General features: G+C 57.4%; 54 protein-coding genes and 1 tRNA gene (2 of these 55 only partly in view). 21 read left to right on the top strand and 34 right to left on the bottom strand.

All coding sequences use genetic code 11. The annotated features are described in order from the left end of the window. Both PK28_RS10270 and PK28_RS10265 read left to right on the top strand, forming a co-directional pair. Positions 1–423, top strand: the final stretch of a protein-coding gene (locus PK28_RS10270; RefSeq protein ID WP_502213708.1) for an Eco57I restriction-modification methylase domain-containing protein. It extends 1,938 nt beyond the left edge of the window; 423 of the gene's 2,361 nt are visible here — the last part of the coding sequence; its start codon lies beyond the left edge, outside the window; it ends in the stop codon at positions 421–423. 166 nt (positions 424–589) lie between these two features. Then, the gene (locus PK28_RS10265; protein ID WP_044513633.1) at positions 590–1,006 is read left to right on the top strand and encodes a hypothetical protein; all 417 of its coding nucleotides are present in this window, start codon (positions 590–592) and stop codon (positions 1,004–1,006) included. Positions 1,007–1,106: 100 nt separating this feature from the next. On the opposite strand, the gene PK28_RS10260 is transcribed toward PK28_RS10265, so the two are convergent. Beyond that, positions 1,107–1,523, bottom strand: coding sequence for a hypothetical protein (locus PK28_RS10260; protein WP_156126341.1), 417 nt, complete (start codon positions 1,521–1,523; stop codon positions 1,107–1,109). A 116-nt stretch (positions 1,524–1,639) separates the two neighbouring features. Here PK28_RS10260 and PK28_RS21150 point away from each other — a divergent pair, with 116 nt between their 5' ends. The 3 genes from PK28_RS21150 to PK28_RS10250 all read left to right on the top strand — a co-directional run bounded on the left by PK28_RS21150 (position 1,640) and on the right by PK28_RS10250 (position 3,581). Continuing rightward, the gene (locus PK28_RS21150; protein WP_262489737.1) at positions 1,640–1,762 is read left to right on the top strand and encodes a hypothetical protein; all 123 of its coding nucleotides are present in this window, start codon (positions 1,640–1,642) and stop codon (positions 1,760–1,762) included. Positions 1,763–1,863: 101 nt separating this feature from the next. Beyond that, entirely contained in the window at positions 1,864–3,075 is a 1,212-nt protein-coding gene (locus tag PK28_RS10255; RefSeq protein WP_044513631.1) for a PAS domain-containing sensor histidine kinase, read from the top strand. 83 nt (positions 3,076–3,158) lie between these two features. Next, a complete protein-coding gene (locus PK28_RS10250; protein ID WP_044513630.1) occupies positions 3,159–3,581 on the top strand; it encodes a response regulator in 423 nt (140 codons plus the stop codon). Between the two features lie 159 nt (positions 3,582–3,740). On the opposite strand, the gene PK28_RS19015 is transcribed toward PK28_RS10250, so the two are convergent. Both PK28_RS19015 and PK28_RS10240 read right to left on the bottom strand, forming a co-directional pair. After that, positions 3,741–5,786 carry a PAS domain-containing sensor histidine kinase gene (locus PK28_RS19015; protein WP_071885142.1) on the bottom strand — a complete coding sequence of 682 codons (2,046 nt, stop codon included), beginning with the start codon at positions 5,784–5,786 and terminating at the stop codon, positions 3,741–3,743. A gap of 68 nt (positions 5,787–5,854) precedes the next feature. After that, a complete protein-coding gene (locus PK28_RS10240; protein ID WP_044513629.1) occupies positions 5,855–6,919 on the bottom strand; it encodes a chemotaxis protein CheB in 1,065 nt (354 codons plus the stop codon). A gap of 383 nt (positions 6,920–7,302) precedes the next feature. On the opposite strand from PK28_RS10240, the gene PK28_RS19010 reads away from it, so the two are divergent. The 6 genes from PK28_RS19010 (at position 7,303) to PK28_RS10220 (ending at position 11,370) form a co-directional block, all read left to right on the top strand. Beyond that, positions 7,303–8,658 (top strand): PAS domain-containing protein, encoded by a 1,356-nt coding sequence (locus tag PK28_RS19010; RefSeq protein WP_048825859.1) that lies wholly within the window; start codon positions 7,303–7,305, stop codon positions 8,656–8,658. Continuing rightward, a complete protein-coding gene (locus tag PK28_RS19005; protein ID WP_048825858.1) occupies positions 8,640–9,092 on the top strand; it encodes a sensor histidine kinase in 453 nt (150 codons plus the stop codon). Before PK28_RS19010 ends, PK28_RS19005 begins: the two co-directional genes overlap by 19 nt. 32 nt (positions 9,093–9,124) lie before the next feature. Then, positions 9,125–9,547: a response regulator gene (locus tag PK28_RS10230; protein ID WP_044513628.1), complete on the top strand. Its 423-nt coding sequence runs from the start codon at positions 9,125–9,127 to the stop codon at positions 9,545–9,547. Between the two features lie 174 nt (positions 9,548–9,721). Then, on the top strand, positions 9,722–9,826 hold the full coding sequence (locus PK28_RS20930) for an ATP-binding protein (protein WP_231576135.1): 105 nt from the start codon (positions 9,722–9,724) through the stop codon (positions 9,824–9,826). Between the two features lie 457 nt (positions 9,827–10,283). Then, positions 10,284–10,598, top strand: a complete 315-nt coding sequence (locus PK28_RS10225; protein WP_044513627.1) for a hypothetical protein — start codon at positions 10,284–10,286, stop codon at positions 10,596–10,598. A gap of 199 nt (positions 10,599–10,797) precedes the next feature. Beyond that, on the top strand, positions 10,798–11,370 hold the full coding sequence (locus PK28_RS10220) for a GAF domain-containing protein (protein WP_044513626.1): 573 nt from the start codon (positions 10,798–10,800) through the stop codon (positions 11,368–11,370). A gap of 29 nt (positions 11,371–11,399) precedes the next feature. Here PK28_RS10220 and PK28_RS10215 read toward each other — a convergent pair whose 3' ends face one another. From PK28_RS10215 to PK28_RS10210, 3 genes are all read right to left on the bottom strand, one after another. Beyond that, positions 11,400–11,816 (bottom strand): hypothetical protein, encoded by a 417-nt coding sequence (locus tag PK28_RS10215; RefSeq protein WP_156126340.1) that lies wholly within the window; start codon positions 11,814–11,816, stop codon positions 11,400–11,402. Positions 11,817–12,461: 645 nt separating this feature from the next. Further along, the gene (locus PK28_RS21145) at positions 12,462–12,596 is read right to left on the bottom strand and encodes a hypothetical protein (protein WP_262489736.1); all 135 of its coding nucleotides are present in this window, start codon (positions 12,594–12,596) and stop codon (positions 12,462–12,464) included. 138 nt (positions 12,597–12,734) lie between these two features. Beyond that, positions 12,735–12,807, bottom strand: a tRNA-Thr gene (locus tag PK28_RS10210). Between the two features lie 293 nt (positions 12,808–13,100). On the opposite strand from PK28_RS10210, the gene PK28_RS10205 reads away from it, so the two are divergent. The 5 genes from PK28_RS10205 to PK28_RS10185 all read left to right on the top strand — a co-directional run bounded on the left by PK28_RS10205 (position 13,101) and on the right by PK28_RS10185 (position 20,116). Beyond that, positions 13,101–13,787: an HD domain-containing protein gene (locus PK28_RS10205; protein WP_044513624.1), complete on the top strand. Its 687-nt coding sequence runs from the start codon at positions 13,101–13,103 to the stop codon at positions 13,785–13,787. A gap of 17 nt (positions 13,788–13,804) precedes the next feature. Then, positions 13,805–14,047, top strand: a complete 243-nt coding sequence (locus PK28_RS10200) for a hypothetical protein (protein ID WP_044513623.1) — start codon at positions 13,805–13,807, stop codon at positions 14,045–14,047. 105 nt (positions 14,048–14,152) lie between these two features. Then, positions 14,153–16,714 (top strand): DNA gyrase subunit A, encoded by a 2,562-nt coding sequence (gene gyrA / locus PK28_RS10195; RefSeq protein WP_044513622.1) that lies wholly within the window; start codon positions 14,153–14,155, stop codon positions 16,712–16,714. Between the two features lie 147 nt (positions 16,715–16,861). Further along, the gene (locus PK28_RS10190; RefSeq protein ID WP_197070398.1) at positions 16,862–17,953 is read left to right on the top strand and encodes a tetratricopeptide repeat protein; all 1,092 of its coding nucleotides are present in this window, start codon (positions 16,862–16,864) and stop codon (positions 17,951–17,953) included. 1,116 nt (positions 17,954–19,069) lie between these two features. Then, positions 19,070–20,116 carry a hypothetical protein gene (locus PK28_RS10185; RefSeq protein WP_044513620.1) on the top strand — a complete coding sequence of 349 codons (1,047 nt, stop codon included), beginning with the start codon at positions 19,070–19,072 and terminating at the stop codon, positions 20,114–20,116. 80 nt (positions 20,117–20,196) lie between these two features. Here the strand turns inward: PK28_RS10185 and PK28_RS10180 are convergent, their stop codons facing one another. Together PK28_RS10180 and PK28_RS19000 are read right to left on the bottom strand one after the other, a co-directional pair. Further along, entirely contained in the window at positions 20,197–21,879 is a 1,683-nt protein-coding gene (locus PK28_RS10180; RefSeq protein ID WP_044513619.1) for an ArnT family glycosyltransferase, read from the bottom strand. Between the two features lie 59 nt (positions 21,880–21,938). Beyond that, positions 21,939–22,847, bottom strand: a complete 909-nt coding sequence (locus tag PK28_RS19000; protein ID WP_048825855.1) for a glycerophosphodiester phosphodiesterase — start codon at positions 22,845–22,847, stop codon at positions 21,939–21,941. A 106-nt stretch (positions 22,848–22,953) separates the two neighbouring features. Here PK28_RS19000 and PK28_RS10170 point away from each other — a divergent pair, with 106 nt between their 5' ends. Then, positions 22,954–23,925 (top strand): GDP-mannose 4,6-dehydratase, encoded by a 972-nt coding sequence (locus PK28_RS10170; RefSeq protein ID WP_044516798.1) that lies wholly within the window; start codon positions 22,954–22,956, stop codon positions 23,923–23,925. An 82-nt stretch (positions 23,926–24,007) separates the two neighbouring features. On the opposite strand, the gene PK28_RS10165 is transcribed toward PK28_RS10170, so the two are convergent. The 11 genes from PK28_RS10165 to hisG form a co-directional block, all read right to left on the bottom strand. Next, on the bottom strand, positions 24,008–24,667 hold the full coding sequence (locus tag PK28_RS10165) for a lipid-A-disaccharide synthase N-terminal domain-containing protein (protein ID WP_044513618.1): 660 nt from the start codon (positions 24,665–24,667) through the stop codon (positions 24,008–24,010). 14 nt (positions 24,668–24,681) lie between these two features. Beyond that, complete coding sequence (locus PK28_RS10160; protein WP_044513617.1) at positions 24,682–25,443, bottom strand: glycosyltransferase; 762 nt, start codon at positions 25,441–25,443, stop codon at positions 24,682–24,684. Positions 25,444–25,525: 82 nt separating this feature from the next. After that, entirely contained in the window at positions 25,526–26,167 is a 642-nt protein-coding gene (gene hisIE / locus PK28_RS10155; RefSeq protein WP_044513616.1) for a bifunctional phosphoribosyl-AMP cyclohydrolase/phosphoribosyl-ATP diphosphatase HisIE, read from the bottom strand. Between the two features lie 151 nt (positions 26,168–26,318). Next, entirely contained in the window at positions 26,319–27,077 is a 759-nt protein-coding gene (hisF, locus tag PK28_RS10150) for an imidazole glycerol phosphate synthase subunit HisF (protein ID WP_044513615.1), read from the bottom strand. Positions 27,078–27,146: 69 nt separating this feature from the next. Continuing rightward, positions 27,147–27,863, bottom strand: a complete 717-nt coding sequence (gene hisA, locus PK28_RS10145) for a 1-(5-phosphoribosyl)-5-[(5-phosphoribosylamino)methylideneamino]imidazole-4-carboxamide isomerase (RefSeq protein WP_044513614.1) — start codon at positions 27,861–27,863, stop codon at positions 27,147–27,149. A gap of 73 nt (positions 27,864–27,936) precedes the next feature. Next, complete coding sequence (gene hisH / locus PK28_RS10140; protein ID WP_044513613.1) at positions 27,937–28,530, bottom strand: imidazole glycerol phosphate synthase subunit HisH; 594 nt, start codon at positions 28,528–28,530, stop codon at positions 27,937–27,939. 167 nt (positions 28,531–28,697) lie between these two features. Then, positions 28,698–29,810 carry a bifunctional histidinol-phosphatase/imidazoleglycerol-phosphate dehydratase HisB gene (gene hisB, locus PK28_RS10135; RefSeq protein WP_044513612.1) on the bottom strand — a complete coding sequence of 371 codons (1,113 nt, stop codon included), beginning with the start codon at positions 29,808–29,810 and terminating at the stop codon, positions 28,698–28,700. A 30-nt stretch (positions 29,811–29,840) separates the two neighbouring features. Beyond that, on the bottom strand, positions 29,841–30,260 hold the full coding sequence (locus PK28_RS10130) for an Imm50 family immunity protein (RefSeq protein WP_044513611.1): 420 nt from the start codon (positions 30,258–30,260) through the stop codon (positions 29,841–29,843). A gap of 73 nt (positions 30,261–30,333) precedes the next feature. Further along, complete coding sequence (gene hisC, locus PK28_RS10125; protein ID WP_316931929.1) at positions 30,334–31,413, bottom strand: histidinol-phosphate transaminase; 1,080 nt, start codon at positions 31,411–31,413, stop codon at positions 30,334–30,336. Then, complete coding sequence (gene hisD, locus PK28_RS10120; protein WP_044513610.1) at positions 31,410–32,729, bottom strand: histidinol dehydrogenase; 1,320 nt, start codon at positions 32,727–32,729, stop codon at positions 31,410–31,412. The genes hisC and hisD overlap by 4 nt, the downstream gene beginning before the upstream one ends. A gap of 108 nt (positions 32,730–32,837) precedes the next feature. Continuing rightward, positions 32,838–33,689, bottom strand: a complete 852-nt coding sequence (gene hisG / locus PK28_RS10115; RefSeq protein WP_044513609.1) for an ATP phosphoribosyltransferase — start codon at positions 33,687–33,689, stop codon at positions 32,838–32,840. A gap of 494 nt (positions 33,690–34,183) precedes the next feature. Between hisG and PK28_RS10110 the strand changes: the two genes are divergently transcribed. The 3 genes from PK28_RS10110 (at position 34,184) to PK28_RS10100 (ending at position 36,629) form a co-directional block, all read left to right on the top strand. Then, positions 34,184–35,089: a DUF2911 domain-containing protein gene (locus PK28_RS10110; protein ID WP_044513608.1), complete on the top strand. Its 906-nt coding sequence runs from the start codon at positions 34,184–34,186 to the stop codon at positions 35,087–35,089. 86 nt (positions 35,090–35,175) lie between these two features. Continuing rightward, the gene (locus PK28_RS10105; RefSeq protein WP_044513607.1) at positions 35,176–35,745 is read left to right on the top strand and encodes a Crp/Fnr family transcriptional regulator; all 570 of its coding nucleotides are present in this window, start codon (positions 35,176–35,178) and stop codon (positions 35,743–35,745) included. Between the two features lie 83 nt (positions 35,746–35,828). After that, entirely contained in the window at positions 35,829–36,629 is an 801-nt protein-coding gene (locus PK28_RS10100) for a sterol desaturase family protein (protein ID WP_231576134.1), read from the top strand. A 47-nt stretch (positions 36,630–36,676) separates the two neighbouring features. Here PK28_RS10100 and PK28_RS10095 read toward each other — a convergent pair whose 3' ends face one another. The 5 genes from PK28_RS10095 to mnmA all read right to left on the bottom strand — a co-directional run bounded on the left by PK28_RS10095 (position 36,677) and on the right by mnmA (position 43,580). Continuing rightward, a complete protein-coding gene (locus PK28_RS10095) occupies positions 36,677–39,196 on the bottom strand; it encodes a TonB-dependent receptor (RefSeq protein ID WP_044513605.1) in 2,520 nt (839 codons plus the stop codon). A gap of 29 nt (positions 39,197–39,225) precedes the next feature. Then, complete coding sequence (gene rpe, locus PK28_RS10090) at positions 39,226–39,924, bottom strand: ribulose-phosphate 3-epimerase (RefSeq protein WP_044513604.1); 699 nt, start codon at positions 39,922–39,924, stop codon at positions 39,226–39,228. Positions 39,925–39,990: 66 nt separating this feature from the next. Further along, complete coding sequence (locus PK28_RS10085) at positions 39,991–41,649, bottom strand: S8 family serine peptidase (protein WP_044513603.1); 1,659 nt, start codon at positions 41,647–41,649, stop codon at positions 39,991–39,993. Between the two features lie 69 nt (positions 41,650–41,718). Beyond that, a complete protein-coding gene (locus PK28_RS10080) occupies positions 41,719–42,435 on the bottom strand; it encodes a hypothetical protein (RefSeq protein ID WP_156126339.1) in 717 nt (238 codons plus the stop codon). Beyond that, positions 42,432–43,580, bottom strand: a complete 1,149-nt coding sequence (gene mnmA, locus PK28_RS10075) for a tRNA 2-thiouridine(34) synthase MnmA (protein ID WP_071885141.1) — start codon at positions 43,578–43,580, stop codon at positions 42,432–42,434. The genes PK28_RS10080 and mnmA overlap by 4 nt, the downstream gene beginning before the upstream one ends. 239 nt (positions 43,581–43,819) lie before the next feature. Between mnmA and PK28_RS10070 the strand changes: the two genes are divergently transcribed. Further along, on the top strand, positions 43,820–44,440 hold the full coding sequence (locus PK28_RS10070) for a beta/alpha barrel domain-containing protein (protein WP_044513600.1): 621 nt from the start codon (positions 43,820–43,822) through the stop codon (positions 44,438–44,440). Positions 44,441–44,450: 10 nt separating this feature from the next. On the opposite strand, the gene PK28_RS10065 is transcribed toward PK28_RS10070, so the two are convergent. The 10 genes from PK28_RS10065 to PK28_RS10020 all read right to left on the bottom strand — a co-directional run. Further along, positions 44,451–45,281 carry a maleylpyruvate isomerase N-terminal domain-containing protein gene (locus PK28_RS10065; protein WP_044513599.1) on the bottom strand — a complete coding sequence of 277 codons (831 nt, stop codon included), beginning with the start codon at positions 45,279–45,281 and terminating at the stop codon, positions 44,451–44,453. 12 nt (positions 45,282–45,293) lie between these two features. Beyond that, complete coding sequence (gene trmB, locus PK28_RS10060; protein ID WP_044513598.1) at positions 45,294–45,956, bottom strand: tRNA (guanosine(46)-N7)-methyltransferase TrmB; 663 nt, start codon at positions 45,954–45,956, stop codon at positions 45,294–45,296. Positions 45,957–46,017: 61 nt separating this feature from the next. Then, positions 46,018–47,322, bottom strand: a complete 1,305-nt coding sequence (locus PK28_RS10055; RefSeq protein ID WP_044513597.1) for a bifunctional folylpolyglutamate synthase/dihydrofolate synthase — start codon at positions 47,320–47,322, stop codon at positions 46,018–46,020. Positions 47,323–47,455: 133 nt separating this feature from the next. After that, entirely contained in the window at positions 47,456–48,337 is an 882-nt protein-coding gene (locus PK28_RS10050) for a hypothetical protein (RefSeq protein WP_044513596.1), read from the bottom strand. Between the two features lie 156 nt (positions 48,338–48,493). Continuing rightward, the gene (locus PK28_RS10045) at positions 48,494–48,913 is read right to left on the bottom strand and encodes an ExbD/TolR family protein (RefSeq protein WP_044513595.1); all 420 of its coding nucleotides are present in this window, start codon (positions 48,911–48,913) and stop codon (positions 48,494–48,496) included. A 95-nt stretch (positions 48,914–49,008) separates the two neighbouring features. Further along, a complete protein-coding gene (locus tag PK28_RS10040) occupies positions 49,009–49,710 on the bottom strand; it encodes a MotA/TolQ/ExbB proton channel family protein (RefSeq protein WP_044513594.1) in 702 nt (233 codons plus the stop codon). A 1-nt stretch (position 49,711) separates the two neighbouring features. Continuing rightward, positions 49,712–50,869, bottom strand: a complete 1,158-nt coding sequence (locus tag PK28_RS10035; protein WP_082017060.1) for an HU domain-containing protein — start codon at positions 50,867–50,869, stop codon at positions 49,712–49,714. Further along, entirely contained in the window at positions 50,859–52,556 is a 1,698-nt protein-coding gene (locus tag PK28_RS10030; RefSeq protein WP_044513592.1) for a TonB-dependent receptor, read from the bottom strand. The genes PK28_RS10035 and PK28_RS10030 overlap by 11 nt, the downstream gene beginning before the upstream one ends. A gap of 75 nt (positions 52,557–52,631) precedes the next feature. Further along, positions 52,632–55,823, bottom strand: coding sequence for a tetratricopeptide repeat protein (locus PK28_RS10025; protein ID WP_044513591.1), 3,192 nt, complete (start codon positions 55,821–55,823; stop codon positions 52,632–52,634). 150 nt (positions 55,824–55,973) lie between these two features. Continuing rightward, a protein-coding gene (locus tag PK28_RS10020) for a hypothetical protein (protein WP_044513590.1) crosses the window boundary here: on the bottom strand, positions 55,974–56,086 show its 3' portion. 124 nt of this gene lie beyond the right edge of the window; 113 of the gene's 237 nt are visible here — the last part of the coding sequence; its start codon lies beyond the right edge, outside the window; it ends in the stop codon at positions 55,974–55,976.

Below are 56,086 nucleotides of genomic sequence, written 5' to 3'. Positions count from 1 at the left end.
TGCGACTACTACAACGAGTTTGAAAATCCGAAAATTATCATCCGCACTTTTGCTACAAGTGCACCCTATACCTATGATGTAAACGGAACATACTCAAACGATAAAACAACCATAATTCCCACAGATGACCTTTATCTTCTAGGTGTTCTTAACTCTTCTATCACCGACTCTTATTTCAAATCGATTGGAGCCAAATTGAAAGACGCTTTTTTCGAATACAAGCCTAAATATATTTCCCAACTTCCCATCCCCACCGCCACGCCCGAGCAGCAAGTCGAAATAGCGGCCTTGGTGGAGCAGGTGCTGGCCGCCAAAGCCACCCAGCCCACCGCCGATACCCTCGCTCTGGAACAGCAAATCGATACCCTGGTAGCCCGCCTCTACGGTCTCACCGAAGCCGAGCAGCAGCTCCTCACCGCGTAAAGCCACCCACTATTCCCCGGCAACTTATTTGTAAAAACACTTCCCGCTGGGTTATCTCAGAAAAGCCCGAAAAGCCCGACGTAACCGTTGGGCTTTTTTATTCACCAGGATAAGGCGTGTCCCAGGTTGTATCTTGGGTTCCTATCGTTACCCGTTGGTCCAGCTCATGGCCGTTACCTATTTACTGCAATCCGCCCTGCTCGATGTGCAGCTTGATGAGGAGCACGCCTGGCTCTACATGGCCTGGAAAGGCCCCCTTGCTATGGCCCCCGTGCAGGCAGCGTGTGCGCAGGTGCTGGGCTTTATTCAGCAAACCGGCGTCCGGAAAGTCCTTAATGATAACACGCTGGTTACCCAATCCAGCTGGGAATTGGCCCGGTGGGTAGCCGAGAACTACCTGCCCCGGGCGGCGCACCTGGGTATCGAAAGTGTTGCCTGGGTGCAAAGCGCCGATATCTTCAGCCGGGCCTATATCAACACTATAGAAGCAGCGGCCGGCCCGTTGCCGCAGCTGGCTCTTTTTGAGGATGTGGCCTCTGCTTATGAGTGGCTCCGCCTGCCCACTATTCCACTGCCATCTTAAGCCCTTTCCGCTTCCTCCAGCCGAAAACCTGAGTCATTCAGTTTTGGCCGAAGGGGCGGTTAAGATTACTTTCATCGGCAGGAGGGAGCTATAAAAGCATTTACCCCTTACGTCGCACCTTTTGCAACCAGTCTTGAGCCTCCGCCAGGCTGATAAACACGCGCATCTCCACCTGTTCACTAATAGCCCTGTACAAGACGTCTGCCGAAAGGGAAGTCGGGGATTCCGCCCGAATGACCTGGGCATAGTGCGTCAGCCCGGCGGCCAAAGCGCGTGGCAGCCACTGCGCCACCACCCACTCCACGGCATAGTCCCAGTGCTCAACCGTGTGCCGATTGTCATTGAGCAGCAAGGAGCAGGAATGTTTCCGCAGCAGCTTTAAGCCGGCCTCGCTGCCGGCCATGACACTGGCCAGGTCTTGCGGGCCTATCCAGTTATTATACACCCAGTTATTCACGGTATCATATTCCGTGGTCATATGTACCCTGCCCGCCGCGTTGAATAATTTTTTTTGCATAAAAGAGAGGATATAGCAGAGGATATAGTTAAGTAAATAAAGGGTATTATGGCTTAAGCTTCCCTTCCAGCACTGCAACATTTCCTAAACAGGAAATACAAACCCTGGTAGAGCAGGTGCTGGCCGCCAAAGCCACCCAGCCCACCGCCGATACCACCACTCTGGAACAGCAAATCGATACCCTGGTAGCCCGCCTCTACGGCCTCACCGAGGCCGCGCGGCAACTCCTCACCACCTAACCTGGAGGCAGGCAAAGCACATCAGCCCGTATGCTTTACCTGTCACCCATGTGCCTACCCTTTATCTTAGTGCCCGTATACCCTATTTTTCCCTGTCATTTATGCCCCAGGCTCCTGACCACACGGCTCCCAGTGATTCCCTGGCGGCAGAAAACCTAGCTTTGCGCGAGGAAATCCGCCAGCTCCGCGAACAACAGCTCACGGCTACCCAGCACCAGGCGCACCACGACCGGTATGAGCAAAGCCAGGCCCGCTTCCGCACCGTCTTTGAGAATTCCCCCCTGGGGCAGAAAATCATTACCCCCGACCTGACCATCCGCCAGGTCAACCAGGCCGTGGTGGCCATGCTCGGCTTCACCAACCCCCAGGAGCTTATTGGCCGCAAAATCCGGGAGTTTTCCCACCCGCAGTACAGCGCAGACTGGCAGCACTTACAGCAGCAGCTGTGGCAGCATAAGATGCCCCACTTCACGCTGGAAACCTGTATGATCCGGGCCGATGGCACCAGCTTCTGGTGCCAGGTCACCTCGGTGCTCTTCCCCGATGAGGGTGGGGAGCTGGGCTATACCATTCTGGAAGATGTTTCCGGGCGCAAAGGCCTGGAAGCTTCCCTCAAGCGGGTGTATGATGCGCAGGAAACCATTCTGCAGCTGGCCACCCACGACATCAAGAATCCCATTGCGCAGATTGAGCTATTGGCCGACCTGCTTCAGCGGGAGCTTATCAGCCGCAACGGGGAGGCGCCCCCACCCCCGGAAATGGTGCATTACCTGTCCCTTATCCAGCATGCCTGTACCCATGCGAATACCTTGCTGGAGGATATTCTCTACATCGGCGACCTGGACGAGCACGGCCTGCAGAAGAACCCCACCGACCTGAACGCCTACCTGACCCAGCACCTGGCGGTACACCGCCTGGCCGCCCAGGAAAAAGGTGTGGCCCTGGCCCTGGACCTGCCGGACGAACCCCAATATGCGCCCATCCAGCCGGAGAAGTTTGGTCGGGTGCTGGACAATCTGCTCAGCAATGCCATTAAGTTCACGCCGGCCGGGGGTAAAATCACCATCGGCCTGCGGGAAGAAGGCGGGAAGGCGCGCATCACCGTCCAGGATACCGGCATTGGCATCCCCGGCAAGCTGCACGCCAACCTCTTCGAAAAGTTTAACCCCACCCGCCGCGCCGGCCTGCAGGGAGAAGTCACCACCGGCCTGGGCCTGTTCATTGCCCGGCAGATTGTGGAGCTGCACGGCGGCCATATCTGGCTGGAGAGCAAGGAGAAAGATGGTACCACCTTCTTTGTCGAACTCCCTTAGCCAGCCTTGCCTTATCTTTACGACCAGCAGGGGCGGCCTTTTGGGCTTCCCCAACTGCATCTGCCGCCCAAGTCCCGCTTTTCATGCTCAAGCTTTCCAGTGTGCTGCTCGTCGACGACGACCCGCTCACCAATGACCTCAATGAACGCCTGCTCCAGCAGCTCGGCGTCGCCGACCAATACCTGGCCGCTACCGATGGCGTGGCTGCTTTTGCCGCCCTGGAGCAACTCAGCCAGCAGGCCAACCCAACCAGTCCGGTGCTGGTACTGCTCGACGTGAAAATGCCCGGCATGGATGGGTTGGCCTTTGTTGAAGCCTACCAGCAGCTGCCCCCGGCCCAGCAGCAGGCTGTGGTCATCGTCATGCACACTTCCTCCATGAGCTCCGTGGACCTGGGGCGCATCGAGGCCCTGCCCATTGCCGGCCTGGTCAGCAAGCCCCTCACCGAGGAGAAAGTCGATACCATTCTCAAGCTGCACTATCAGCGCCAGTTTCCGGCCCGCTAGCCTTCGGCACTCCAGCTGGCACTGGTACCTATATGCAGCCAAGGCCCTTGGCCTGGCGTTTACGACCACGATTCCTGCCTCTTAGGGAAAGGCGCGTTGGCGTTTAATGCCTATAAGGAATGCATGCCGGATTGATTCGGCCCGCAAAAGCACCAAACCTCAGCCCTTGAAATAGACGCTGAATATACTACCCACGCCGGGCTGGCTTTCCACGGCAATGCGGCCTCCGCTGTTCTCCACCATTCTCTTCACCATGTAAAGGCCCACGCCCGAGCCATCCACGTGCGCGTGCAAGCGCTGAAACAAGCCGAAGAGTTGCGCCTGCTGGGCTGCGCTTAGCCCCAGGCCGTTGTCTTCCACCTCCAGCACGCAGCCCCCGTTTTCCATTCGGCTGCGTACCTCCACGCGCGGGGGCAGGCCGGGGCGCTGGTACTTGATGGCGTTGCTGAGCAGGTTGTAGATAATGCTGCGCAGGTTGCTTTCCGGGAAGGCTACCGCCGGGCACGCGGCCACATCCACCTCCACCTGCGCGCCCGTCGCGGTGATGGGCAGCGCCAGGTCCAGCAGCACGTCCCGCACCACCTCCGCCAAACTCACCGGAACAGGGGGAACGCCCAGGGCAGGGGCTAGGCGGGTAATGGCGGCCAGGTGGCCCAGGGTACGCTGGAACCGCTCCACCGAATCGTGCATCAGCTCCAGAATACGGGCCGCTGGGCCCGCCTGGCATTCGTCCGGCAACTCTTCGCGCAAGACGCCCAGCAGCCCTTCCAGGTTGGTAATAGGGTTTTGCAGGTCATGCGAGGCCGTGTAGACGAAAGTATCCAGCTCAGTGTTGGCGAAGGTGAGGTGCTGGTTGCTGTCACCCAACTGGTCGTTGGCGTCCACGAGTAGTACATTGGCGTCCCCCAGCTGGGCGTTGGCGGCGTAGAGCTTTTCGTTTACTGCCGCCAGCTGCTGGTTTAAGGCCAACAGCTGCTGCCGGTTGTCGGCCAGCACTTGCCGGGCCAGCACCTGGGCCGTCACGTCGTAAGCGAAGACCAGGATGCCATCGATGCAACCGGCCGCGTTCTGGGTAGCCTGGTAGATGTAGTTGAAATATCCCATCTGCAGCTGGCCCGTGTTGGTGCGGTCCAGGGCGGCGGGCTCATCGGTGCCGTGGTAGGTGACACCCGTGCGGTACACGGCTTCCAGCCGCTCCCCAAACAGTTGGCCCGCCAGTTCAGGCAGCGCCTCCCGAAAGGGCTGGCCCATCAGGGTGCGGTTTCCAAGCAGGTGTTGAAACGCCTCGTTAACCAGCTGAAAGCGGTGCTCCGGGCCGGAAAGAACGGCAATCAGGGCGGGGGCCTCGGCTACCAGCCGGTGCAGGCGCTGGCGCTGTGCCTCCGCCTCGCGCCGGGCCGCCTCCACTTCCTCCACGGCGCTGGACACGGTTTCTACCAGTCCATCGTTGGTAAGCATCAGCTCGTCGTTGAGCTGGCGCACGGCCGCCTCGGCCCGGCGCAGCTCCGCTGCCTGCAGGCAAATTTCCTCGTTGGTGGCCCGCAGCTGCTCGTTGGCGACCGAGAGCCGCTCATTGGCCAGGGCCAGTTCCAGGTTAGTGACGCTCAACTCGTGGTTGCTCACCGTCAGCTCTTCGTTGGTCACGTCCAGCTCCTCGTTGGTGATGGAGAGTTTCTCGTTGGCCACGGCCAGCTGCTGACGGGTACGGGCGGCGTACTCTTCATGGGTTTCCACCCACTGGCGAGCCAGCACATGGGCACTTACATCGTAGGCAAACAGCAATAGTCCGGTCACTGTGCCGTCGGCATTCCGCACGGCCTGGCCAATGAACGTGAAATGCACGGGATTATGTCCGGCGCGGCCGTGGTAAGCTACTTCCTGAAGGCCGTAACAAGTGCGCCCGTTGGCATATGCCTCGTCCAGCAGGCTGAAAAAGGGCTGACTGGTCAACTCTGGCAAGGCCGCCCGCAGCGGTAGGCCCACCAGGGGCCGGTTGCCGAACAGTCCGCGAAACCGCTGATTGGTCACGGTAACCATATGGTCAGGACCGGCCAGACTGGCTAGGCAAGCCGGGGAATCCCGCACCAGATCCAACAATTGACGCGCCCCGGCACTATTCGCCTCATCCGGCTCGCGGCCAACCAAAGAAGCGGCCGGTGGAGTGGGGTGGGGGGTGTTGTTGTCAAACTGCTCTATATCAGGCATTTTTGCTGGGGATACCAGTAAGGTACAGCTTTATTCGGGGCAAACCGGCTATTCTGGTGGCGTACAGACTACCCTTCTTTCTTTTTCTGGAACTGCAGGTCACCGCTTAGTGCCTCCTGCTTGAGAATGGAGTCATGCACCACGCGGGCCTGGTGGCCGGTTTCGTCCGCTTTGCGGAAAAATAACGCGGCTACAGCCGGTTGTTTTTCCTGCTCAAAGTGCTGCCCCAGGTTCAGCAGCAGCAGCTTGGTTTCCTCCAGCCCGCGCATGGATTGGTAGAGCAGGCTTTCCACTGATTGGGTAACCTCGCTCAGCAGTGCGCTGATGGTGTAGGCGTGGCCCGTATGGCAGCGGTAGCGAATCAGCTTGCCCTCGATGAGCTGGGTGAGCGCCCCGTGGCAGTCGGGGCAGGTGAAGGACGTAAGCTCCCCCTTGTCGATGATACCCAGCTCAAAAGCGTTGTTTTGCTTGGCAATGGTAAACTCGATTTTGAGAAGGTCCAGCTGGGCGGCCGGCAGCCGCGTTTTGGCCGGGGCCAGCTCCAGGGTCAGGCGCACCAGCAGCGCGCTTATCTCCGCCAGTGGCACAATGTGGTCGGCCTGAACAAATTGCAGCGCATTTTCCGGCATGGCCGGCTGTTGCGCATCATGCGGATCCTGCACCACGGCCAGCCCGCCCATGCGCTGCACGCTCCACAGGCCCGAGGTACCATCGTCGAGGTAGCCCGTGAGCACCACGCCAATCACGCGGGGGCCATACATGTAGGCGGCCGAGCGAAACAGCGCGTCGATAGAGGGCCGGAAGCGGTTTTCCTTCGGGCCCCGCGTCACCAGCACCCGGTCGTTTTCTACCAGTAAATGGTGGTCGGGCATGGCCACGTAAATCACCCCAGGTACCATGATTTCCCCATTCTCGGGGTGTTTTGCAAGCAGTGGCCCTGCTGCACTGAGCAGTTGCGGCAGAATGCTGGGCGAGTCGGGCCCCACGTGCTGCACCACGAAAATAGGAGCCGGAAAATCGGCTGGCAGGGTTTTCACCAAATTCAGCAGGGCCGTAACGCCGCCCGCCGAAGCACCAATCACTACAATATCCCGGCGGTGTTTCCGGTGGTCTTTTGTTCTGGAAAGGGCCATATCTGTTACGGTTGGAGCCCAATTGGCTCACGGTGAGGTTTAGTATTGCCCAAAAATCATCGGTAATAATGCCGCATGTAAACCTGCGCAGTGCATAGCCCTGTCTAGGCTATGCCCCCTGAGGCAGCCGTCGGGGAGGGGCAGTGCATCTTTTCATGTATACGGACAAGGTCCCGCATACGGTCCGGCTTTTCTTCTTCCCGTTCATTGTTCGCTTACCTCCGTATATCCCTATTGCCGGGTTCGCGTGGACGGCCGCCCGGCTTGCCTTCCGCCCCCGGAGGCCCCTCCACCGCCTCAGCGCGGCCGTCGGCCCTTTTCGCCCGCAGTCTGCGCCGCTGCTTTCCTGGCTCCTGTTTTCCCCTGGCGCATCCGGCGCCGCTATGTCAAATTCCCCCCTCGGCACTCCCACCCCCCTTAACATTGCTCCGGGCTCTCCCGGGCAGGTGCAGCCAAACCAAGAGCTGGCCACGGTTATCGACCTCCTGCAGACTACCAACCAAGATTTGCTCACCAGCAATGCCGACCTGCATGCGCACATCCAGCACCTGGAAGGCCAGGTCTTGGCATCAACCCGGTTTGCTCAGGCAGCCCAGGCCGAGGCCGACCATCAGCGGGCCAGCCTCGTACGCTTCCTGAGCCAGACCCGGGCCGCCGTGTGTATCCTGCGCGGGCCTACTCACCAGCTCGATTACGGCAACCCCGCTTTTCAGCAGCTTTTCCCCGACCACCCCATGCCCCTCGGCCGTTCTGTGGCCGACTGGCACCCCGAGGCCGAAGCCCTGGGCCTAGTGGCAGAGCTCGACGGCGTGTACCGCTCCGGTATCTCGTACTTCGGCGTGGAAACGCCTCTAACCCTGGTACCGCCCGCGGGGCAGGCCGCCCGCACCCAGTACTTCACGTTTTCCTGCGACGCCTACCAGGAGCAGGGCCACACGGTCGGCGTCTCTCTCTTCGCCTATAACGTCACCGAGGCGGTGCTGGCCCGCCGCCTCAACGAAACCCTGCAGGCCGACGCGCTGGCCGCTACCCAACGGCAGCTGAACGAGCGCGAAGCCTTTCACCAGGTGTTTGAGCAAACGCCCGCTCTGCTCACCCTGTTGCGGGGTCCCGACCACCGGTTTGAGTACTGCAATGCAGCCCAGGAACGGGTGTTTCCGGGACGCCAGCTCCTGGGCCAACCCCTGGCGGAAGTGCTACCCGACGCCGCCACGCCAGACTTTGTGGCCCTGCTCGACCGGGTGTACGCCACCGGCGAGCCGCAAGTAGGGGTCGAAGTGCCCGCCGACCTCGCCCAGCCCAATGGCCTGCCCCCCAGGCGCCATTACTTTAACTTCACGTACCACCGGTTTGAGGAAGCCGGCCAGCCGGCGGGCATTGCCGTGTTTGGCACCGATGTGACCGAGCAAGTGGCCGCCCGAAAGCAACTGGCCCAGGCCAACGCCGAACTGACCGCCGCCAACAGCCAGCTCACGCGCACCAACGCCGACCTCGACACCTTTGTCTATACCGCCAGCCACGACCTGAAGGCCCCCATCAGCAACCTCGAAGGGCTGCTACACGCGCTAGGCGAAGAACTGCCCGCCTCCGTCAAGCAGTCCGACCACGTGCAGCCCCTGCTTGCGCGTATGCAACAGGCTGTCGACCGCTTCCAGCTTACTATTGCCCAACTCACCGATGTGTCCCGGCTTCAGCGGGGCCAAACCCAGCCCCGGAAGCCGTGGACCTGGCTGCGTTAGTGGCTGAAATCCGCATCGACTTGGCCGCCTCATTGATTGCGGCGGATGGCTGCCTCACTCTGGATATCACCACCTGCCCTAGCATTTCCTTCGCCCCCCAAAACCTGCGCAGCATTGTCTACAACCTGCTTAGCAACGCCATTAAGTACCAGCGCCCCGGCTGCCCGCCCGAAGTACGACTGCATTGCCGCAGTACCAAATCCACCATTGTACTCGAGGTGCAGGACAATGGCTTAGGTCTCAATGAGGTTCAGCAGGGCCAGCTCTTTGGCCTGTTCCGCCGCCTCCACGACCACGTGGATGGCTCCGGAATCGGCCTCTACATGGTCAAGCGCATGGTCGAAAATGCCGGCGGCAATATCGCGGTGAGAAGCGAGATAGGAGTAGGCTCAACTTTCATTATCACGCTGCCGGCAGGAGCAACAGCTGAATAAAGTCTTCCTTTCCTGTTATTGCTACGCGTCTTATGAATAAGCTTTCCACTGTGCTACTGGTTGACGATGATGAAACCAGCAATTTTCTCCACCAGCGGCTGTTGCATCGTTTGAACATAGCCGACCAGGTGTTGGTAGCCCTAAACGGTGAGCAAGCCTTGGAAATGCTGGCCCAACGCGGCACCTTGTTCAGCCCGGTCCGCCCCGCCCTGGTGCTGCTCGACCTCAACATGCCCGTGATGGGTGGCATTGAGTTTCTGGATGCCTTCCAGGCCATGCCCCTGTTGCAGCAACAGGCCGTTGTCATCGTAGTGCTCACCACCTCCATGAACCCTCGCGACCTGAGCCACGTCAATTCTCTCCCCATCGCCGGACTAATTAGTAAGCCCCTGACCAAGGAAAAATTGAGTGCGTTACTGGAAGTGCACTTTCCATATCTCATCCCGGTCAGCTAACCGTCCTTACTTTCCCAAACCCACCTGAACGGCCTAAGGAAAAGGCCAGGCTAAAAGCTGGTATTAAGAGGGAAATATTATGGGTAAATGACTTCAAAAAATTAGCTGCGCCTCCCGCATCAGGCTTTACGGCGTCACTACTCGGGCCTGGACCTATTCATTGCCCGGCAGATTGTGGAGTGGCACGGCGGCCACATCTGGCTGCAAAGCCGGCAGCAGGAAGGCACTACCTTCATTATCGAACTCCCTTGGCCGGCCTTTTTTCATGTTGCAACCTAAAGCGTAGAACCCTTTTGGTTGCGCCAGCCTCTCCGGGTACCACAAACGCTCTATTCATACCTCCTCCATGCCGAGGCTGCCCATAGCTGGCCTGGTCAACCAGCCCCTCACCAAGGCGAAAGTCGATACCATTCTCAACCTGCACTATCAGCGCCAGTTCCCGGCCCGCTAGCCTCGTGTTTCGCTTCACGCTGACTTGGCAGGCAAAGGCCCACCTGCTTGCCTACGCTTCTGCTTATAAATAACCAGGAGGGTGCGCCGCTGTTGATTATCCCTAGGCCTGCTCTTGGTAAACGCTAAAAACACCAAAACCAGCAGCCCGCTGGGGTCGTTGTCTTTAATGTTTTTAGCGTTTTTGCCGCCCGCTAAGGGCAGCAGTCCGTCCCCTGAGACAGCCGGCCATGGTACTCCCTTCTTTCTTTTCGCTGCTAACCGCAGCGTCCCGCCACCTTCTACTATGGCCCAGCGCATCCTTCACCAGGTTCCTTCCCTAACGATTGCCTACGATTACACCGATGACTGTCTCTACCTGGACTGGCAAGGCAACCTCACCGATGAGGAAGTGATGCACGGGGCCCTGAAGCTGCTGGAACTCCTCCGGCAGGAACGCTGCACCAAAGTGCTGAACGATAACACCCACCTGACGGGTCTGTGGGCGGAGGCAGCCCGCTGGGGCGGGGAGGTGTTTTTTCCTCAGCTCCACGAGGCGGGTTGCCACTACTTTGCCTGGGTGCACTCCCCGAGCGCTACAGCCAGCTTTCGGCGCAGCTAGCCATTCAGCATACCTCGGCCGGCATTGTTTTCATGACCTTCCAAAGCCTGCTAACCGCTGCCGAATGGTTACGCCTCCAGCCGTAGACTACCCCAGACGGAACGAACCCACACGTTGCTAGGTTAGATGAGATACCTTTACCAAGGTACCTTTGCCGCTGCTCCCGGATTACCGCGCAGCTTCCTGTTTCATCATTCTTATGACTCAAACCATTACGGAAACAGGCCGCCTTTCCGCCCTGCAGCGTTACAACATCCTGGATACGCCCGTCGATGGCACCTTTGAACGCATGACCGCTATGGCGGCTAAGGTCTTCAACATGCCCATTGCCATCATCAGCCTCGTCGATGAAGACCGGATCTGGTTTAAATCCCGTCACGGGCTGGAGGCTAACCAGATTGACCGCAACCCGGGCCTGTGCGCCTCCGCTATTCTTTCCGATGAGGTGTATATCGTAGAGGATGCCCGCCGCGACCCGCGCACTTTGGCTAACCCCTTAGTAGCCGGGGAATTTGGGTTACAGTTTTACGCCGCCGCCCCGCTCATTACCCACGATGGCCACAAGCTGGGTACCTTCTGCATTATTGATCGGAAGCCGCGCTACCTCACCGAAGCCCAGAAGCTAATCCTTCAGGATATGGCGGCTATTGTCATGGATGAAATGGAGCTACGGCTGGCAGCGCTGACCTCCCTGGCGGAGAATGCCCGTCAGACGGCCGAGGCCCTCCGCCGCGTAGCCGAGCTGGAAAAGCAGCTGGCCACCAAATCCTAAGAGCCGGCGGTTAGCTAATTACTGACGAATTAGGCCGCCGGTACCTGTTTTAACCAAGCCACCGCGGCTGCCTCATTGTCGAACAGGCGGTATGTCAAAGCTGCAGCCTGGGCCTCCTGCATCACCTGATTGACGGAAAGGCGCGCAAATTCATCTTCGGGCAGAATAACGGCGCCATACACCGCCTGCCCTTGATTCTGGTGCGCCAGCCAGTATTCCACAATCCACTGGCTTTCTTCCGGCGTGTAGGGCGACATCAGGCGCTGGTCACCCAGCAGCCGATTCCAGCCATGTAACCGTAAGAGTTGCCCGGTATGCCGTAAAAAGGCCTGCAGGCAGTCTAATGCCCGTTCACCGGCATGGTACTGGATGACCGCATACTCATCCGGATGCTCCATAATCCGGCCAACCGGATTCTCAAAATACACACGGGAAGGTAAGGGCATATTGGGGTGGCAGGGGGAAAGCGGCGCGAGGCTACTACGGTAGCGCTAGAATTTAGTTTTGCCCTCTCGGCTAAGAGTTTCCAGGCCACTACCTTGCCTTTCACCCCAATTGCTACCATTCACTACGGCCCCCTTCAACAGGAGCAAGACGGCACACGCCTTAATGGCCATGGTAAAGGGCAACCGCAAAATGAAGAGTAGATCCATTTGGATATTTTTTAGTTAATAAATTTAGAAATTAGGGAGTAAACGGTGACTAGTTTGCCTGTGATTATTGCCCTCCCTATGGATACTTCCTACTTGCTGTCCCAAATAGAGTTCCAAGGTTCCGCCCTGGATGAAGCGCTGTATATGGTCGATGGTAGCCGGCAAAGTCCGCTGGAGCTGGCCCGTGCTTTTCTGTTCTCGCACCTGGCCCAGGAGTCTGCCCTATCGCGCGGAAGAAATCCTGGCGCTATTGGCGCCTTCTCCCCACAATCACCAAAGCTGAGAAGCACAACAGGTCCTTGTTCTGGAGGGCCTGGCTATTCTCCGGCATCTCTGGCAGGGTACCCTGGTTTCTCGCTAGTTAATCTCCAGCCAGCTACTTCCTGGTAAAGTTAGTTTTCCTTCGCACCCGCTTGGTATACAGGTGCATCCGGAAGCCTACCCGCCAGTCGCTTCTGTTTGTTCACCGGTGCTGATGCGCAGCCGCTTCTGATTGAAGTGAGCCAGCAGGTACACAACGGACCGGCCCAGGGCATCCATATTCTCCGTGCGGTGAATAAATTGGATAGTCATAAAGTGAGGCGTGTATTGGGGCGTGAATAGGGGATTACATAGCGCGGATAAGGGATTTGACCTAAACGCAAAAAAACCGGAAACCCGCTTCTGTTGCCAGATATGCGGACTTCCGGGTTTTCCGGGATTAAATTGTTGAGCCTCCTGCCGGGATCGAACCAGCGACCTACTGATTACAAGTCAGTTGCTCTACCAGCTGAGCTAAGGAGGCCTGAATGGTGGGACAAACCTACGCCATTCGCTGCAAAGGGCCAAATATTGGGTTGAAATTTCCCTGACAAATTATCTTGGTCGCGCATAAAGTGTTTGCTGATGCGCGTTTCATTGGTAGCCCTTCAGTGACTGAAAATGCAACTATGCCAGCCGGAGATTCACAATCCAAAGAAAATCCGGCGTTTAGTAGGAGGGAGGCCAGCTTGTCCCGGCAGATTCGTTGCTTTGTGGCTTGGCAGCGGTAAGCTTCCTCTTCCCGCTGTTTCTCCATTTCTTTACATTTCGCCGTTGATGAATAACTCAGAAATTATTGCTAAAACCGCTGCATTCATCCGGGGAAAATTCCTGAACGAAGGTTCCGGCCACGATTGGGAGCATATTCGCCGGGTATGGCAAACGGCCGCAACCCTGGCGCAGCATACACCGGCCGCACAGGTAGAAGTAGTAGAGCTGGGCGCCTTGCTGCACGATGTAGCCGACTGGAAATTCCACGGCGGTGATGAGGAGGCCGGGCCCCGTGCGGCGCGGCAGTGGCTGGCCAGCCTGCAGGCCGAGGAAGCCACCATCCAGCAGGTAGAGGCCATCATCCGGGAAATCAGCTTCAAGGGCCTGGGGGTGCCCACACCCATGAGCACGCTGGAAGGGGAACTGGTGCAGGATGCCGACCGCCTCGATGCCATTGGCGCCATTGGCGTGGCCCGCGCCTTCACCTACGGCGGCCACAAGGGCCGCCCCCTGCATGACCCCGCCGTGCCCCCCGTGTCGCATGACTCCTTCGAGAGTTATAAAAAGAACACGGCGCCTACCATCAACCATTTCTACGAGAAGCTGCTGCACCTGCGCGAGCGGCTCCACACGCCGGCCGCGCGGGCGGTGGCCGAAGAGCGTCATGCCTTTATGGAACAGTTTCTGGCCCAATTCCTGCGCGAGTGGGAGAGTGCCGATGTAGGCCCGGCCGCTATACAGGCTTCCGAATAGAATCGTACATTTGACCAATGACCACTCGTATTGTTGTGCTTCGGCTCCTGGTGCCACTGTTTGTGCTGCTGGGCGCCAGTTCCTGCCGCACGTGCCCCATGTTATCGTGCCATACCCGTAAGGTGCACTACCATAATGGAGCCCGTTACCGCGGCCAGCCTATCTGGAAAAAACAGAACCCCGCTATTGGTGAAAAAATTAAGGTGCACCAGCAGCAAAAGGGTAAGAATAAAGCGGATAAAAGCAAGTCGAAAACCTAGCAGAGCTAGGCAATAAGGCCGTTTTTTTTGTATCTTGCAGGCTTAATACTGTAACCACCAACTAGCCACCAGCCCGCAGGGTTTGATTGGCTTTTCCGACCTCTTATGGCAGAAGCAGAAGGCGAGAAAATCATCCCAATTAACATTGAAGATGAAATGCGCGGCGCCTACATCGACTACTCGATGTCGGTTATTATCTCCCGGGCTCTACCCGATGTGCGCGACGGCCTGAAACCTGTGCATCGGCGCGTGCTCTACGGCATGAGCGAGCTGGGCGTCTCCTACAACAAATCCTATAAGAAAAGTGCCCGTATCGTGGGTGAAGTGCTGGGTAAGTACCACCCGCACGGCGACTCCTCCGTGTACGATACCATGGTGCGCATGGCCCAAGACTGGAGCCTGCGCTACCCGCTGGTAGACGGCCAGGGTAACTTTGGCTCCGTAGACGGCGACTCGCCGGCGGCCATGCGTTACACCGAAGCCCGCCTGAAGCGTTTGGCCGATGAGCTGCTCAGCGACCTGGACAAAGAAACGGTTGACTTTCAGCCCAACTTTGACGACTCCCTGGAGGAGCCTTCCGTATTCCCGGCCAAGTTCCCCAACCTGCTGGTAAACGGCACCTCCGGCATTGCCGTGGGTATGGCCACCAACATGGCGCCGCACAACCTCACGGAGGTAGTGAGCGGCATCATTGCCTACCTGGATAACACCGAAATTACCATTGCCGAGCTGATGGAGCACATTGTGGCTCCCGACTTCCCTACGGGTGGTACCATCTATGGCTACGAAGGCGTACGGCAGGCATTCGAAACCGGCCGCGGCCGCGTGGTAGTGCGGGCTAAAGCCAGCGTAGAGGTGCAGCCCTCCGGCCGGGAGCAAATCGTGATAACCGAAATTCCCTACATGGTGAATAAGGCGTCCATGATTGAGAAAACGGCGGCGCTCATCAACGAAAAGAAAATTGAAGGCATTTCCGACCTGCGCGACGAGTCTGACCGCGACGGTATGCGCATTGTGTATGAGCTGAAGCGGGACGCCATGCCCAACGTGGTGCTCAACAACTTGTATAAGTACACGCAGCTGCAGTCTTCCTTTGGGGTAAACAACGTAGCGCTGGTGAAAGGCCGGCCGCTCACGCTCAACCTGAAGGACCTTATTGTATACTTCGTAGAGCACCGCGCCGAGGTGGTTATTCGCCGTACACGCTATGAGCTGGCCGAAGCCCAAAAGCGCGCCCACATCCTGGAAGGTCTGCTGATTGCGCTTGACCACCTGGACGAGGTAATTGCCCTGATTCGCGGCTCCCGCGACCCGGAAGTGGCTCGGGGAGAGTTGATTGAACGCTTTAAGTTAAGCGAAGTACAGGCCCGCGCTATCCTGGATATGCGTCTGCAGCGCCTTACCGGCCTGGAGCGCGACAAAATTGTGAAGGAGTATGATGAGCTGATGCGGCTGATTGACCACCTGAATGCTGTGCTGGCGTCGGATGAGATGCAGCGCCAGATCATCAAGGACGAGTTGATTGATATCCGGGAGCGGTACGGGGATGCCCGCCGCACCACCATTGAGTACGCCGGTGGCGACTTCTCGATGGAGGATATGATTGCCGATGAGAGCATGGTAATTACCATCTCCCGCGAAGGTTATATTAAGCGCACGGCGCTGGACGAGTACCGGGCACAAGGTCGGGGAGGGGTTGGCGCCCGCGGGGCTGCTTCCAAGAACGACGACTTCACCGAGCACCTGTTCGTGGCTACCACCCATGAATACCTCCTGTTCTTTACCGAACTGGGCCGCGTATTCTGGCTGAAAGTATACGAAGTACCAGAAGGAGGGAAGAACACCAAAGGCCGTCCGATTCAGAACCTGATTGAGATTCCGCGCGAAGACTCTGTCCGCTCGGTATTGAACGTGCGCGGCCTGCGCGACCCGGACTACCTGGAAAATACCTTCCTGATGTTCTGCACCGAGCAGGGCACCGTGAAGAAAACCCCGCTGGAAGCTTACTCGCGCCCTCGCACCGCCGGTATCAACGCCATTTCCATTAACGAGGGTGACCGACTGCTGGACGTGCAGCTTACCACGGGCAACAGCGAAGTTATTGTCGCCCTGAATACGGGCCGCGCGGTTCGTTTCCACGAAGGCAAAGTACGCTCCATGGGCCGCAATGCGGCCGGTGTGCGCGGTATCACGCTGGTGGGCCCCGAAGACCGGGTAGTGGGCATGGTCTGCATATCGGACCCCACGCAGGAGCTGCTGGTAGTTTCAGAAAATGGCTACGGCAAGCGCAGCGAGCTGGAAGAGTACCGCATCACCAACCGTGGTGGTAAAGGGGTTCGGGCCATGAAAATCACGGATAAGACGGGTGCGCTGGTTGCCATTAAGGCAGTGAACGACTCCGATGATCTGATGATTATCAACCGTTCCGGCATTACCATTCGTCTGCGGGTGGCAGATCTTCGTACCATTGGCCGGGCCACGCAAGGCGTTCGGCTGCTGAAGATTTCGGATGGCGACGCCATTTCGTCGGTGGCTAAAGTAGAAGCTGAAGACAAAGTAGAGGAGGCCCTGGAGGAAGCTGCCACCGTGGAGGCGGGCGGCACCGATTCAGGAGCCGAATCTGACCTGGGTACGCTCACTGATCCTGATGCGCTTAGCTCCAACTAACCGTAAATTCAAAAGCCCGGGCCTGAACCCGGGCTTTTGTGCTTTCGTTTGTCAAGTAATTCCCAATTCTCTCACTCGTTATTCTTCGACAACCCTATGAAGAAGGTCATTTTAACCTGTCTGGCTGCTTTATCAATGCAAGTGGCTATGGCTCAGAACTCAGCGGTAACGAATGCCGTGCTGTATCAGCGTCAGGGTACGCTGGATAAAGCGCGCACAGAAATCGATAAAGCCGTTCAGAATCCCAAAACTTCGGATAAAGCGAAAACCTGGTATACCCGGGGCGAAGTTTATGATGCTATGGCTGCCAGCCCTATATATGGCAAAACACTGGCACCCGGTGAGGGCGCCAAAATTGCGTTTGAATCGTATCAGAAAGCCATTCAGCTGGATGGTAAAGATGGCGAGTACGGCAAGCTGGCTACCGCCAAAATGGACAACCTTTTTGGTATGGCCCTGAACGCCGGGGTAGAAAGCTACAACGCCCAGAAGTACGATGACGCCATCAACTCGTACAAAATGGCTCAGCAGATTCGTCCGCAGGATACCACGGCGTATTTGTATGCCGCGTATGCCGCCGAAGCCAAGCAGGATTTTGCTTCGGCCAAGGAGAGCTACAACAAGCTGATGGGCATTAACTACAAGTCGCCGCAGATGTACAACCGTTTGCTGCAGATTGCCCGTCAGGAAAAGGACGAGAAAGCGGCCATGGATGTTATCCAGCAGGCTTTGAAAGCGTATCCGAACAACAAAGGCTTTATGCTGGAGGAGCTGAATATGCTGCTCAGCGCCGGCCAGGGCGCGCAGGCCATGGATAAGATTGACAAAGCCATTGTGGCCGACCCAACCAACGCCAACCTGTATGCCGTGAAAGGCTCTATTCTGGACCAGAATAAGCAGCCGGAGCAAGCACTGGCTGCTTATAAGAAAGCCGTAGAGATTGATCCGAATAACTTCGACGCACAGTTCAACCTGGGCGTTTACAATTACAACAAAGCGGCAGACCTGTATACTAAAGCCAGTCGCATGAACCTGGCTACGTATCAGAAGTCGGGCAAGAAGATGGAAGCCGACGGCAAGAAGTATTTCGAGCTGTCGTTGCCATACTTTGAGAAGGCGCTGCAGCTGCAGCCCAATGATCGGGCAGTTATTTCTTCGTTACAGAAGGTGTACGTCCGTCTCAACCGGAATGCCGATGCTGAGCGCATGAACGCCAAATTGGAAGCCCTGAAGAAGTAAGGGGAGGTAAGAAAAGCGGCCCGATGAACAGTCGGGCCGCTTTTACAATATACTACTTAACATAATATAAATTATAAGACAATTAAATTAGGTTTGATTGGGGTATGATTTAGGTTGTTATGGCTGGCACGTACAGATTGGTATCGTATAGTAAGTAGCGTTTGATATATAATGGGATGGCTACTATTTGGTGTTAAGATGGATAGTCTGCTGCTATGAGTAGATAAGATTAGCGGTGACCTCATGTTACAGGCACTCGCTATCCTATTAAGTACTCTGCCCACAAAGTAATAGCAGTGTAGGACACTATTATAAAGGCGCCGCCGCCGCCCAATATCACGCCGCAGAAAGTAGCCGAACTGTCCCAGGAAGCGCTTCAGAACAGAACGAGTATTAAGATATAGCCTGATGGTTCGGCAGCAACTGGCATAAGTCTATGATTACTTTGTAGTGCAGATTCAGCCAAGACCGTTGATCAGGGGCTTTATAGGAATAATCAACCCTTTTCTCTCAGAGGTCCGGGCTTGGTAACTTCAGATTAGGATCCATCAAGTAAAGAACTTACTCTTGAGCATGTCTCCTTTTTAAAGATATAAGGTTAAAAGTCTATTAAAGAAAGGATTCATTCCTGTGCGTTGGCCAGCCATTAAAAGGCTTGGCAGAAAGGAATGCCGCGGCTCTCTCCTTTCGAGCAACATGTGTTTTATCTGTAGTTATGTTAAGTAACCACGTAGCTCTTCAGGTTTTGGTTCGTCTGGTGATTGAAGTCCTGCTTAAAAAATAGCGAAATTTCTAGCCTGGCTGAACGCTTATTTGTATCGGTTACAGCTAAAGGTAGGATCATCAGTGGCTTATACAATGCGTTTATAAGTCATTGAGAGGCCTTCCCTCCTGCCCCGCCCATGACGTCTGGCCCCATACGTTAGTTTGGTAATTATATAATAGTAGAATGAGTAAATGGTTATTTCAAGTTTGGTAAGTAAGTAAAAGCTTATAATAGTATAAAAAAGTTTAATAAAGCATTACTTATCTATACCTTTTTATACTTTATACTACTTTCATATACCATTCTTATTTCCTATTCTTGTATTACTCTTTATTATTCTCTTGTCTTCTATGCCTAAAACCATTGATTATCCACGCACTTCCTATGATAGTGCCTGGGAAGTAGCTGAGATTGTAGATGATACTGGAGGTAAGTGTGCCATTGAAATGGCTGCCCGTAAGCTTAATCGTAAGGTTAGTGGTTCTTTTAAGGCAATTATAGGTTCTGCTGTTAAGTTTGGATTACTTACCAGTAAGCGTGAGATTCTCACTACTACTAATCTCTTCCGCCGAATTAAGCATGCCTATGATAAGCGGGAAGAGAAAATCTATCATCGGGAGGCTTTTCTGCATCCCCCGCTATTCACCCAGATATGCCGAAAGTTCCGAAACCGGGAACTGCCGGTCCATATGCTGGATGTAATGCTCATCCGGGAATTCAATGTAGAGGAAATCAATGCTCAGGGTGTAGCCAAAGCATTCCTGGACGGGGCCCGCATGGTTGACATTCTGGATGAGCGAAACGTGGTGGCAGATATTGACCAGTTGGCAGCCCAGCAGGGGCCACGGCGGGAGTTATCGGCGGGGGAAATGCCTATGAACTTATTTAAGGCTGATACGAGTACTCAGTCCCCCGGCGGTATATCTTCTCCCTCCCTATCTTATACCTCTCCGGCTTCCCTTATCAACAGTTCTATTCCTGGCAATAAGGAACCAGCTGCTTTTGTACCTTCATCTGTAGCAGGTGGGGACGCCATTTCCCAGTTATTCGGTTTAGATATCGAAGACATGGACTTCCAGCAGGTACCGTCTCATACGGAGCGAACTACTCTGAATAATGAAAACACCACGAAGCCCGGCGAAGAATACCCAACCCCGCCAGCACCGGCCCGCGAATTCCAGAGCGCCCCATCTGCGCCGTTAGAACCAAGCGGGCCGCCGGCTTATACAAATGCAAAAGTGGCGGCGCCCCCTGTTGCTGCCCCATCCATAGATTCCGGATTCCGAATCCTGATTTCCGGACCCGGAATCCATACGGAGTTAAGCATTCAGGATGCCGATGACTTACTGATCGTGAACAGTCTGATAGAAAAGATCCGGCGCCAGGTAAGCAGGTAACCGCAAAAAAGATAAGGGCCACCGAAACTAGTGAATAGTTTCGGTGGCCCTTTATTTAACTGATTATCAGAATTATATACTTATTCCTGCAATTTCACCAACTCAACATACCACTGACCAGACTTCCGGTCACGGCCTAGAAAGAAACTGTCTACCGGCAGAACCGCCAGCCGGCTGGCATTAACACCCAGTTCTTCGCGCCGGACCGGTGCAGGTGAAAAAAGGAGAAAAGGGGTAGCGGGCAGCGCCCGCTCCTGGATATTCCACAGCGGTATAGCCTTGCCCGCAGCCCATACCTGCTTGATCTGAATTTCGGTCAGACTGTGCCAGGAATAGGGTTTCCAGCGGGCATCACGCCTTATATCCGCCATACGTCGGAGGCCGGCTTCGGCTTTTCGGTTTTCCCATACCGGATAGGCTGGCATGAGAATAGCCATGCCCGCTGCCATTAGAATAAACGAAGCCAGTACCAACCGAAGCGGCCTGGGCGCCTGGTGAGCACCCCGACCTTTTAAGATGCTATAGCTGATCAGGCCGCCCAGAAGCAGCACCGCCCAGAACCGGGCGGTACCAAATTCAAAACCCGGCAGACCAATTACCGCCATTGCCCCGGCCAGGCCTACTCCCACCACGACCAAAAGAACCGCCCATGCCCACAAAAGTCGGTTGTCGGAACGGGTAAGGCGTTGCTCCTGCGCAGCGGTTTCCCAGGCCCGCAGCATGCCCGTCAGGAGCATGACCAATGGAAACAACAAGGGTAGCATATAGCGCTCCTTTTTCTCCGGTACGGCACTGAGCAGAAAAAACGAAACCAGCAGCCAGACAAAACCCAAGGCATAGGGCACATACCGACCCGCGCGGCGCCGGGCGTAGGGTACTACGAGCGCCGCCAAGGCCACCAAAGCCCACACCCCGGTGAACACGGGGAAGTTGAAGTAATACCAAAACGGCTGCACATGCCGTCCCTGCCACGAGGATACTTCGGTACGAGCTACCGTAAGGGCAGTGGGCGCCACATGCTGCCACACATACCAGGGCCAGGAAACGCCCACTATTAACGCCACCACCACCAGGAAAAGAAGGCCGCTCCACTCCTGCCGCAACCGGCCGACTGCCCCCCCAAACCGGGGTTGGTAATAGCAGATAAGAAACGGTAGCCACACCCCATACAGCGCCACCGGGCCCTTACTGAGGATAGATAACCCCAACAGCAACCCGGACGCTCCCCAGAGCACACCCCGGTCAGCTGTTCGACTCGCCCGGACCAGCAGCCACAGGGAGCCTATCATAAAACTATGGGAGAAGATATCCCATTGCGCATCGCGGCCCACAGTAATCATCAGCAGGCTGCTGGCCAGCACCAACGCCCCCACCCAGGCCGTGCGGCCCGGAGCCTCTGCTTCGCCGGGGTAAAGTTGGGTTAACTCCCGCAACAGGCCCCAGAAAAACAGGATAAGCACGGTGGACATAACAGCGGCGGGCAGGCGCAGCCAGAAAAGCTGATCCGGCCGCGGAAAGTCGATCAGTCGCATCATACCGGCTACGGCCCAGGTGGGTAAGGGTGGTTTAGCCAGGCGTAGCTCTCCATTCATGGTTGGGAGAAGCCAGGAGCCTCCAGCAGCCATTTCCCGGGCGGCCACGAAGTTTCGGCTTTCCATCAGCCCCACCTCCTGCACGCCCAAATGCAGGAAGAAGTAAAAGAAACATACCACCAATACCGCCAACAACTGCCCCCGCCACGACTGGAAAAACGTAATTCGCATGAGCTAAGCTCGCATATTATGGCCCGAAAGCCCGGTGAAGGACACTGTCTTTATAACGCTTATGCTCCCTTTGCTTTGCTGCGCAGATGCAACAACTGGCGGAGATTATCAACTTCTACGGCATCGGGCTGGCAGCATAATATCCGGCGAATAGCCCGCGATGAGCGGCCTCCGAAGATAACGACTTTCATACCGGCGCTATGCACCCGGGCGCTACGCTCGGGCGTGGCCACATACTTGGACATTACCACGGACTGTACCCCGTTAGACTGTGCCAATTGCAGGCCGGCATCAAAATCCTGGGTCACTTCCAGGCCCCGGGCTACTTGGGGCATTTGCTCATGAATATACTGCAGAGTAGCTGGCTGGTTGGTTAGAATCAGCACCTGCCCGGGTGGCACCTGATACCGGCTGAGTAGCGTAGCCAGTGCCCGAATAAGCATACGGGAACGGCGCCCGTCATCATAGCCGGTACAGGCATCTTCTTCGTGCAGATCCAGATGCAGATAAGGGAACGTGGGGCGTTTGACCAGGCGGGCCAATAGGGTATCCAGGCGTTGGGGACGCTCCTGCTGAAACCAATCGTAGGGCCAGCCAGGCCGATAGCGCAGACTGGTAATAGAGGCAGCCGTACGGGTGCTGATGCAGCCTTCCCGGGTATTGGTGAGGGTGGCCAGCTCCCTGTTATGATAAAGCATGGGCACACTGTCCTGACTGAGCTGAATATCTATTTCTATTCCATCAGCACCCCGCTTTAAGGCCTTTTCAACACCGCGCAGGCTGCTGGGCGGCAAGGCATTAAATGGGTTGATGGGGGTGATAAAACCAGACCCGGCGTGCCCCAGCACCTGAACCTCTTGCAGCGGTACGGCTGCTACCGGAGTATTGGCTCCCGATTGAGCCAAGGCGGCACTCAGCGGCAGCCAGGCACCACAAAGCAGCAGCACCTGGCGGATAGGTTGTTTCATAGATCGACAAGCTACGTAGAAAGCCCGCTCAGGGTATCAAATTCAGGTTACCTTTGCCAGCCTGCCGGGTTTCTGACCAGTGGCTCTCTCCTATTCTATTGTGCATATGGCGTCTATTCTGGTTACGGGTTGTGCGGGTTTTATTGGCTCCCACCTTTGTGACAGGCTACTACAGCAGGGCCACCGCGTGGTGGGCCTGGACAACTTCGACCCATTTTACCCGCGGGCCATTAAGCAGGCTAACATGGCCAACCTGCTTACCCAGGAAAGGTTCAGCTTCCATGAAGCCGACCTGCAGGATGGCCTTGATGCCCTGGTAGACGCCCTCCCCGCCGACCCTATTGAAATAGTGGTGCACCTGGCCGCCAAGGCTGGCGTGGGGCCTTCCGTGAAAGAGCCGGCCGCCTATCTGCAGAATAACGTCATCGGGACCACCCACCTGCTGGAATGGATGCGCCTGCGCGACATTCAAAAGCTGTTCTTCGCCTCTTCCTCGTCGGTATACGGCAACACCCGGGAGCTGCCCTTCCGGGAGGATATGAACCTGCAGGCTACCTGCATTTCGCCCTACGCGGCCTCCAAGCTTTCCGGCGAGCAACTGACCTATACCTACCACCACCTCTACGGGCTGGATGTGCTCAATGCCCGGTTTTTCACGGTGTATGGCCCCCGCCAGCGCCCCGACCTGGCCATTCATAAGTTTGTGCGCCGCCTGCGGGCCGGGGAAGCCATTCCAGTTTTCGGCGACGGCAGCACGGCCCGCGACTACACTTTTGTGCTGGATACGGTAGATGGCATTGCCCGCGGAGTAGACTACCTGCTGAGCCATTCCGATGTGTATGAAACCATCAACCTGGGCAACCATCGGCCGGTAGCGCTGCTGGAACTGATTCAGGCCGTAGGCGAAGCCGTGGGCTGCAAGCCGCAGCTGGAGTTCCAGCCCATGCAGGCCGGCGACGTGGACGTGACCTACGCCGATATCTCCAAAGCCCAGCAACTACTGGGCTACTCCCCGCAAACTACCCTGCAGGACGGCTTGCGGGACTTTGTGCAGTGGATGGATCAACAGGAAGACTAACCGCACAGCTATCCTTAAAAAAGGCCTGACAAATACGTTCTGTCAGGCCTTTTTTAAGGATAGCAATTAAATCAACCGGAAGCTAAACCACGGACGTCTCGGGTTGCTGCTGCAGGCGGGCCTGCTCGCGGCGAAGCAGCACAATGTTGCGGGCATACACCACCGTGCCAAACACATTGCCAATGATAAGCACCACATCCTGGCGCAGCAGTGCATACACCAGAATGAGCGCGGAGCCCAGCAGGCTGATAACCCAGAAACTCAACGGCAGCGTTGATTCGCCCTTGCGCTCGGAGTAAAGCCACTGATATACAAAGCGCAGCAGAAAAATGGTTTGACCAATTGCACCCAGCAGCAGCACCCCGCCCGGAATACGGTTATCCAGCATGGTGCGCAGGCTGAAATGCTGATTACCGGCCACAAACCAGGCCAGCATAGCTACCGGAAATACATATGCCCCCGCCCGAAACCAGGGGTTCAGCTTGCGCCACTCGCCCAGCAGCTGCAGGTTGCGGATGTAAATACCGTAGCTGATGATTTGCGCCGCCAGGATAATGGGGTCGTGGCGCAGAATGCCGTACACTATCATCAGAAACGATGATATCAGGCTGATCTGCCAGAACAGCGTGGGCACCAGCACCCGCTTGGCCCGCTCGCTCTGTATCCATTGCAGCACAATGCGGCTGGAAAACAAGAGCTGCGAAACCAGTCCAATGCCCAGCGCTACGGTCTGTGTGGTCATAGTATCCGGCTGAATTAGCGCCCCGTGGTTTCTGCGCGGTGATGCTCGCCAATTTCGTAGTTTTTCCAGCGGGAACGTATCCAGCGGAAGCCAAAAGTATCAACCAGGGGTTTCCAGGCGCGGTTCCAGAGGTTGTATTTGGCCGTGCCGGCAAAGCGTGGGAAGTGCTGCACCGGAATCTGCTTTATGCGGCCGCCCTGCAACTGCACCAACGCCCCCAGAAAGCGGTGCATGCCATGAAACAGGGGCAGCCGGCGGGCATACTCCATCTTCATAATCTTGAGCGGGCAGCCTGTATCCTGAATGCCGTCGTTGATGAGCGTGCGGCGCACGGTGTTGGCCACCTTGGAGGAAAGCTTCTTCACCACCGTATCCTGACGCTTGGCCCGGATGCCGTTTACCATATCATATTCCGGGAAGAACTCGAAGAACTTCAGAAAGTCCATGGGCGAGGTCTGAATATCGGAGTCAATGTAGCCGATGAGCGTGGTGCGGCAGTGGTCTACCCCTGCTTTGATGGCCGTGCTCAGGCCCCGGTTCTGGCTCAGGGATATGTATTCGTAGCGGGAATCATGCCGGCAGATGTCGCGCAGAATGGGCAGGGAGTTGTCCGTAGAGCCATCATTCACAAAGAGGACGGTGGTAGCTACCGGCGTTTTTTCCAGAAACTTATTCATCTCCACCACAAACTGCTGCAGGCTCTCTTCTTCGTTGTACACGGGAACCAGAACGGTCAGGGTTTGCAGGGCCAGGTAAGCGGAGGCGTGGTTGGGCATAATAAAACGATGAAACGGCGAGCAAGGTAAGCAGGTTTTGGCGGCGCAGGCTGCTTATCGAAGCGGGAACAGCGTTCCGCGGCTATTCTTCCCGCCGCACGCCCCCGGAAATAGTGGAATGGCGCTGCCGCAGCACGGCCACCACATCTTCCAACGACAACCCCGAGGCAGTAAGCAGCACCAGCAAATGGTAGAGCAGGTCAGCCGCTTCGCCTTTCAGCCCTTCCACGTTGCCCGCTACGGCATCAATAACCGTTTCTACGGCCTCCTCTCCCACTTTCTGGGCAATTTTGGGCATTCCCTTCCGGAACAGAGAAGCCGTGTATGACTTCGGATCTTCCTCCGGAAACTGCTGCCGGCGCTGCACCAGCCGTTCCAGCTCGGCAATAAAGCTCACTGCCGGCGCCGGGTAAGCCGTCTGATCCAGCTGCTCAAAGCAGCTGGTGGTGCCGCGGTGGCAGGTAGGCCCATCGGGAATGGCCCGTATCAGCAGCGCATCCTGGTCGCAGTCGGGGTGCTGGCTGACCACAGTGAGGTAATTGCCGGAGGTTTCGCCCTTGGTCCAGAGGCGCTGCTTGGAGCGGGAATAGAACGTTACGCGGCCGGTATCCTGGGTTACGCGCTGCGCTTCCTCATTCTGATAGCCCAGCATCAGCACCTGCCCGGTGTGGGCATCCTGCACAATAACGGGAATAAGCCCATCGGGCATTTTAGCAAAGTCCATGGAGGGTAGTTAATGAATGAAAACGGCCTTGTTGTTGAGCGGAAGCGAAGCAACCGGTTAGGGCCATAAGCCTCAACGAAGCGGTAGAGATGCTTCGGTTGCGCTCAGCATGACACGTTCTATTTGAGTCATAGGGACTGTTGTTCAGATCCTACAGCCGGACGGGAATACCATCCCGGCGCAGGTGCTCCTTCAGTTCCCGAATTCCGATTTCACCAAAGTGGAAGATGCTGGCGGCCAGTCCGGCATCAGCGTGGGCCTGCAGGAATACGTTGGTGAAGTCCTGCTTGGAGCCCGCCCCGCCGGATGCCACCACCGGCACCGACACGGCCCGGCTTACGGCGCCGGTGATATCCAGGGCAAAGCCATCTTTGGTGCCGTCGTTGCTCATGGAGGTCAGCAGGATTTCGCCGGCGCCCCGGTCTGCGGCTTCGCGGCACCATTGCACGGCGTCGCGGCCGGTGTTGTTGGTGCCGGCCCGGGTGTAGACCTGCCAGCCGTCGGCATCGTTATAGCGCGTATCGGCGGCCACCACAATGCACTGGCTTCCGAAACGGGCTGCCAGTTCATCAATCAGCTCCGGGCGCGCCAGCGCGGCCGAATTGATGCTTACCTTATCGGCTCCGTTCATCAGCAGTACCTCTACATCCGCCACGGTGCCAATGCCGCCACCTACCGTGAAGGGAATGTCCAGCTCGCGGGCCACATCACGCACCAGCGCTACCAGCGTGGCGCGCTTCTGGTTGGTAGCGGTAATATCGAGGAACACCAGCTCGTCGGCACCTTCGCGAGCATAGCGTGCTGCCAGCGCCACCGGGTCGCCGGCATCGCGCAGGCCCTCAAAACGCACGCCTTTTACGGTGCGGCCATCTTTTATATCCAGGCAGGGAATGATTCGTTTGGTCAGCATGCTGCTAGTGCTTGAAGCGTTTCGGGCCTCTTCTGATGTTCGAGGCTTGATACTGATTGTAGACCAGGGCTACAGCCATGGCTGTAATTCCTGCAGGGTGATAGTGCCCTCGTAGATGGCCTTGCCAATGATAGCGCCATGCATGCCAACGGCAGCCAGAGCTTCCACATCGGCAATGGTAGTAACACCCCCACTGGCCACCAGCTTAGCCGTGGGCAGTTGCTCCCGCAGCAACTGGTACGTGCCGAGCGAAGGGCCCTGCAGCTTACCGTCCTTGCTTACATCGGTACAGATAAACGTAGTAGCGCCTACCGTCAGATAATTCTCTACGAATTCCCGCAGCGTCCGCTCGCTCTGCTCGGCCCAGGCGTTAATGGAAATATAGTTGTCGCGGAAGTCGGCTCCAATAATGATGCTATCCGCCCCGAAGGTGCGCAGCCAGCCACTCACCGTTTCCGGTTCCCGTACGGCAATGCTGCCGGCGGTTATCTGCCGGGCTCCCGCATCAAAAGCCTGCCGTACGGCCTCCTCGCTCTGCAGTCCGCCCCCAAAGTCAATAACCAGGTTGGTGTGGCGGGCAATGCGTTCCAGCACTGGCAGGTTTACGGGCTGCTTGGCGCGGGCACCATCCAGGTCTACCAGGTGCAGGCGCTTTACGCCATGCTGCTCGAAGCGCTGGGCTACGGCTACGGGGTCGGCATCATAGGTGGTTTGCTGCGCGAAGTCTCCCTCCGTCAGGCGCACGCACTGGCCGTTTATGAGGTCAATAGCTGGAATGATTTCCATAGAAGTTGTCAAAGGCAATAAGCTGGCAGGGCTCCGCTGCCCGGTATTCCGGGAAGCGGAGCCACAGGGGCTGTTAGAGTTTCAGAAAGTTCTCCAGAATGCGGGTGCCCACCGGACCACTCTTTTCCGTGTGGAACTGCACCGCGTAGAAGTTGCGGTGCTGCACGGCGGCACTGAAGGGCGCGGTGGGGTATTCCGTCTGGGCAATGGTGTAGTCGCCTACGGGTGCATAGTAGCTATGCACGAAGTACACATAGTCTTCCTGCTGCAGGCCATTAAACAGCGGACTGCGGAGGGCTTGCAACGTGTTCCAACCCATGTGGGGCACCTTGTAGTCCGGCGAAGCTTCAAAGCGCACTACATCGAAAGGAAGAATGTCGAGCATGTCGGTACCGCCGCCTTCCTCGGTATGACGCCCCAGCAGCTGCATACCCAGGCAAATGCCCAGGAAAGGCTGCGTCAGGGTGGGCAGGAATTCATCCAGCCCCTGGGCCCGCAGCTCCCGCATAGCGGAGGCCGCCTCCCCCTCCCCGGGGAACAATACTTTGTCTGCCCTTCTGATTATTTCATGGTCAGCGGTCAGAATAGCTTGTACCCCCAGGCGCTCCAGCGCAAACAACACCGACTGCACATTGCCGCCTTTGTAATCAATTACCGCTATTTCCATTTGTTAAAACACAGGGAAAACATACTGAAACCAATCGATAAACATTTGGATAACATTAAGGACAATGTTTTTTTCATCTTTAATAATGGATGACACTGAAATCAACTTAAAGAGTTGAAAGAAAGTCTCATATCCGAATTACCCAAATGTTTATACAAATGAATAACCTATAAAACACCCTTCGTGCTGGGGATTTCCATGCGGCCGGCATCACGCACCAGCGCCATCTTAATAGACTTAGCCACGGCTTTGAAAATGGCTTCAATCTTATGGTGCTCGTTCTGTCCTTCGGCTTTTATGTTGAGGTTGCAGCGGGCCGCATCAGAGAAGCTCTTGAAGAAATGGTAAAACATTTCCGTTGGCATATCCCCTATTTTCTCCCGCTTAAACTCGGCGTCCCATACTATCCAGGGACGGCCGGAGAAATCAATAGCCGCTTGCGCCAGCACATCATCCATAGGTAACAGAAAACCATAGCGAGCCAGGCCGCGCTTATCGCCCAGGGCCTGAGTGAAGGCTTCGCCCAAGGCAATGGCGGTGTCTTCTATGGTGTGGTGCTCATCAATGTGCAAGTCGCCCTGCACCGTGATTTTCATATCCACGCCGGAGTGCTTGCTGAGTTGATCCAGCATATGGTCGAAGAAACCCAGACCGGTGTGCATCTCTGGTCGGCCGCTACCATCCAGATTCAGCTCGATGCTGATTTTGGTTTCGTTGGTATCACGCTGCACCACGGCGGTGCGGGCGGGCAGCCGCAGGAACTGGTATATTTTTTCCCAGCTGGTAGTCGTAAGGGCAGCACGCTCGTCGCCCTCCCCTTCCGGCCGCATCAGGATAGACTGGCACCCGAGGTTCTCGGCCAGTTCCACATCCGTTAGCCGGTCACCGATGACGAACGAATGCGGCAGGTCATACTGGCTGGCATCGCCCAGGTATTCTTCCAGCATGCCGATGCCGGGCTTGCGCGTGGGCAGGTTCTCGTGCGGGAAACTCCGGTCGATGTGCTCCCGGACAAATTCCACGCCTTCGGAGCGCAGAATGTCCAGCATCATCTGGTGGGCCGGCCAAAAGGTATGTTCGGGGAAGCTATCGGTGCCCAGGCCATCCTGGTTGCTTACCAGCGCCAGCTCGTAGTCAAGCTCCCGGGCAATGCGGGCCAGCCCGGTAATGGCGCCGGGCACAAATTGAAATTTTTCCCGGCTCAGGGAATCCACCTGAAAATCCGTGGGGGGTTCGATGAGAATAGTCCCGTCGCGGTCAATGAAGAGTACTTTTTTCATGAGTTTATAAAAGTGTTGGTCGCTCAGGCGCTATGCCAGGTCTGACGTATTGTTTGGTATCAAACACACCACTTCAGCAGATTGGGCGATAATGAAGGCATCCAGGCCGACCGCCGAATCCAGCGTGCAGGTGAGGTCGGCATCTTGTTCATCAAATTTCAAACTGAAGATGACGTTTTGATGACCGAATCCATCAAAGTCAATTTCCTTAACGCCTATAAACCGAAGTTCGATTTCGCAGCATTTTGCCTGACGAAAGTATCCTAGCTCATCGGTTGACGTTGTCATCTCACTTGCGGCAATCAGAAAAGTAACCGTCGGATAATAGCCCGGATTGGCTTCAAACGTTACTTTCTTCACTTCCGCGTCGTGAAAATTTGGCCAGTAACCGAAGTACTCAAGAACAAGTGACGCATTAGCTATTCGGCGAATCCCGGGACTTTCGTTCATGGCTCTTGCTTGATTAGCGAATGAAACGGTAGAGATGCTTCGACAAGCTCAGCATGACGTTCTTTAGTATATACTAACCTTGAAACTCCTGCAGTGCCTGCAGCAGCTGCTCGTTTTCCTGCGGAGTACCAACGGTCAGGCGGAGCGTGCCGGCACAGCCGGGCTGCGTGGTGCGGTTGCGCACTACAATGCCGCGGCCCAGCAGAAAATCATACACCGCCGTGGCATCGGGCCGGAAACGCACGAGCAGGAAGTTGGCATCAGAAGGAAAAACTTGCTCCACGATAGGCAGCGCAGGCAAACGTGCCTGCAGCCAATCACGACCTACCAGCAACTCCCGGCGCATCTGCTCAAAACGGGCCGCATCGCGCAGAGCTTCCAGTGCATGCTGCTGTGTGGCCTCCGATACATTATAAGGAGGCTTGATTTTATTGAGGTAACGGATGACCTCCGGCGAGGCGAAAGCCATACCCAGGCGCAGCCCCGCCAAGCCCCAGGCTTTGGAAAATGTCTGCAGCACTACCAGGTTCGGAAACTCATCCAGACGTGTAGTCCAGCTGGGAGCATCGGCGAAATCGGCGTAGGCTTCGTCTACCACCACCAGACCCCGGAAGCCGCGCAGTATTTCCTCTATGGCATCGGCATGCAGCAGGTTGCCGGTGGGGTTATTGGGGGAGCACAGGAATACCAGCTTGGCTTCAGAAGCCAGCACGCCGGCCACTGTTTCGGCGGAAAGCTGAAAGTCGGCCGTGAGCGGCAGGCGCTCAATGCGCACATCGTTCAGGTTAGCCGCTACCTCATACATGCCATAGGTAGGCGGCAGGATCAGGATGCTGTCCTGCCCGGGAGTGCACGTGAGGCGAACCAGCAAGTCAATGGCTTCATCGGAGCCATTACCCAGGAAAATCTGCTCGGGGCGCACGCCTTTCAGTAGGGCCAGCTCGGCCTTTACGGCGCGCTGCATAGGATCGGGGTAGCGGTTGAACCGCTCGGGACCAGCGCTGCCCAGGCTGTTCTCGTTGGCATCAAGCATCACATGCGCTTCGCCCTGAAATTCGTCGCGGGCCGAAGAGTAAGGCTTCATGGTCCGGATATTGGGCCGCACCAGGCTATCTAGGTTAAACATCACAAAGGGGAAGATTGGGGCGCTCATGATGCGCTTTCGTTATTGACTTCGCCGGCGGCCAATGCTTCCAGCCGAAGCGTAATGGCGCGGGCGTGGGCCCGCAGGCCTTCCGCTTCGGCCATGGTTTCTACCACGGGTCCTACGTTCAGCAGGCCTTCGGCCGTGAGTCGCTGGAAGGTGATTTTCTTGAAGAAGGAATCCAGGGACACGCCGCTGTAGTTGCGGGCGTAGCCATTGGTAGGCAGGGTATGATTGGTACCCGAGGCGTAGTCGCCGGCTGCTTCCGGAGTGAGATGCCCCAGGAATACGGAGCCCGCACTGGTCACTCCTTCGGCCAGCTGCTCGGGGTTGCGCACCGCCAGGATCAAATGCTCGGGGGCATACTGGTTGGAGAAGTAAAGCATTTCCTCCGGCGAGCGAAGCAGAATAACCCGGCTCTCAGTCAGCGCCTGCGTCGCTACTTTGGCCCGGGGCAGTTCCTGCAGCTGGCGGGCCACTTCGGCCTTAGTCTGTTCCAGCACCGTCATGGAGTCAGAGAGCAGAATCACCTGCGAGTCGGGGCCGTGCTCAGCCTGACTCAGCAGATCTGCCGCCACGAAGGCGGGGTTAGCCGATTCATCGGCAATAACCAAAACTTCGGAAGGGCCGGCCGGCATATCAATGGCCACGCCGTAGCGGGTAGCCAGCTGTTTGGCCGCCGTAACGTAGCGGTTGCCGGGGCCAAAAATCTTATCCACGGCCGGCACCGACTCCGTGCCCCCGCTTAAAGCAGCTATGGCCTGGGCTCCGCCGGCTTTTATAATAATGGAGATACCCAGCAGCTGAGCGGTGAACAGGATAATGGGATTAACGGAGCCGTCCCGCTGGGGCGGCGTGCACAGCACAATTTCCGGACACGTGGCCAGACGGGCGGGCACGCCCAGCATGAGCAAGGTGCTGAACAGGGGTGCCGTGCCGCCCGGAATATACAGGCCCACCCGCTGCACCGGCACCGCCCGGCGCCAGCATAGCACGCCCGGCATGGTTTCTACCCGTTCTTCCTGCGGCACCTGGGCTTGGTGGAAGCGCAGAATGTTGGCATGGGCGAGGCGAATAGCAGTCTGCAAATCGGCGGGCACCTGGGCGGCTGCGGCGGCCAGCTCTTCCGGGCTCACCCGCAAACCATTGGCTAGCTCGGCGCCATCAAACTGTTGGGCGTATTCCAGCAGGGCCGCGTCGCCGCGCTGGCGAACGTCGGTAAAGATTTGCTGCACGCGCTGCTCCACGTCCTGAGCCTGCTGCTGGGCGGCGCGCTGCTGCAACGCGCCCCACTCGGCCTGGCTGGGATATTGAAAAAGTTGCATCTGTTGGTTGCTACGGGCTAATGGTTGGGCTCCGGTGTATTCTGGTTGCGGAGCCGGAGGGTTAATTCCGGCTTTTATAGAAGACTACAGCGAAACCCTGTCCTAGATCTAGGCAATCATCTTTTCAATGGGGAGCACTAAAATGCCTTCGGCGCCCACTGCTTTCAGTTGGCCCGTGATGTGCCAGAAGTCGTCCTCGTTCACAACGGACTGCACCGACACCCAGCCTTCTTCGGCCAGCGGCGTTACGGTGGGCGACTTAATACCGGGCAACAACTGCTTCACGGCATCCAGCGCAGCTATCGGGGCATTTAATAGAATGTACTTGTTGCGGCGGGCGCGGCGCACGGCCTGCATCCGGAACAACAGTTGCTCCAGCAATTCCTTTTTCTCCGCGTTCAGACTTTGGTTGGCAATGAGCACTGCCTCCGAGCGAAACACGGTTTCTACTTCGCGCAGCCCATTACCCAGCAGCGTAGAGCCGCTGCTCACAATATCACAAATGGCCTCGGCCAGCCCAATGCTGGGGGCAATTTCCACCGAGCCGCTAATGGTGTGCAGGTCGGCCTGCACGCCGCGCTCGGCCAGGTAGCTGCCCAGAATGAGCGGGTACGAGGTGGCAATGCTGCGGCCCTGCAGGTCCTGCACCGAATCATAAGCGGCGGCGCGGGGCACGGCCAGGCTTAGGCGGCATTTGCTGAAGCCCAGACCTTCGATTTCCAGTTCCGGGAAGCCGGCTTCTACCAGCACGTTCTGGCCCACAATGCCCAGGTCGGCCACGCCGTCCTGCACATAGCCGGGAATATCGTCGTCGCGCAGGTAGAGTATTTCGAGGGGGAAGTTAGTGGCTTCGGTCTTGAGCTTGTAGGACGAGGTGAGGAAGCTGATGCCGCACTCCCGAATCAGATTCAGGGAGTCTTCGCTGAGGCGGCCCGATTTCTGGATGGCCAGACGGAGCATATCGTTGAATTAAAAAGTATGATCTGAAAGGAAAGCCCGGGCTACTGCCGGAAGCTTACTTGCAAACCGAAGATGTCTTGAAAAGAAACGGGGAGCAGGACCCTTTCGTTGGAAAACGGCAAAAGCTTGCCGTGGCCACCTGTTTGCGGGGGCCGGGGAACCTGGTGCGGTTCGCCCAACGGGTCAATATGATTCGTTCATTCCTCTAGAAAGAGGAATGGTGGCCATGCAGATGATGGTGCGCCGCGCGCAGCCAGCCAGCGGCCGCAGGGGCGGCAGCGCGGGGGCTGATGGTGCATACAAAAGGCGCGGCGAGCGGCATGGAATTGGCTTTGGTGGTGCAATACTACGGTAGAAGTGCCAGATAAAATCTTTTTCTTGAAAAAATCTTCGAAAATCTGACCTTTGAAAGGCTTTCTTCTCCCCAACTCTATAAATGGCACCATTGTTTCGGGTAGTAATCGAAACGTTTACATGGTCATTAGTTCTTGCGTATGCATAGCTCTTTTCATACTGTTCTAGCGGGGTGTGTTGGTTTAGTGGTTAGCCTGGGAGTAGTAGCTCCCGCCGCGCAAGCGCAGCAAGCCAGCGAACCTACCCTACAGCTCCCCCTGCCGCAGGCCAGCCCCCACGCCCTGGTGCAGCAAACCATTGGCCTGACGGATATTACCGTGGATTATCATGCCCCGGGCGTAAAAGGCCGCACCGTATGGGGACAATTGGTGCCCTACAATCAGATATGGCGGGCTGGGGCCAATGAAAACACCCTGGTTAAGTTTTCGGCGCCGGTGCGCATAAATGGTCAGGCCGTGCCCGCCGGCAGTTACTCGCTGTATGTCTTGCCCGTCTCTGATCAGGACTGGCAGTTTGTGCTGAACCGGGTTACCACGCACTGGGGCGCGGAAGGCTACGAGGAAAAAGATGACCTGGTCCGCATTCCGATTGTGCCGGAGGCCTCGCCATTCCGCGAAACACTGCTTTACTGGTTTTCGGATGCCAAAAACGGTACGGCGCGCCTGAACCTGAGCTGGGAAAAGCTCACCGGCTCGGTCTACATCACCACCGACGTACACGCGCAGGCCCTGGCCGGCATTGAGCAAACCCTGGCCAAGCAGCCGCACAACTGGCAACTGCTGGCCCAGGCCGCCGAGTACCTGATTCAGAATAACATTCAGGCCGAGCTGGCGCTGCGCTACATCAATGAATCCATCCGCCTGAATGATGCTTACCTGAACAACTGGCTGAAAGCCCGGCTGCTGGCCTCCAAGGAAGATTACAGCACCGCTATTGTCTACGCCCGCAAAGCCCTTAAACTCGGCGACAAAGACGATAACACCTTTAAGTCGCAGCAGCCTACCATGCGTATTGCCCTTACCGAGTGGCAGGCCAAGGCTTACTAACTGCATTTCATTCTTCAAATCAACGGCAAAGCTGCTTCTATTGGGGCGGCTTTGTCGTTTTCTGCTTGCCGGTTATCTTACCTGCCATGGAAGTCTTTCTTGCCCTTTGTGATGCTATACAGCCCCTGTCAGAGCCCTTACGGGTAGCCGTCGGGCAGTTAGTAAAGCAGGAAACGGTACTCCACCGCGCTTATTTGCTGCAACCCGGCCAAACAGCTAACCGGCTCTACTTTCTGCAACGGGGGTTAGTGCGTGGCTTTCATTTAAAAGATGGTAAGGAGGTTACTGCCTGGTTTATGCAGGAAGGCAACTTTATCATCTCCATACACAGCTTTTTTGCCCGGCAACCCTCCCATGAGTACCTGCAGGCACTAACCGACTGCATGCTCTGGTCTTTAAGCTATGAGCAGTTGCAGCAGCTTTATCGGGATTTTCCTGAGTTTAACTTTATAGGCCGCACCCTCACGGAGAAGTATTATGTTCTTAGTGAGCAGCGGGCCCTGCACCTGCGCATGTATTCCGCCGCCGAGCGTTATGAAAAGCTGCTGGCTGACTTTCCCGATATCTTTCAGCGGGTTCCGCTTAAGATGCTCGCTTCCCACCTGGGCCTTACCCCTGAAACCCTGAGCCGCCTTCGGGCCCGCCGAAGTGCCTAGCGGCTTTCTTGATATATATCAAGCGTATTGGCTAGTGCTTGGCTGACTTTTGAGCTATGGTTTCACCCTATAGCGCACATGTCATGACAACGCTGAAGCATTTACTATCCATAGTCCATGGTAGCCCCTCCATTTCCCTGGGCGGGTATCCACCGCCCATGCTCACCCTTATTTTCGGGGCTTTTATATTCTGCTTAATTCTGGAACGGGTAGTTCCGGGCTGGAAACTTCCCTGGGTGCAAACCTGGCCGCTGCGCGTACTGGTGGTAAACCTGGCACAACTTCTTATTGTGGTGGTAGCCGGGGTTACCTGGGAAAAGTGGTTTTCTAAGTACTCTGTATTTCACCTCTCCCAACACCTTGGCCCCTTCGCCAGTGGCGTTCTGGCCTATGTGGTTGCTACTTTCATCTTCTACTGGTGGCACCGCTGGCGCCATACGCAGGATTTCCTGTGGCTCCACTTCCACCAGATTCATCACAGCCCCCAGCGAATTGAAGTTATTACCTCCTTCTACAAGCACCCGCTGGAAATGGCCGTCAACTCCATTATTGGAGGCCTGCTGGTTTACACCTTCCTGGGGTTAAGCCCGGCAGCCGGGGCTATTTATACGCTGTGCACGGCGCTGGGAGAGTTCTTTTATCATACCAACGTGCGTACGCCCCGTTGGGTGGGCTACATTTTCCAGCGCCCGGAAATGCACCGGGTACACCATCAGTACCAACAGCACAGCCACAATTACGGCGACCTGGTAGTGTGGGACTGGCTCTTTGGCACTTACCGAAACCCCGCCCTATTTGAGGCTACCTGCGGCTTCGATAATGAAAAAGAACAGCAGCTACTGCCCATGCTTCTTTTCAAAGATGTGCATGATGGGTCCTCTTAACCGCCCGTGCAAACAAAGCCTGACCGTATTACGATTAGAGCGGCGTGTTAAAACCGGGCAATAACCCGCGCATTGATGACCCGCCGGGAAAGGTAGTTTGGTACCGAATACGTGCGGCCATTAAGGTCCTGGATGTAGTTATACCCGCCTACGTTGTTGGCATCAATGATATTGAGTACTTCCAGGCCCAGCCACAGGCTTTCCAACTGCCCCGCGCGGTGGCTGCCTTCGGCCGCGGGCATGGAAATGACTTTGGTAAAACCCAGATCCACGCGCTGGTAGGCGCGGGTGAGCTTTGTAGTACCGCGCAGTTCCGGCAAGCCGGGCGGGCTAAAGGGCAGCCCGGAACCAAACACCAGGTTCACGTAGCCTTTCACGGAAGGGTTATTGGGCAAATGGTCCTGAAAGAATATACCCAGGTTCACGCGTTGGTCGCTGGGGCGGCGGATGTAGCCTTTCGCATCCCGGCCCAGTATCTTGCCATCAGCATCGTAACGTGTAATGGAGTCGCCCTGCAGGTTTTCTTTGGTGGTCAGAATCCCCAGGCTAAACCACGACTCTGCTCCTTTTACAAACTCGCCGCTCACGCGGGCATCAATACCGGCGGCGTAGGCCGTGGCATTGTTGCGGGCAAAGTAGCGAAGCCGCACATTGTCTACATCATAGGGCACTACATCCGTCAGGTATTTATAGTATACCTCCCCTGAAAAGCGGAACGGGCGGCCCCACTGCTCAAACTTCAGGTTAGAACCGGCAATGAAATGCAGGGAGCGTTGCGCCCGCAGCTCCGGGTTTAGCACACCCGTATAAACCAGTACGCCGCTGGCGTCGCGCTGGCTTTGCTGGTCGCGCAGCTCCCGGTAGAACGGCGGCTGGTAGTACACGCCCGTCCCAAGCTTGAATGATAGGTTGGGGTTGCGGCGCGAAATCATAGAATACTGCACCCGGGGACTGATAGTGAGTTTCTGGTTCACCGTCCAGTAACTGGCACGCAGTCCGTAGGTTAGAGTACGCAGTGAGTCCAGGGTAATGGTATGCTGGCCGTATCCCTGGTAGCGGAAACTGCTAAGGCCCAAATCAGCCTGCAAACGGGTGCGGCGGTAATCGGGCACAAAGTCGGCGGAATCCACAAAGCTGTATTCGCTCAGCTTATCGGTTATTTTTTCCCGACCCGCTTTCACGCCGGCCAGAATAGTATGGCGCGTACCGGGTGTCCAGCTGCCCCGGGTTTCCAGGGTGCCGATGCGGGCCTGCAGCGTATTGCGGGAATGATCAAAGCGGGAACCCAGGTTGCGCTGACGTACTTCCTTGTTGAAATCCGGTGAGTTGGGGTCCCGGTCAATATCAGCCAGGGAGTAGGCCGCTTCTACATCACGGTATTCCAGCTCCCGGGAAAGCAATACGCCTGCCAACACTTCAGCCTGTAACTCCCGGGTAAAACGGTGGCGCAAATTCAGGCCCGTCTGGTAGGTATCATACTGCATCCGCTCGTGGCCATCATAGTAAATAGTCAGGCGCTGAAATTGGGCTGTTCCGGTACTAAAGGTCGACTGCCCGCTTTGTGGTGCAAAGTCAAAGTCGTTGTGCGCTACCGTGGTAAGCAGGCCAACGGTGGTGCGGTCCAGGTCTGTAGTATCACGGCTTAGCGCGGCCGTTATATATACCTGCGCATCATAGAACGTAGGGTTATAATTGCCCTGCGCGCTGCGCAATGAGTTGAAAACGTAAGTCGGGTTTTTGTAGCGCACGCCGGCCAGGTAGCTGATGCGCTTATTGGGCGAAACCGCTTCCACATGCGCAGTAGCCCCCGTGAGGCTGGCCGAAGCGGAAGCTGCAAAGCGCTGGGGTACTTTGTAGGCTACATTCAACACGGAGGAAAGCTTATCTCCATACTTTGGCTGCCAGCCACCGCTGGAAAAGTCTACCTTATCAACCAGATCCGGGTTTACAAAGCTCAGGCCCTCCTGCTGGGCCGAGGTAACCAGAAACGGCCGGTACACCTCAAAGCCATTTACATACACGAGGTTCTCCTCGTAGTTGCCGCCGCGCACTGAGTAGGTACTGGTCAGCTCATTATTAGCCACCACGCCCGGTAGTGTGGTCAGGATCTTGTTAAAGTCACCGAAGGCGGAAGGCAGTTCCTTGGCCGCGCGCGGGTCCAGCGGGGTTATGCTGACCTGCTCCCGGGGGTCGGCATTCTCCGAGCGGCCCCGCACGGTAACGTTGCGCAAGGAACGGGAATCGGTTTTCAACGTGAGTTTAAGCTCCCGGTTATTGATCAGGTTTAGGGGGTGGCGCAGGGTTTGGTACCCCAGGCGGCGCGCCACCAGCATCAGGCTGCGGGTTTCGGTGGGTGGCGGCACTTTCAGCATGAAGTGCCCCTGCTCATCGGTGGTGCTGGCTCCCGGCAGGCCTTCAATGCCTACCACCACCAGTTCCAATGGCTGCCCCGCGGCATCCCGCACGGTGCCTGATACCTGCGTGGGTCCTGCTTGCTGCGCCACCGCTGGCTGCAAGTTCCAGCTAAGCAGCACCAGCAGGAATACGGCCGACCACGGAAATCTCATCCAAATTGCCCTCACCTGACTGCCCCGCATTACTCGAGGTCGGAAGTCAGGGCGGTAGTCAGCATCTCACGCATATCGGCCAGCGTGGCTACGGGGTCAGGGGAATTGAATACGAAGCTACCCGCCACTAATACATCGGCCCCGGCCTGCACCAAAGCCGTGGCATTCTCCGTGGTTACGCCGCCATCAATTTCAATCAGGGCGCGGCTGCCGCAGTCCACCAGCAACTCTTTCAGGGCGGCTACTTTGCGCAGGGTGTTGGGAATGAAGCTCTGTCCGCCAAAGCCAGGGTTTACCGACATAATGCACACCAGATCCAGATCGGCAGCAATATCTTCCAGCACCCACACCGGCGTGTGGGGATTAAGCGCTACGCCGGCCCGGCAGCCCAGGCTTTTGATTTGCTGAATAACGCGGTGCAGGTGGGTACAGGCCTCGTAATGCACCGTCAGATTAGCCGCACCGGCATCCCGAAAAGCCGCCAAATAGTGCTGCGGCTCTTCAATCATGAGATGTACATCCAGGGGCTGACGGGCATGCCGATGGATAGCCTGCAATACCGGCATGCCGAAGGAGATATTCGGAACAAACCGGCCATCCATCACGTCGCAGTGCAGCCAGTCGGCGGCACTGTGCGCCAAACGTTCAGTTTCAGCCTGCAGATTTGCAAAATCGGAAGCCAGTAGAGAAGGAGCCAGCAGCGTGGCCGGGCGGTGCGAATGGTTCATGCCACGAAGGTAGGAGTTGCCTGGAATTCTGAACAGTAGCTCCGGCGCCTTCCCACGAAAAAAGAGTTACAGCCGGACAAACCGCACGGTGCGCTTTACGGCATCGGCCGTGACGGTGCAGGTATAGGTGCCACGGGCCAGCACGCCGGTACGCACCCGCATTTCGGCGCCGGCCTCGGGCATGCTGCGGTCCAGTACCAGAGCCCCGCGGGAATCATACACGCGCACGCGCAGGGTTTTCTGCAGGAGCTCCTCGGGTATGGTGAGAAACAGCTCGTTGCTGGCCGTAGGGTTGGGATACACCATCAGCCCAGTAGGTTTGGTCGGCAGGCTTTTACCCGGGTTAGCCAGCTGATAGGCCCGCACAAAGCTGGGAACACCATAACCCCGCTCATTGTCCGGAGTGGCGGCCTGAGAGCCGGAGCGCTTCAGCGTTTCAATTACCTGCTGCGCACTCAAAGCCGGGCTCGACTGCCACAAACCGGCTACCATACCCGCCAGCACCGGGCAGGCATAAGAAGTACCATTGCCGCGCACGGCCACGCCACTGGGCCGGATAACCGCCGTCAGGTAGCCCATGGCCATTAAATCAGGTTTGATACGCCCATCCGACGTAGGACCCACGGAGCTGAAGCCTGCCCGCACGCCCAGGGAATCCACGGCGCCCACGGCAATAACAGAATCGGCATCGGCCGGCACATCAATGTAGCGCCAGGGTTTGTCGCCGTCGTTGCCGGCGCTGTTCAGCACCACCATGCCTACGCGGGCGGCCAGCGTGGCGGCGCGGGTACCAATGGCCGTGCGGCCGTTCAAATCAGGATAAGTGTGGTCTACGGAAGGCTCATCGAAGGTGGTATAACCCAGCGAGGAGCTGATAATGTCTACCCCTACCGAATCGGCATACTCCGCGGCAATCAGCCAGTTCATTTCCTCTACCGGGTGCTCGGAGCCGGCATCTTCGGTGATGTAAAGATGATACGTAGCCTTGGGAGCGGTGCCTACAAAATAACCGGGCGCATTGGCGGCCAGGGTGGAAAGCACACTGGTGCCGTGAATGTCGCGCTCAAAAACTGCCTTGGTTTTATCAACAAAGTTAAAAGTGCTGCCCAGGCGCTTTTCACTGAAAAGCGGCTTAAATGCCTCCAGCTGATCTACGCTGGGAAAGCCGGCATCGAATACGGCTATCTGCATCCCCTCGCCCTTATACCCGGCATCGTGCATGGTCACGGCATCCAGCTGGGCGGCCTGCGCATAGGCCAGGCCGTAGTCGGCGCGGCGGCTTTGGGTGGCTTGCTTGTGGGGAAGAGCGGGCGTGAGGGCGGGCCGGGCAACGGGCTGCGGCTGGCGGTTGAGGGTTTCGGCCTTATTAATGAACGGCAAAGCCTGCACCTGCGCCAGGGTGGCAGAGTCGCAGCTGATCATGGCGGCGTTAAACCACCGCGAGGTATACCAGAGCTGCACACCCGGCACGGCCCGCACCTGGGCTATGTAGGCCGGGGCTACGGGCAGGTCGCGCGGGGCAATGGCAATTTTCTGTTTGCTGCGCCGCTGTAGGGCCCGCGCTGAGAGAAAAGCTTCCGGGCGGGCGGTGCTAAAAGGCGTACCAGCTTTGTCCCGAAAATACACCAGGTGCTTGCGCACGGTACCGCCAGCCACTGCCGGCGGGTTGCCCAGGGCCACTACGTAACTACCAAAGGAAAGAAGCAGCAGAAGCCACGCGCGCATATATCGGCTTAAAAAGATCAACAGCTACCTTACCAACACTAACCCCGAAAAAAGGATGCAGGTCAGCCCCTATAACTTACCCGATTCCAGCAGCGTTTCGCGGTGCTCGCGCCCGGCCAGAATATAACCGGTGCCTACCTGGCACCCCTGCCCTGTGGTGCTGCCGTCGCAGTAAATAAACCGCTTGGTTTCCCGGAATACGGGGCCTTCGTTGCGGGCATAAACCTGCTTGCGCTGGGTGAGGTAGTAGAGGTTATTCTCCACGTCGTCCAGGGTAGTAATGGTTTCGGTGTACTCCTTTTCTCCGGCCTGGAAGGACTTGCCCACATTCTGGTATTGGCGGCCCACGGTATCCAGGGCGGCATAGGCGTAGGGGTTCCAGCGCTTGCCTTCGCGCACCGGGAAAACCAGCTCCACCGTGCGGCGGTTGCCGCGTAGCAGCTGCAGGCTCTGGCTGGTGGGTGTGAGCACAAATACGCTGTCATCGGCCCATTCCTCGGCGGCTTTTTCCCGGCGGGAGCGGATGATGCGGTAGCTCAGCAGGCCGGCGGCATCCGTAAAAGTTTCCTCCACTCGTTCGCGCAGCTGGTACCGGGTAGTGGTAGCTACGTTATCATCCCAGATAACGTCTTCGGCGGCAAAAGTGCGGTAGGTACCGGTGGCCACCGGGTAGTATTCCTTACCCAGTGGCGCCGGAGCCTCCGTTTCACTTTTGCAACCAGCAACTACTCCAACCAACAGCACTGCCCAGCGGGCGTGCCGCTGCAATCTTACGAATTGAGTCATGAGGTAGCAATAATATCTTCTGTGGCTACGGGCGCCACATCCATAACGTGCCGTTCTATCCAGCCGCCGCCCAGCACATCATTGCCATCATAAAAAACGGCAGCCTGCCCGGGTGTTACGGCATGAACGGGTTCTTCGAAATATACTCGAATTTTATCACCAATCTGTTCTAAAAATGCCGGGGAGCCATCATGATTATAGCGGATTTTGGTGCGGCTGGGCACCAGGCCCATGCCTTCCAGGGAGGCGTACTTCCCCATGTTGAGCTTGCCTACTACCGTGGCGGTGCTGGCCAACTCATCAAAGTTGCCTAATACTACCTGGTTGGTCTCGGGGCGAATTTCGGTTACGTACACCGGGAAGCCCAGGGCCACGCCCAGGCCTTTGCGCTGGCCAATGGTATAGAACGGGTAACCCTCGTGCTTGCCTACCACCGTGCCATCGCGCATCACAAACTCGCCCCCGGCCACGCGCTCCTCCAGGCCCGGCACGCGGCGGCGCAGGAATCCGCGGTAGTCGTTGTCGGGAATAAAGCAGATTTCGTAGCTCTCGGGCTTATTAACCAGCTCGGTGAAGCCCCGCGCCCGGGCCATGTCATAGATTTCGGTTTTGCGCAGACTGCCCAGCGGGAACATGGTGCGCGCCAGGCTCTCCTGGCTGACGCCCCAAATGGCATAACTCTGGTCTTTGTTTTCGTCGATGCCTTTGCTGACCACATAGCGGCCGTTTTCCTGGCGCACGTTGGCGTAGTGGCCGGTGGCAATAAACTCGCAGCCCAGTTGGTCGGCGCGGCGCAGCAGGGCATCCCACTTAATGTGGGTGTTGCAGAGCACGCAGGGGTTGGGCGTGCGGCCCGCCAGGTATTCATCGGTAAAATTACTGATGACGAAGTCGCCGAACTCTTCGCGGATATCAATGATGTAATGTGGGAAGCCCAGGTCCACGGCAATCTGCCGGGCGTCGTTGATGCTGTCCAGGGAGCAGCAGCCGGTTTCTTTCTTGCTGCCGCCCGCCGAGGCGTAATCCCAGGTTTTCATGGTCATACCAACCACTTCATAGCCTTGCTCGTGCAGCAGTACGGCTGCCACGGAGCTGTCGATGCCGCCGCTCATGGCTACCAGCACCCGTCCTTTCGTTGTGTTCATACGTGAATCAAATTGCGCCCGAAGCGTGAAAGGTTCCGGCCGAATAAACAAAGGTACGGAGTTCCCCTCTACGCACCTCAGCTTCAGCCAAAGCAGCGGGTATAGTGGAGCTTAAATGGGAGCCGGCAGAATTTGTTGGACTATCACCCTAACCAATTTCACCAGGTTTCGGATATTGCAGCGGCAAACCTGCCTTCCGGCCTTCGCCGGTACCTCTCTGCTCTGCTAGCCACTTCCTTATGTCTTTGATTACGTCCGTGCTGGTGCGCGGTATCAATAACCTGTCTGATGCGCGCTACTGCGCCGGGATGGGCGCCGATTACCTTACCTTTAATCTTGACCCGGCCCTGCCGAACCACCTGGCCCCCGAGGCGGTGAAAGAGCTGGGCGGCTGGGTAGCCGGCATTAAGCTGGTAGGCGAGTTCAGCACCCTGCCCGCAGCTGAAATCAATGCTATAGCCCGGGACTGTGGCCTGAGCTATGTTTTGCTCACCCGCATACGCCCCAAAGAGGAGCTGGCCGGCCTGGAGCTGCCTGTGCTGCAGCTGATGAACTGGATACCGGATATGCTGCCCGAAGACGTAGATATGCGCTTTAAGCAGCTGAAAGGGCACGTAGCGGGGTTTGTGCTGCCCACCATTCCGCCCCAGCCGCTCACCGGCGTGCAACTGGCCCATCTCACGGAGCAGGCTCGCACCTATTCTATCTGGCTGGCCGCGGGCTTTGCCACCGGCAAGCTGCGCGACCTCCTGAACACGGTGCAGCCCGCCGGCATTGTGCTGGAAGGCGGCGACGAAATAAAGCCCGGCCTGCGCGACTTCTCCGAAATGGAAGCTGTGTTTGAGGAGCTGGAAGACTAAACTTGCTGCCTTAGGCCATTACCGTTAACATACTGAACAGCGGCTCTGCCAGGCGCGCCTCGCCGGAGGTGTGTACGTGCTGCTCGGCCTGCGGGCGCGGCAGGCTTTTAGTAAAAAGCCGCCAGGCTACGGCTCCGGCCAGCGTAATATGCGTGGTGGGCATTTGCGTAGTGACCGGCGCTTCCAGCTGCCACCCAGCAGGAAGGCGGCGCAGCAGCCAGTGGCCGCCGCCTTCTCCCGTAATCGAAATTAATAGGGTAGTACCCGCTACAGCTTCCGTATTTCGGTATTGATGCGGTAGCGCCCGCAGACAGGTATCCAGAAAGGGATAGTACAGCTCGGCGGTGAACAAGGCGGCCTCCTGCCCCACTGCCTGCCTTATTTGCTGCTGATGATGCCACTTCTCGGTGTACTCACGCGCTATGTGAAACCAGTTAGCCGACTGCTCCTCCCCGGCCCAGGCCACGGAAAATACGGCCGGCGCCTCAGGATCAAGTGAGGCCAAATACTGCTGGTATTCGGGGCCGGAAAGGGCCAGCAGCCACGTAATAACTGCCGGACTCAGGCGCTGGCCGGCGGCCACCCAGTCGGCGTTTAGCTTGTTTAGAAAAGAAACTACATCGGCGTAGCTCCCACTGGCGGGGGCCTGCCCAAAGTAACCGTCGCGCAGCATGGACAGGGTGCGCAGGTTGCCATCCAGCAGGTGCAGGGCCACGTCGCGCACCCGCCAGCCGGGGGCCAGCGTGGGCCGCTCCCAATCCTCGGGGTGCAGACTGCGCAGTAATGCCAGTAGCTTTTCGTCGAGCAGTGGCAGCAAGTGCACGGTGTGGAGGGGAGCCATCAGCAGCAGAAGTTAGCTAAGGCGGAACTGCAGGTATTTGATGGGAATACCGCTGGCGCGGTACCGGCCTTCGTAGTGCGTCTGAATGTCCTCGGCGTGTGGTAGCAGCTCAGGCGTGGCGTAAAGGTCCTTGGTTTGGGCCAGAATGGTAGCCCCGGGGCGGGCTTGCACCGTTTCCAGTGAAAAATCATACAAGGCCTCGCTGTCGGTTTTCAGGTGCACCAGCCCCCCGGGGCGCAGCACCTGCTGATACAGATCCAGATAGCGCGGGGCGGTGAGCCGGCGCTTGATGTCCCGGTCGCGGGGGCGCGGGTCCGGGAACGTAATCCAGATTTCGCTCAGCTCGCCGGGCGCGAAATGCTCCGTCAGGGTTTGGGCCTGGGTGCGCAGGAAGCCCACATTGGTCAGGCCCATGGCGCGGGCCCGGGTGCTGCCGCGCCAGATTCTTTCTCCTTTGATATCGAGGCCCAGAAAATTGCGCTCCGGATAGCGCTGGGCCAGCCCTACGGTGTACTCGCCCTTGCCGCAGCCCATTTCCAGGGTAATGGGTTGGCGGGCAGGGAAAAAGGCTTCGTTCCACTTGCCGGCCAGCTGCAGGTAGGTTTCCTTGCCCGGCTCTACAATCTCGGCGCGGGTGGCATTTTCAGCAAAGCGTACTAGTTTGATTCTACTCACGAAAACGAAAAAGAGTGGCGCCCAGGGCGCGGTTAAAGTTGGAAGCGAAGGTGGCTGCTGCTCAATTAAACAGGTCTTCTATCTCCGCTACCACAAAGGTACTGCCCCCAATAAAGACCACATCATTGGGCGCGGCGGCGGCGCGGGCGGCCTGCACCGCCTGCATTACCGACCCAAATATGCCGCCCGAAAGCCCCACTCCCGCAGCCAGCGTAGACAACTCGGCGGCCGGCAGAGCCCGCGGAATGGCCGCCTGGCAAAAATAATACGTAGCCTCCCGGGGCAGCAAAGCCAGCATGGCGGCTACATCTTTATCCGCTACCGTGCCCAGCACTATATGCAGCCGGTGGTAATGCAAACGGCGCAGCTGCGCCACTATGGAGCGAATACCGGCTTCATTGTGACCCGTATCACAAACCACGAGCGGGCGGCGGCCCAGAATCTGCCAGCGGCCCCGGAATCCCGTCAGGCGCCGTACGTCGCGCAGCCCTGCCTGCAGTGCCGCTTCCGTAATCAGAAAGCCTTGCTCCCGTAACTGATCCAGGGTGGCCAGCACGCCGGGCAGATTGTAGCGCTGATAGTCGCCGACCAGGCCCACGGTTAGCTCCCGGGCAGGCTCCCCTTGCTTCTGAACCCGCACCATTTGTTCTTCCGCATCGGCCGGGGTTTCGCCTGGTGTCTCTACCTGGTAAACCTCATCCGCGAAAACAATGGGTGCCTGCACCGACGCGGCGTACTGCTCAAACACGGCCCGCACTTCCGGCTGGGTCTGGCTAATGATGACCGGCACGCCGGGCTTGATGATACCGGCCTTTTCCGCCGCAATTTCCGGCAGCGTGTTCCCCAGCAGGGCCTGGTGGTCGAAGCTGATGTTAGTGATGAGTGACACCAGCGGCGTAATGATATTGGTAGAATCAAGCCGGCCGCCCAGGCCTACCTCAATAATGGCTATATCTACCTGCTCATCGGCAAAATACTCATAGGCCAGGGTTACCGTCATTTCAAAAAAGGATGGCTTAATCTGCTCAAATAACGGCTGCCAGCGCGCTACCCATTCCACCAGATATTCGGGTGCGAGGTCCTGGCCATTGATCTTGATACGCTCCGTAAACTCCCGCAAATGCGGGGAAGTGTACAGGCCTACTTTGTAACCGGCGGCCTGTAGCACGGCGGCCAGCCAGTTGGAGGAGCTGCCTTTGCCATTAGTGCCGGCCACGTGCACCGCGCGAAATTTCCGTTCCGGGTTACCCAGGGCGGCAGCCAGCGCCTCGGTATTAGCCAGACTTTTGGTGATGGCCGCGGCGCCTACCCGCTGAAACATGGGCAGCTGGGCGTATAAATAGGCCAGCGTTTCCTGATAATCCATATGCGTCGTGCTTGCCGCTCACCCCGGCAGTAGAACCCTACTGCCGGGGTGAGCGGCTAATTATTCTGCAAAAGAAAGCCGCCGGCAGGAATATCCTGCCGGCGGCCTGTTTATTTCTGTGAATGTAGGGCGACTATTTCGCGCCGATGATGTAGGTAATAAATCCAGTGCCACCGCCACTGCCACTGCCCACACGCCTGAACGTGGCTTTACGGTAGATTAGGTCCTTGTAGAAGTTGGTTACAGTTGGCGACAAACTGCTAGATTGAACCGTTACAGATTCTACCTCGCCGTCTTCATTAATCTTGATCTTGAGGACCACCTTTCCACTTTCATTGGAGGGGTCCTGTTCGCGGGGTTGGTTGTCAAAGGCCCAACCTGGCATATTGAGGTTGCCCATACCGCCTCCACTACCTCCGCCACTTCCAGGCTTACCGTAAAGCGCTTTGGCGTCCAGGGAGCCATTTGGGTCCCCCTGGTCACCTACTGAGCCAGGTTTGTCGCCGTTGTTATTGCCGGTGGGCGTATTGCTGGTGCCATTCTGGCCGTTGCCGCCACCGGCGGTGCTGCCTTTGGGGGTGTACAGGGTGCGGGGCTTTTCAGCGGGCTTGGGCGTTTCGCGCACGGGCTCCGGGCGCGGGGGCGCGGCCGTTTCTACCGGTGGAATCTTTACGGGGCTTTCCTCGGCTTCGCTGGTTACAATCTTTTCCTGGGCTGCGGGCTGCGGTTCGGGCTCAGCGGCCGTACGGGCCGGCTGGGGCGTGGGGTCCGGGCGGGCAGCCGGCGGCCGGCTATCCTCGCGGTTTTTCGACTCATTGGCCGGGGCCATGCTCTGGATGTCGCCGGAGCCGGCTTCATCAATGCCGTAGTTCAGCTCTACTCCGCCCCCGCCAATTTCAGTAAGCGGTGGGTCGGGCCCTTTAAAGATGGTAAAGATGAAAAACGCCGCTAGCAGGGCATGAAACACCACCGTGCCAATGAGCGCCTCGCGCTTATGTTCCTCGCGGTATTCCATGGTTGGTTGCAGTTATTGGCGGTAGTTACTGAGGAGCCAGGCCGTATTTTATGAGTGCCTACTGTGCTGTAAACAGTTCTGGTTGGTTCGGGGGTTCGGCTAAGGGCATTTTTATCGTACCAGCAGCCCGGAAGCTTTTACCAAAAGCCTACCCGGTTACTTGCCGGCGCTCTGCTGGGCCTGGGTGGCCATCACCATTTTTACTTTTAGTCGATTGCCAATTTCCAGGATATCGACCAGCTTCTGCACATTCAGGGAAGAGTCCACGCGCAAAACTACGGTTGGCTCAATGCTCTTATCGAGGCCGGCAATGCGCTGGGCCAGGGCCTCTTCCAGGGTGGCGGAAGTAACGGGCTGGCGGTCCAGGAAATACTGACCCTGGGCATCCACCGAAATGTTGATGGTCTGCTTCATGACTGCCTTGCCGGAACGGGCATTAGGCAGCATCAGCTTAATCACATTGGGGTTCACCATGGTGCTCACAATCAGGAAGAACAGCATCAGGAAGAACATGATGTCGTTCATCGAGCTGGTCTCGACGTGCGAGGAGAGCTTACGGCGCCGGCTTAAATCCATTTCAGTTACCAGTTGCCAGTTGCCGGTTGCCGGTTGGCAGTTGTCAGTGTTTCATCGAACGAACTGACAACTGCCAACCGGCAACTGGCAACTGATTAATTATCCTGCAGAATGTCCATGAACTCGATGGCCGAGTTCTCCATGCGGAACACCAGCCGCTCTACCATAATGCTGAGCCAGTGGTAGCCTACGTGAGCAATAATACCCACAATAAGGCCCGCCGCGGAGGTTACCATTTTGGTGTACAGACCGCCCGAAATCTGGGCGATACCGAAGTCGCCGGTGGCGCTGATGGCGTAGAAAATCTTGATTACCCCGATGATGGTACCCACAAAACCCAGCATGGGCGCGATACCGGCAATAATGCCCAGGATACTTATGTTTTTCTCCAGGCGGGCAATTTCAATTTTGCCTACGTTTTCCACGCTGGCTTCAATGTCTTTCAGGGGCAGGCCAATGCGGCGGATACCCTTTTCAATCATGCGGGCCAGTGGCGAAGGGTTCTGAGCGCACAGCATTTTGGCGCCCTGCAGGTCCCCTTTCACCATCAGATTACGGATGCCATTCATGAAGGCATCCGGATTAACGGCAGCCCGACGAATGGTGATGTACCGCTCGATGATGATGTACACCGAAATAAAAAGCAGGATAAACAGCGGCAGCATGATCCAGCCCCCTTTCAGGATAAGATCTAGCAGCGAGAGGTCAGAATCAGCAGCGGTGGTGGGTAGTGCGTTGGCAGCAGCGGCAGCAGTATCAGCAGCGGTGGTGGTAATCTGCAGGAAGAATGGCGTCATGCTAATAATTGGTGGCCAGAATGTCGTTGCCGAATTTCTTGCGCAGCGTAGGCAGGCTGCTCTTCGCCGAAGCCTTATCGGCAAAATCGGCTACGGAAATGCGGTAGTAACGGGTGCCCTGCACGAAGCGGTTGCCGCGGCGGGGCGTCAGCAGCTTCACGGCAATGCCTTTGCTTATATACTGCTTGCGGAGCTGCTCAGCGGCTTTGGCATTGGTTAGCGCGGCCGTCACCACGTACCAACGGTTGGTGATGGTGGAAATTGTGGCTGAGCTAACGGGCTGGGCGGCTTTTGCTACCGACACCGGCGCTGCGGTAGAGGTTGCAGCAACGGCAGCCGGAGCAGGTGCCGCTGGAGCAGGTGTCACTTCCGGTTTTGCTTCCGGCAGGGCTACTTCCGCTACGGGTTCCGATACACGCTCCTCATCCCAGCTGGTTTGGGCCAGTGCGGCCTGCTGGCGCATCACGGGCGCGGGAGTATCCGCGGGAGCCTGTGCTACCGCATCGGTAGAGGAGAATTGCAGGCTGGCGGGCAGGTAATCAAAGCGCTGGGCCAGCATGTAGTTGGCCGAAAGCACCAGGCCGGAAACGACTACGGCGGCTAGCGTATTGAACACGCGCTTGCCCAGGCGACGACGCGTAACGGCCAGCAGCGGGGCCACCTCCGTGGGCCGTTCCCGGGCAATCAGGGCATCGGTAGCGCGCACGGGGCGCGAGAGCAGCTCCGGCAGGCCGAAGCTGGCCGACAACAAATTCTGGGTGCCGGTGTATTCAAAATCAAGTCCACGGCCCGCAGCATATCGGAAAATACCGATGCCGGGCAGCTCCGTGCGGTGGTTTTCGGCCAGCTCGCTCTGCAAGCGGGCCACCGCATCGCGCACCATCTGGCGGGCCTGGGCCGAGGAAATGCGCAGAGCATTGCTCAGGGCATCTACCAACAACCCGTCGTTGCGGGTAAGGGCCTGGTTGAAAGCTACCCGCTTATCGGGCGGAGCCAGCGTGTGGCGCACCGGGTGAATGTGGGCCGGAGAATAGTCGGAAATAAGTCCCCCGAAATCGGGAATGATAACGCAGTCGTGCTCGCGCAGCAAGGCGCGGATGTGGTCAGATAGCTGCAAGGGACGGTGGATTGGGTCGGGTAGCAAAAGGTTAAAACTCATAGGTACCCCCCGCCAGCACGTTCACGCCCTTCACCGGATAGTACAGGAAACGCTCATATTTACGTCCCAGCAGGTTGTTGCCTAAAGCAAATATTGACAGATTTTCTGTAAAACGGTAATCTGCGCGCAGATTAAGGTCCAGAACACTGTCCGTTGCCTTGGGAGCCAGGTGGTCGGCCGTAGCACCGGGGTCGAAGGTGCCGGGAATGAATTCGGAGCCGAAACTGGAGCTGAGCGTGTACAGCTGAGCGCCCAGCAACAGCTTCTCATTCATATTGTAGGTGCCGAAAACCGAGCCCTGGAAAGCGGGCCGGTGGTAGGCCTTCTCCAGGGAGTGCACCTTGTACGCGTTATAGTCGCCTTTGAAGCCCAGGCGGAAGCGCTCGGCCGCATTATACAGCACCTCGCCATGTACATTCAGCAGCTGCGTTGATTTCCGGTCGTACACCAGGTCAAAGCGGCTTTGGTCGCGCAGGGAGTTGTTATAGAAATACAGGTTCTGATCCTGGGCTACCGTCACCTTGGCATTCACTTCCAGCGCCCGCACGGGCGAGGCGTTGAAGCCAAAGAACAGCGAAGGACCGCGGTGCGTGTCGGCTACGCGCTGGTTGCGGCCCAGCCAGGGGTTTTCGGTGCTCAGGTCGTACATGGTAACGCGCTGCAGCGCGCCACCCAGGCCGGCATACACCACAAACTTATCCTCAGCCACGGTGTAGCCCAGGCGCACGGCCGGGTTCAGGCTGAGTTGCTTGGCCGTGCCAATGGTGTCGCCGGTGTAGCCAATGGTTGCGCCCAGGGAAATATCCAGGCGGTCAAGGTCTACCTCAAACGCGGGCGTCACCTGCACAAATGGCCGGCTAACCGTGAGCGAGTCTTTATAGGAGATAAAAGAAGCGTCGCCGTTGATAGCTACGCGGGTGTTTTCCGAGAGGTAGTATTTGGATTGCAGCCCCACCAGGAAGTTGCTTTCGCGGGCTTCCAGGTTGTCTTTCCAGAAGTTGAAGCCGGCGCTCAGGTCATACTGAAACTGAGCATCGGCCGCCCGGTTGCGCAGGTACACTTTGGCCGCGGCGCGGTTGAAGGAGTGCTTGAGCGAGTCGGCATCGGGGCGGTCATTCTGAGCCTTATAGCCGTAGAAATTGTAACGCTCGTGGCCCAGGTCCAGGCTGCCGCCCAGGGTGAGCGGGCCGCTGTAGGTTTCCCCATTCAGGCCCAGGCTGCTTTGGCTGCTGCCCGAGTTCTTCCCATCTACCGGGCCCTTGGCCGAGGAAATATGGCTCAGGTTTACCCCGTAGGAAGCGGCATTATCCCGGGTGTTGTGCAGGTAGAGCTTACCGTACAGGGAGCCATAGTTGCCGAGGGCCGCTTTGGCGTAATTGCCCAGCAACGGCGCTAATTCTTCCTGCTTAATAGTGAGCACCCGCACCGATGGGTTCAGGTTGTTGGATGGCAGCTGGAAGTCCTGGAAGGAGTATTTTACCTGCTGGTCACCTTTTGCCGGCGGCTCAATTTTAATCTTGTCGAAATTCCGGTTGGCTTCGGGCAGCTGATTTACCCGCTCCTTCACGATTTCAATTTCTGCGTCTTCAATCTTGCCGCGGGTGGTCTGCGCCCATAGCGTGCGGGGCGCGGCGCTGGCCGCCAGCACGGCAGCAAGGGCAAGAATCTGAGGAGAGCGAAGCGTCATATAGTTGGGGTTGATGCAGACAGGGGCCGTACTCCGCTCCTGCCGAACCATGGGTATGGCGTGGGATAGGCCGACTTACTGTTCGTCGGTATTTGCGGGCGTGGCCGTGGAGTCCGTGGGCGTGTCGGTCAGGGAGTTTTTCAGCGGGGTGCGTTTGCCTGTGGTGGTTGGCTTGGCAGCGGGCGCTTTACCGGCCCCTGCCTTGCTTGGCGCAGGTTTGGCGGGCGCGGCTGGTGCAGTACCACTATCCAGCGCCGCAAGCCGCTGCTTGGCTCCTTCTATAATTTCCGGCACCGGGAATTTATTGTCGATGATGGAGTTCAGCGTTGCTTTTGCCTGGAAGGTTTCGCCCTGCGCCGTGTAGATATCGGCAATCAGCAGGAACGAGCGGCCCTGCCACAGCTCATAGTTGGAGAAGCTGGAATTGCTCTTGTAGGCGGCGTCCAGAGCGGCGTCATACTTCTGCTGCTTGAACAGCACTTCGGCCATGAGATACTGCGCTTCGGCGCCAATTTCATCGGTAGCGGTGCCGGCGGCTTTGCCCAGCTCCGTTACGGCCTGATCCAGGTTGCCGGTTTTGTAGCTGGCTTTGCCCAGATACAGCAACGCCAAGTTGGTGGCATTCAGCGAGGCATTGCCCATGGCCTGCAGCTCTTCGGCCGTGCGGCGGGTAGCAGCGTAGTCACCACTCTCGTAGTAGCTCTTCATCAGGCCCAGCGCTGCATTGGCAATTTCGCGCTTGCTCTGCGACACTTCCCGCAGGCGGGCATAGTACTTAATGGACTCCGAGTAGTTCTTGTTCTCAAACTCCAGCTCGGCGACCCGGCCAATGGCGCGGTTCAGAAACTCCGATTTTCCCTCGTCCACCACGGCCCGCAGGCGGGGCAGTGCCAGGTCCTTCTTGCCGGTTTTCAGGTAAGAGTCCGCCAGGAAGTAGCGTCCATCCGCTGCCAGCGCATTGCTGGGGTACTGCTTCAGATAGGCATCCAGCTTGGGAATGGCCAGCTCGTACTTCTCCGCCAGGTACAAAGACTTGGCCGCCTCAAACTCCACGCTTTCCACCGCGGCGTCGTTGGGGTTCTGCTGCTTGTAGCGGGCCAGGTACGCATCAAACTCGGCTGTCTGTCCCAGAGCCGTAGAAGACTGCTGCAAGGAGTAGATGGCGCTGCTGGCGGCTTTGCTGCGGGGGTACTGGTCCAGCACCCGTTTAAAATCGGCTACGGCTTTATCATGCTGGTCCAGGTTGGCATAAGCTACGCCGCGCTTTTGCAACGTGGTAGGCACCAGCGGGCTATTGGGGCGGTTGTCCAGCAGACGCGTGAAGCCGGCCACGGCCGCCTGGTAGTTACCGCCCTGAAATTCCAAGTCTGCCTGCTGATACACCGCGTCATCGGCATAGCGCGAGCTGGGCGCGGTTTTTAGCAGGGTAGCCAGCGTGCTGGCCGCCTCGTCGCGGCGGCCCATCAGCCCCAGCGTTACGCTCTTCTGGTAGTAGGCGTAGTCCTTATCGGCGGCGTTGGCGTTGATGACTTTGTTGTAGCCATCCAGCGCCTGCTGGTAGCTTTTGGCTATGTAGTTGATGTCGGCCAGACGCAGGACCACATCATAGTAATTGGGGTCAGTGGGCTTGGCCTGCGCATCGCCCAGGTAGGCCTGAAACTGCGGGCGGGCGCGCTCATACTGCTTGGTGTTGTAGTAGGCGTAACCCAGGCCGTAGCGGGCCTGCTGATCGAGGGTGGTTTTGGCGGCGGGGCCGCTGGCAGCGGTGCGCAACGCGGCGGTGTAGCTGGTAATGGCCGGCTGATACTGCTGGCCCACACTGTACAAATCTCCCTGCAATACCTGCGCGGCCGCCTGTAAGGCATCATCCTGCGGGTATTTCAGGGACTTTTCTACCAAGGGCAGGGCCTCGTTGTAGCGGGTGTTGTTGTAAAGCGTGGCCGCCTGATTATAGGCCACGCGCTGGTAGGTGGCATTCAGCTTGCTGCTGCGGCTGTCCAGCCCCTCCAGGTAGTTCAGGGCCTGGGCGTAGTCGTTGGAGTTCAGGAAACTCTCGCTCAGAATATCATCGGCGGCCGGAGCATTCTTGGAGCGGGGGAATTTCTTGTTGAAGTCCTTCAGCGCCGTAATAACCTCCGCCGAGTTGCCCAGCTCATAGTTGATCTGGGCGTATTTCAGCGTGGCGTTTTCGGTGATATTCTTATCGAAGTTCTGCTTGCGGGCGGCGTCAAAGGAGTTCAGAGCCAACTGCTTCTGGTTGGTCTGCATGTAGCTCAACCCCAGATGGTAGGCAGCGTTCTGCCCCAAAGAGTCGCGGCGGGCAGCCACGCCTTTCAGGCTGCCAATGGCGCCTTTGTAGTCGCCCATTTTGTAGTTGGCGAAGCCTACTTTGTACTGTACTTCCGGCTCAATGCGCTTGCGGCCGTTGGCGTAGCGGTCAAAATACTCGGCGGCCTGCTTGTAGTCCTTTTTCTGATAGTAGGCATCCCCCACCAGTAGCTGAATTTCATCGGCGCTTTGCGGCAGCGGCTTCTGGGTCAGGGCTTTGGTACCGTAGGCAATGAGGCCGTCCAGGTCGCCTTCCTTGTAGTAAATCTGGGTCATCACGGCCGGCACCACGGGGCGGTAGGCGTCGTTTTCCTCGGCCACGGCCAGGTCTTTGCGCGCGCCGGCAAAGTCGTTGTTCAGGTAAGCCAGGTAGCCGGCGTAGTAGCTGCTGGCGTAGTGGTACTGATGGTTACCCTGCTTGTTGCGGTCGAAGAGCAGGCGGGCTTTATCGAACTGCTTCTGGGCAAAGTAGCTGTAGCCCAGCTTAAACTCCGACTCGGCCCGCTGGTCCATCGACAGATTATCGGGCCCTACCTTCTGCAGGTACTCAATGGCCTTGGGGTAGTTTTTCTTATCGAAGTAGAATTTGCCCAGCTCGAAAAAGGCCACGGCCGCCTTTGGGTGGGCCGGATTGCGCGCGGCAAAGGCCAGAATGCGGCCTTCAGCATCAGGATGCAGCAGATACAGGCCCGACACGGCGTAGTAGTACTCGGCATCGGTGGTTCGGTCCTGCTGGTCGCCGGTGCGGCGTTGGGTAAGCTCCAGGTAGTGCTGGAAGGCTACCTGAGCGGCGCCGTACTTGGCACGGTCGAAAAGCTCCAGGCCTTCCTGAAAGTAGCGTTCATCGTTGGCAAAAACCTGCGTCTGCTGGGCCTGTGCCGCCAGCGGGGCCGCCGTGCCAAGGGCAGCAACCAGTGCAATCCGGGGTATAAACTTCATTGCGGGTCGTTACGGGAGGCGGCCTCCAAAGGCCGCATATGGCCAAAAGTAGCGAAAAGTTTACGGCAGGTTGCCGCTAAAATGCCCTTTTTTGCCGTTTGTAACGTGCTGCGGAGAAGTTTTGGTGTGCTAGACAGCCATTGCTCCGCTTTACACCTTCACCATCGTCACCTCGTCCTTGGTGAAATCGAAGCGACTTTTGTCTACCTGTCCTTTGCAAACCACCACGCGGGGCGGCACCAGCTTACCTTTTGAGCTGCCTT

The sequence above is a fragment of the Hymenobacter sp. DG25B genome, assembly GCF_000801315.1.
In the GTDB taxonomy this organism is placed as follows: Bacteria; Bacteroidota; Bacteroidia; order Cytophagales; family Hymenobacteraceae; genus Hymenobacter.
The sequence above is the reverse complement of the archived record's forward strand: the minus strand, read 5'-3'. Positions and strand labels throughout refer to the sequence as shown.

What these genes read in the sequence shown, in the direction of transcription:
- PK28_RS10265 (WP_044513633.1), top strand. Translation starts at nt 590, where the DNA reads ATGGCCGTTACCTATTTACTGCAATCCGCCCTGCTCGATGTGCAGCTT.
- PK28_RS10260 (WP_156126341.1), bottom strand. Translation starts at nt 1,523, where the DNA reads ATGCAAAAAAAATTATTCAACGCGGCGGGCAGGGTACATATGACCACG.
- PK28_RS10255 (WP_044513631.1), top strand. Translation starts at nt 1,864, where the DNA reads ATGCCCCAGGCTCCTGACCACACGGCTCCCAGTGATTCCCTGGCGGCA.
- PK28_RS10250 (WP_044513630.1), top strand. Translation starts at nt 3,159, where the DNA reads ATGCTCAAGCTTTCCAGTGTGCTGCTCGTCGACGACGACCCGCTCACC.
- PK28_RS19015 (WP_071885142.1), bottom strand. Translation starts at nt 5,786, where the DNA reads ATGCCTGATATAGAGCAGTTTGACAACAACACCCCCCACCCCACTCCA.
- PK28_RS10240 (WP_044513629.1), bottom strand. Translation starts at nt 6,919, where the DNA reads ATGGCCCTTTCCAGAACAAAAGACCACCGGAAACACCGCCGGGATATT.
- PK28_RS19010 (WP_048825859.1), top strand. Translation starts at nt 7,303, where the DNA reads ATGTCAAATTCCCCCCTCGGCACTCCCACCCCCCTTAACATTGCTCCG.
- PK28_RS10230 (WP_044513628.1), top strand. Translation starts at nt 9,125, where the DNA reads ATGAATAAGCTTTCCACTGTGCTACTGGTTGACGATGATGAAACCAGC.
- PK28_RS10225 (WP_044513627.1), top strand. Translation starts at nt 10,284, where the DNA reads ATGGCCCAGCGCATCCTTCACCAGGTTCCTTCCCTAACGATTGCCTAC.
- PK28_RS10220 (WP_044513626.1), top strand. Translation starts at nt 10,798, where the DNA reads ATGACTCAAACCATTACGGAAACAGGCCGCCTTTCCGCCCTGCAGCGT.
- PK28_RS10215 (WP_156126340.1), bottom strand. Translation starts at nt 11,816, where the DNA reads ATGCCCTTACCTTCCCGTGTGTATTTTGAGAATCCGGTTGGCCGGATT.
- PK28_RS21145 (WP_262489736.1), bottom strand. Translation starts at nt 12,596, where the DNA reads ATGACTATCCAATTTATTCACCGCACGGAGAATATGGATGCCCTGGGC.
- PK28_RS10205 (WP_044513624.1), top strand. Translation starts at nt 13,101, where the DNA reads ATGAATAACTCAGAAATTATTGCTAAAACCGCTGCATTCATCCGGGGA.
- PK28_RS10200 (WP_044513623.1), top strand. Translation starts at nt 13,805, where the DNA reads ATGACCACTCGTATTGTTGTGCTTCGGCTCCTGGTGCCACTGTTTGTG.
- gyrA (WP_044513622.1), top strand. Translation starts at nt 14,153, where the DNA reads ATGGCAGAAGCAGAAGGCGAGAAAATCATCCCAATTAACATTGAAGAT.
- PK28_RS10190 (WP_197070398.1), top strand. Translation starts at nt 16,862, where the DNA reads ATGGCTCAGAACTCAGCGGTAACGAATGCCGTGCTGTATCAGCGTCAG.
- PK28_RS10185 (WP_044513620.1), top strand. Translation starts at nt 19,070, where the DNA reads ATGCCTAAAACCATTGATTATCCACGCACTTCCTATGATAGTGCCTGG.
- PK28_RS10180 (WP_044513619.1), bottom strand. Translation starts at nt 21,879, where the DNA reads ATGCGAATTACGTTTTTCCAGTCGTGGCGGGGGCAGTTGTTGGCGGTA.
- PK28_RS19000 (WP_048825855.1), bottom strand. Translation starts at nt 22,847, where the DNA reads ATGAAACAACCTATCCGCCAGGTGCTGCTGCTTTGTGGTGCCTGGCTG.
- PK28_RS10170 (WP_044516798.1), top strand. Translation starts at nt 22,954, where the DNA reads ATGGCGTCTATTCTGGTTACGGGTTGTGCGGGTTTTATTGGCTCCCAC.
- PK28_RS10165 (WP_044513618.1), bottom strand. Translation starts at nt 24,667, where the DNA reads ATGACCACACAGACCGTAGCGCTGGGCATTGGACTGGTTTCGCAGCTC.
- PK28_RS10160 (WP_044513617.1), bottom strand. Translation starts at nt 25,443, where the DNA reads ATGCCCAACCACGCCTCCGCTTACCTGGCCCTGCAAACCCTGACCGTT.
- hisIE (WP_044513616.1), bottom strand. Translation starts at nt 26,167, where the DNA reads ATGGACTTTGCTAAAATGCCCGATGGGCTTATTCCCGTTATTGTGCAG.
- hisF (WP_044513615.1), bottom strand. Translation starts at nt 27,077, where the DNA reads ATGCTGACCAAACGAATCATTCCCTGCCTGGATATAAAAGATGGCCGC.
- hisA (WP_044513614.1), bottom strand. Translation starts at nt 27,863, where the DNA reads ATGGAAATCATTCCAGCTATTGACCTCATAAACGGCCAGTGCGTGCGC.
- hisH (WP_044513613.1), bottom strand. Translation starts at nt 28,530, where the DNA reads ATGGAAATAGCGGTAATTGATTACAAAGGCGGCAATGTGCAGTCGGTG.
- hisB (WP_044513612.1), bottom strand. Translation starts at nt 29,810, where the DNA reads ATGAAAAAAGTACTCTTCATTGACCGCGACGGGACTATTCTCATCGAA.
- PK28_RS10130 (WP_044513611.1), bottom strand. Translation starts at nt 30,260, where the DNA reads ATGAACGAAAGTCCCGGGATTCGCCGAATAGCTAATGCGTCACTTGTT.
- hisC (WP_316931929.1), bottom strand. Translation starts at nt 31,413, where the DNA reads ATGAGCGCCCCAATCTTCCCCTTTGTGATGTTTAACCTAGATAGCCTG.
- hisD (WP_044513610.1), bottom strand. Translation starts at nt 32,729, where the DNA reads ATGCAACTTTTTCAATATCCCAGCCAGGCCGAGTGGGGCGCGTTGCAG.
- hisG (WP_044513609.1), bottom strand. Translation starts at nt 33,689, where the DNA reads ATGCTCCGTCTGGCCATCCAGAAATCGGGCCGCCTCAGCGAAGACTCC.
- PK28_RS10110 (WP_044513608.1), top strand. Translation starts at nt 34,184, where the DNA reads ATGCATAGCTCTTTTCATACTGTTCTAGCGGGGTGTGTTGGTTTAGTG.
- PK28_RS10105 (WP_044513607.1), top strand. Translation starts at nt 35,176, where the DNA reads ATGGAAGTCTTTCTTGCCCTTTGTGATGCTATACAGCCCCTGTCAGAG.
- PK28_RS10100 (WP_231576134.1), top strand. Translation starts at nt 35,829, where the DNA reads ATGACAACGCTGAAGCATTTACTATCCATAGTCCATGGTAGCCCCTCC.
- PK28_RS10095 (WP_044513605.1), bottom strand. Translation starts at nt 39,196, where the DNA reads ATGAGATTTCCGTGGTCGGCCGTATTCCTGCTGGTGCTGCTTAGCTGG.
- rpe (WP_044513604.1), bottom strand. Translation starts at nt 39,924, where the DNA reads ATGAACCATTCGCACCGCCCGGCCACGCTGCTGGCTCCTTCTCTACTG.
- PK28_RS10085 (WP_044513603.1), bottom strand. Translation starts at nt 41,649, where the DNA reads ATGCGCGCGTGGCTTCTGCTGCTTCTTTCCTTTGGTAGTTACGTAGTG.
- PK28_RS10080 (WP_156126339.1), bottom strand. Translation starts at nt 42,435, where the DNA reads ATGACTCAATTCGTAAGATTGCAGCGGCACGCCCGCTGGGCAGTGCTG.
- mnmA (WP_071885141.1), bottom strand. Translation starts at nt 43,580, where the DNA reads ATGAACACAACGAAAGGACGGGTGCTGGTAGCCATGAGCGGCGGCATC.
- PK28_RS10070 (WP_044513600.1), top strand. Translation starts at nt 43,820, where the DNA reads ATGTCTTTGATTACGTCCGTGCTGGTGCGCGGTATCAATAACCTGTCT.
- PK28_RS10065 (WP_044513599.1), bottom strand. Translation starts at nt 45,281, where the DNA reads ATGGCTCCCCTCCACACCGTGCACTTGCTGCCACTGCTCGACGAAAAG.
- PK28_RS10055 (WP_044513597.1), bottom strand. Translation starts at nt 47,322, where the DNA reads ATGGATTATCAGGAAACGCTGGCCTATTTATACGCCCAGCTGCCCATG.
- PK28_RS10050 (WP_044513596.1), bottom strand. Translation starts at nt 48,337, where the DNA reads ATGGAATACCGCGAGGAACATAAGCGCGAGGCGCTCATTGGCACGGTG.
- PK28_RS10045 (WP_044513595.1), bottom strand. Translation starts at nt 48,913, where the DNA reads ATGGATTTAAGCCGGCGCCGTAAGCTCTCCTCGCACGTCGAGACCAGC.
- PK28_RS10040 (WP_044513594.1), bottom strand. Translation starts at nt 49,710, where the DNA reads ATGACGCCATTCTTCCTGCAGATTACCACCACCGCTGCTGATACTGCT.
- PK28_RS10035 (WP_082017060.1), bottom strand. Translation starts at nt 50,869, where the DNA reads ATGAGTTTTAACCTTTTGCTACCCGACCCAATCCACCGTCCCTTGCAG.
- PK28_RS10030 (WP_044513592.1), bottom strand. Translation starts at nt 52,556, where the DNA reads ATGACGCTTCGCTCTCCTCAGATTCTTGCCCTTGCTGCCGTGCTGGCG.
- PK28_RS10025 (WP_044513591.1), bottom strand. Translation starts at nt 55,823, where the DNA reads ATGAAGTTTATACCCCGGATTGCACTGGTTGCTGCCCTTGGCACGGCG.